Origin of the sequence: Hyphomonas sp., from assembly GCF_016125515.1 — a bacterium.
Lineage (GTDB): Bacteria > Pseudomonadota > Alphaproteobacteria > Caulobacterales > Hyphomonadaceae > Hyphomonas.
The window spans coordinates 167,372-218,442 of the sequence record NZ_WGLO01000010.1 but is presented as its reverse complement, the minus strand read 5'-3'; the positions used below and the strand labels follow the sequence as shown (position 1 = coordinate 218,442).

Genomic DNA, 51,071 nt, shown 5'->3' with positions numbered 1-51,071 from the left:
AATCTCGGCTCGACTATGCGGTGTGGTGCGGGCATTCTCGTGGATGTCCATTCGGTGTCCTTTCCTGGAGTTGAAGTCTCGCAACCTCAATCTCCTCGGTCAGGCCCGAATGGACAACCTATTGAAAGATCACACCTAGTCCTCAGTCAGGAAGCCCGTCGAGAGCTTCGTGCCCCATTTGTCTTCCTTCTCTGGCGGGCGCTGCTGCGCCATGCGCGCGACGGCATCGGCTGCCTCGGCCGAAGCCAGCCCGCAAGCCGCTTCCAGTTCCTTGAGAAAAGCCTTCACAAGCGGGATACGTCGTTCGGGCGCGCCGCCAAGACCGGAATGCACCAGTTTGGAATCCGGGCGCAGCTTCAACTGGTTCGGACGTGAGCGGACGATTTCCATCAGGCGCGCCGGGTCCATGATCGTGTCCGGCCGGAACGCAAACACGGCGCCCTTTTCGCCCGCATCCATCTTGGCAATGCCCAATGTGCGGCACTGAACCTTGATCGCCATGACATCGAGCAATTGGCGCGTTTCGGCCGGCAGAGGTCCGAACCGGTCGATGAGTTCGGCGGCAAAGGCTTCGCGGTCCTGTGCGGTGGTGATGTCAGACAGACGGCGATAGAGCGACAGGCGCACATTGAGGTCTTCAACATAACCATCCGGGATCAGCACGGCGACACCGAGGTTGATCTGCGGCGACCAATCGTCAGCCACCTCTTCTTCTTCGGTCGCCCCCGCCTTCAGGGCCTTAACGGCATCTTCCAGCATCGACTGGTACAGCTCGACGCCCACTTCCTTCACCTGACCCGACTGCTGGTCGCCGAGCAGGTTGCCCGCACCGCGCATGTCCAAATCGTGGCTCGCGAGCTGGAAGCCCGCGCCGAGGGAGTCGAGCGACTGCAGCACCTTCAGACGCTTCTCCGCTGTCTCGGTGATCACCTTGTCGCGCGGCGTCGTGAAATAGGCATAGGCGCGCAGCTTGGATCGGCCGACGCGACCGCGCAGCTGATAGAGCTGCGCGAGACCGAACATGTCCGCCCGGTGGATGATCAAGGTGTTCGCACGCGGAATATCGAGGCCGCTTTCGACGATCGTGGTCGAGAGGAGCACGTCATATTTGCCTTCATAGAAGGCCGTCATGATGTCTTCGAGTTCGCCCGCCGCCATTTGGCCATGCGCCACGATGAAGGACACTTCCGGCACATGGACGCGCAGGAAATCCTCCAGCTTGTCGAGATCCTGGATGCGCGGCGCCACGAAGAAGGCCTGACCGCCGCGATACTTCTCGCGCAGCAGCGCCTCGCGCAGCGTGACTGTATCTTCTTCCGTGATGTAAGTCCGAACCGAAAGGCGGTCGACCGGTGGCGTCGCGATGATCGACAGGTCGCGGATACCCGTCAGCGCCATCTGCAGCGTCCGCGGAATCGGCGTCGCAGAAAGCGTCAGCACGTGCACGTCGGATTTCAGTTCTTTCAGCCGCTCCTTGTGCTTCACGCCGAAACGCTGCTCTTCGTCAACGATCATGATACCGAGCCGCTTGAACTCGATCTCCTTGGTCAGCAGCGCATGCGTGCCCACCACCACATCGACGCTGCCATCGGCCAGACCTGCGCGGGTTTCCGCCGCTTCGCGCGCACTGACAAAGCGTGAGAGCGGACGCACCTTGAGCGGCCAACCGGCGAAGCGTTCCTCGAACGTCTTGTAATGCTGGCGCGCCAGCAGAGTGGTCGGCGCAATCACGGCCACCTGCTTGCCGCTCATTGCCGCCACGAAGGCGGCGCGCAGTGCCACCTCGGTCTTGCCGAAGCCGACATCGCCGCAGACCAGACGGTCCATCGGCTTGCCGGAGGCCAGATCGCCCAGCACGTCCTCGATGGCGGAGAGTTGGTCTTCGGTTTCCTCGTAGGGGAAGCGCGCGGCAAATTCCTCGTACAGACCCTGCCCGGCGCTGACTGCGTCGGCACGGCGCAACTCGCGCGCCGCTGCAATCGACATGAGTTCGGCGGCCATTTCCAGGATGCGCTTCTTGGCTTTCGCCTTGCGCGTCTGCCAGCCGGCGCCGCCGAGCCGGTCAAGCTGGCTCTCGGACTCTTCAGAACCATACCGGCTGATCAGCTCAATGTTCTCGACCGGCAGGAAAATCATGTCGCCGCCGGCATACTCGATCTGCAGGCAGTCGTGCGGTGCACCGGTCACCTCCAGCGTGCGAAGACCGACATAGCGGCCCACGCCATGATCGACGTGCACGATCAGATCGCCAGCGGTCAGCGCGGTCGCATCGGTGATGAAGCTCGCGGTCTTGCGCTTGCGGCGCGGCGCGGCCAGACGGTCGCCAAGCACGTCCGCTTCGGAGATCATCACGAAGCCGGGCATCGCAAAGCCGGCCTCGATCGGCACTTCTGCAACGGTGAAATCGGTCTTCTTCGCCGCTTCCAGCGTGTGCACCTGCGCGAGGCCGGTCAGCCCGTGATCGCCGAGCACGTTGATCAGGCGGTCGGCCGAACCGGTAGACCAGGCCGCGAAGATCACTGGCTTGCCGCTGGCATAAAGGGCCTTCGCGTGCGCGATCACGGTCTCGAATATGTTTTCGTCCGTCCGCAGACGTTCCGGCGCGAAATCCCGTCCCCGGCGTCCGCCCATGTCGAACGCGCTTCCGACCGGTTCATTCGGGCTGAAGCGCACCACGGCCCGGTCTGCGAGGCGTGCATCCAGTTCTTCCAGCGTCAGGTAAAGCCGCTCGGGCGGCAACACTTTCGCGGTGCGGATGTCGCCGCCACCGGCGTCCAGGCGGGCCGCGTGATAGTCGCTCGCTTGCTTCAGGCGTTCGTGCGCCGCTTCCGAAGCGAGATGGCTGAGCCCCCAGATCGCGCCTGGGCCGGTATAGTCGAACAGCGTGTCCAGCGTGGCGTGGAAAAGCGGCAGCCACGACTCCACGCCCTGCCGGCGGATCGACGCGCGCGCCGCTTCATACATCTGATCGCCGGATGGCGGCCCGAAGGTTTCGAGGAACCGGTCGCGGAACTTGCTCAATACGGTGTCGTCGAACAGGATTTCGCTTACGGGCGCGAAGGTTACGCCTTCGGCAGAGCCAGTGGAGCGCTGGGTCTCGGTGTCGAACGTTCGCAGTGTGTCGACCGTGTCGCCAAAGAAGTCGAGCCGGTAGGGTTCCAGCGCGGTCGGGGGGAAGATGTCGATGATTCCACCGCGGATGGCATACTCGCCCTGTTCGCGCACTGTGCTGGAGCGGACATAGCCATTGAATGCGAGATATTCCGTCAGCTCCGCGGCCTTGACGGTTTGCCCGCGCTTGATCGCGAACGAGGCTTTTCGCAGCGTTGCTATAGGCGGCACGCGCTGCACGAGCGACCCGGCCGTCGTTACCACCAGCAGCGGGCCCTGCGAGGCTTCGTAGCGCGCAATACGCGCGAGGCCCGCGCATCGGCGCGCCGCGACTGCTGGCGTCGGGCTAATCCGGTCGTATGGCAGCATGTCCCAGCCCGGAAGGTCCGCCTGCTCGAGACGCGGCTGGGCAAACACGGCCATCCGCCGGGCAGCCTGCGCCATGCGGTCGTCGCGCGCCACGTACACACCGATCCCGCCGCGCTTCATTAGCGCTTCGCAGAACGTGACCACGTCGGCGCCAAACGGCGCGCCAGCATAAGCGGAAGGACCGCTCAGGGATTTCAGCAAATCAGCGGGTGTCATCAGGCTACCTTGTCGGCCGGCCTTCAGCCGGCTTGGGCGGCGTAGCGGAATGCGATCAGCTGGTCCAGCACCGGACCGGCATACGTGTCCGGAACCGGCGTCTGGCCGATCAGCCACGCGTAGACTTCCCAGTCGGGCACGGCCAGCAGGCGCTCAAACTCGTCCAGGCCCACGGCGTCGAACGAATCAATCTGCGCATCAGCAAAGCTGCCGATCAGCAGATCCATCTCACGGAACCCGCGCCGCCAGGCCCGGAATTTCAGCTTCTTGCGGCGGATTTCATCGGTCATTTCGGCCTTCCGGAGGGGTCAAAGCCCCTTTGGACTCTCTGCAGGGACTTGTGGACAGGTTTTGGACTGCCAAAGCCCGGTTTATGCAACATCTTATGCCACCTGCGGGGCATGGAAAGGGCGCCGCCTGATTGTGCCGCACCCCGGGTGCGCCTAGCTTGAAGGCACCATGCGCGACGAGCGACTCTTCCCGCTGTTTGCCGGCCTCGACACGTTGAGCGGCGTCGGGCCCAAGCTGCTGCCCGTGCTGCAGCGCCTGTGCGGCGGGAACACGATCTGGGACCTGCTGCTGCACCTGCCGGACCGCTGGCTCGACCGGCGTGTGCGGGCTCATTTCGATGAAACCGTGCCCGGTGAGGTCGTCACCGTGCGCGGGGACGTGATCGCCCACCACGCCCCGTACAACGACCGCTCGCCTTACCGGGTCCAGCTCGGCGACGAGACGGGTTTTCTGACCCTGGCCTACTTCCGGGCCGATCCGCGCTGGCTCAAATCGCAATTTCCCATCGGCGCATCCCGCATCGTGTCCGGCCGGGTCGAGGACTACAAAGGCGAGCGCCAGATCACGCATCCGGATTTCGTTGTCGATCCCGAGAAAGGCGATGCGCCGCCGGAAGTTGAACCGATCTATCCGCTAACCGCCGGACTGACCAACCGGCGCGTTCACGTCTTCGCGATGCAGGCGCTCGGCTTCGTGCCGGACGGCTTGCCCGAATGGTCCGATCCCCACCTCATCCAACAGCGCGGCTGGCCCGGTTTCAAGGCGGCGCTGAACGTGCTGCATGCCCCGGTGACCTATGACGAGGAGGCGTTCGCCCGGGCGCGGGCCCGGTTGGCGTATGATGAAGCCGTGGCCCGAGCCTCGGCTTTCTCGCTCGCCCGCGCGGCACGCAGGGCGAGGCGGGCCCCGGTCATCAAGGCGCCGCCGAGCGCGGTGAACCGGCTGACAGACGTGCTGCCCTACCGGCCCACAGGCGCCCAATTGAGAGCCGCCGCCGAGATCAGCGGCGACCTCGCCTCCGGCACACCGATGCGGCGTCTTCTTCAGGGCGATGTCGGCGCGGGCAAGACCTTGGTGGCGGCCTTCGCAGCCGTGGAGGCCGCCGCATGCGGATTCCAATCCGCGTTCATGGCGCCCACCGAAGTACTCGCGCGCCAGCAGTTCGATACGCTCGACACCTTGCTCTCTCCGCTCGGCTACAACGTGTCCGTCCTTTCCGGACGCGACCGGGGCCACTCGCGCGAGGGCACGTTGTTGGGATTGGCCGATGGCAGCATCCAGATCGTGGCCGGCACCCACGCCCTGTTCCAGGAGATGGTGGCTTTCCGCAATCTCGGCCTCATCATCGTCGACGAGCAGCACCGCTTCGGTGTGACGGACCGCATGCGCCTGATCGGCAAATCCGACAGCCCGCACATGCTGGTGATGAGCGCGACGCCGATCCCGCGTACTCTGGCCCAGGCCGTTCACGGCGATCTCGACGTCTCGATCCTCGACGAGAAGCCGCCGGGCCGGAAACCTGTGGAAACACGCGTCATTCCAGACACGCGGCTCGATGAGATTGTCGAAGCGATTGGCCGGGCCCTGAAACGCGGAGAGCGGGCTTTCTGGGTGTGTCCGCGCGTTGAAGTCGATGACGACGACTCTTCGGCTGTGGCCCGCCATGCCGCATTGCAGGACGAGCTGCGCGTACGTGTCGGCCTGGTTCATGGCCGCCTCAAGCCGGCCGAAAAGGATACCGCGCTGGAGGACTTCCGGTCCGGCAAGACCCGCGTGCTGGTCGCCACCACCGTCATCGAGGTCGGCGTGGACGTGCCGGAAGCGACAATCATGGTGATCGAGCGCGCCGAAGGATTCGGCCTGGCGCAGCTACACCAACTGCGCGGACGCGTCGGGCGCGGCGACCGGGCTTCCTATTGCATCTTGCTTTATCGCCCGCCACTCGGCGAAAACGCGAAATTGAGGCTCGATACGCTTCGGCGCACCGAGGATGGGTTCGAGATCGCGGAAGCCGACTTCAAACTGCGCGGCGCCGGCGACGTGCTGGGGGTTCGCCAAGCAGGGGCGACCGAATACCGGGTGCTGGACCTCGCACAGCATGCCGGCCTGCTCGAGATCGCGGCCAAGGACGCCGAAGCCGTCATCGCCGGCGACCCGAACCTGAAAGGCGCACGGGCCAACGCGCTGCGGATCGCGCGCGAGCTTCTGACGCCCCGCGTCACTGTCGATTCAGAAGCCGGATCCTGAAAGAGCTTACTTGCCCGAAACCGTGCCTGGTGCCGGCGGGTAGTCCGGAATCACCAGACCTCCGGAGAAGATCACCTTCGCGCCTTCTTCCACGGTCATGTCGAGTCTGACGATATCGGAAACTTTCACGAACAGCAGGAAGCCGGAGGTCGGGTTTGGCGTCGTGGGAACGAATACCCCGACATAGTCTTCTCCGAGCCGATGGCGCATTTCGCCTTTGGCTGCACCGGCGACGAATCCGATCGCCCAGGTTCCCTGGGACGGATACTGGACCATCACGACTTCCTTGTACTGCCCCGCCGAATTGTTCTGGAACACATCGCGGATCTGCTTGAACACCGAATACACCGAGCGCACGACCGGCACCCGTGTCAGCACCCGGTCGGTCAGCGAGACCAGATAATTTCCAACGAGGTTGGTCGCGACTGCACCCAGGAGCGTGAGGAACAGCAGCAAGATGATCAGGCCGAACCCGGGCACCGCGTAATCGAGATAGGTTTCGGGTCGCAGCGCAGGCGGCAGCAGCGGCACGACACGGCTGTCGATCAGGTTGATCAGGAATTCGAGGATGACGAACGTCGCCACGACCGGCAACGCGATGAGCATGCCGGCCACGAACCGTTCGCGCAACCAGGGTAGAAGGCCCCGCTTCTGAGTCGTGACAGGGATGCCCAACGGATCGTCGGGCTGCTTGTTCTGGCTCATTCGTTGAAACTCCCCGGATAACCGCCTTCCTCAGCGTTACCGCTTGGCGACTCCCTTCTTCCGCGCAATTGTGGCGAAGATGGGTACCAATGTAGAGATCGAAAAGCCCCTTTCTCAATGGGCGAGCGCGCATTTTGGCGCAGGTGCCGAGCTGAAGGCGCTGAAGCGCCTGTCGGGCGGCGCGAGCCAGGAAACCTGGGCCTTCGAAGTGGTTGCAGGCGGTGTCACCCACCCCCTGATCCTGCGCCGGGCGCCCGGAGGCGTGGCCGCCGCTCGCAGCTCCGAAGCGGTCTCGCTCGCAACAGAAGCGGCGCTCTTGGGCGCGACGACGAAAGCCGGCGTCCGCGTGCCTGAAGTGCTGTACGTCTCCGCGCCTGGCAGCGCGCTGGGTGAAGCTTTTGTCATGCGCCGGGTCGCCGGCGAAACGCTGGGCCGCAAGATCCTGCGCGACGAGGAGTTCGCTGTGGCGCGCACGCGCCTGACCCGCGATTGCGGCGAAGCGCTCGCGGGCATCCATGCCGTGCCGACCGATGGCCTTCCCGAATTGCCGCGCAGTCTCGGCGAAGACCAGATCGCCAAATACGAGGCCATCTATCGAGGGTTCGACCTGCCGCGCCCGGTTTTCGAACTCGCCTTCTCCTGGCTGAAAGCCAACGCACCTAAGCCCGCTAAGCCGGTTCTGGTGCACGGCGATTTCCGGCTCGGAAACCTGATCGTGGATGCCAATGGCCTTGGCGCCGTTCTGGACTGGGAGCTGGCGCATGCCGGCGACCCCCGTGAAGACATCGCCTGGGTCTGTGTAAACTCGTGGCGCTTCGGGCAGAGCGAGAAGCGCGTGGGCGGTTTCGGCGACCTGCCGGAGATGCTGGACGCGTATGCGGCCGCCGGCGGCGCGCGCTTCACCCCGGACGAAATCGACTGGTGGGAAATCCTTGGCAGTCTGAAATGGGGCGTGATGTGCATGATCATGTATTCCGCCTACAAGACGGGCGCTGATCCCAGCGTCGAGCGGGCGGCGATCGGCCGGCGCGTTTCCGAAAACGAGATCGATCTGATCAACCTGTTCGAAGGACTCAGACGCCATGCATGATGCCCCCTCCGCGAAAGAACTGATCGAGGCGGTGAAGGCGTTCATTGACAAGACCGCCGCGCCGCAACTGACCGGGCATGCGGCCTTCCATGCGCGCGTCGCCTCCAACGTGCTGGCCACCGTGCTGCGTGAGATGGAGATCCGCCCGGTCGCAGAAGCCGCCGAACAGGCGCGACTGGAATCGCTGCTGGGCGTCTCGGGCGAGTCAGTGGAAAGTCTCAACCGGCGCCTGTGCGAGGAAATCCGTTCAGACCGCATGAGCCTTTCAACAGAGGGACTGCTGGCACATCTCAAATCGACCACAATTGCCCAATTGTCTGTCGACCAACCGGGCTATTCAGGACTGAGATCCGCGGCCCGCTAACCCGGGAACCGAGCTTGATGAACCGAAAACTTGTCATTGCCGTCACCGCCATCCTGCTGGCGATTGCCATTAGCGGCGTGGTCTGGTCGACACGTCCTGCGCCGACGGTGACGGGCACTGCCCTTCCGACCTTCGACTATGCCTCGGGCGACAGCTGGGCTGTTTCGCCCGCGACACCGCCGCCCGCCGTCTGGGAAGCCGGATGGGACATTGATGTGCTGCTGCTCGCCCGCGAAGCGGCGCTCGTATCGGACGACCGATCTCCCTTGGAAAAGCGCCGCGACAAGGCGGCCGAGGGCTTGAGCGATCTGGCGGCAGCATTCGATCCAATCGGTCCGGTCTATGCGCCCTATCTGCGCGCTGCGACGGCCCAGGTGGATATGGCCGCGGCAACGCTCGCCTATTTCGAAGAGAGCAATCGAGGCCGCGCATTCGTCATCGTCGCAGATGCGCCCCTGCCCCGCGTTGTTACAGAAGCGATCATCGCTGACCCGCTGCTGCGCGACCGTTTTGCCGGCATTCTCTACTTCGGCGATGTTGAGAACCCGCAGCGCTTTGCCGAGGGCATCGAGGCGGCGAGCGTCTGTTCGCGCCGATACAAGCCTGAGGACGGCTGCGTGATCGACATCGAACTGCGCCGGAGCGGCGGCAAGGCGGACTTTGCCGGAGATGGTGCGATCGGTGGGCGCCTCGTCAGTGGACTCATCCCATGGCTGAACACGCGGGCCTCGAAGCTTGCCGAGCCGCTCGGCGATTTCGAGGAAGTCGAGATCGTGGACATCCGCCGCCCGGGCGAAACGGACGAAGCATTTGAAGCAGCCGAGGACTAGGGCTGCTTCTGGTTTTCCGGTGCGGCCAGGCGGAAGGCCTCGAGCTTGCGGCATCGGTCATCAAGTTCGACGAGCCGCGGGAATGGCGACAGATCCGTTCGGAAGCGGTGCGCATTTGCCACCTGCGGCACGAGCACGATTTCCGCCAGACTGGGCGCATCGCCGAACAGGAATGGGCCGCCCTTCAGCTCGGACGCCAGCGTTTCGAGCGCCGTGAACCCGCGCACGATCCAGTCTCGGTACCAATCGCCGATAGCGGCTTCGTCCGCACCGAACTTCTCGCGCAGGACTGCAAGAGGGCTCAAATTGTTCAGCGGGTGGATGTCGCAGGCGATGATATCGGCGAATGCGCGCGCCTGAAGTCGCTGCCAAGGATCCTTGGGCAACAAGGCTGGGCCGGGAAGCGTCTCGTCGATCCACTCGATGATCGCCAGCGACTGCATTCCGGTGCGGCCGTCCACGTCGATGGCGGGCACCCGCATCTGCGGATTTCGGGCGCGGTATTCTGTGCCGAGCTGTTCATCCGCCCCCGGAAGGATGTTGATTGAAACGGACTCATAGGAGGCGCCCTTCAGGTTCAGCGCAATGCGCACGCGGTACGCCGCCGACGAGCGCCAGTAGTCGTAAAGGCGGATCATGCGAGGGAATCCAATTCAAGAATTTCCAACAAACCTTCCCGGGCGATACGGCACTCATCCGCGAACGCCGGATCGGCAAGATCCGCGGGGCTAAGCCTATCCCGGTAGGTGGCACGGACGCAGGCCTGCAGATCGTCAATCCGTTCTTCATCCAGCAGCACCCCGGAATGGCAACTTTCTAATTCGTCGTCCGTCATAACAACGCGAAGGCGAAGACAGGCCGGCCCACCGCCATTGCGCATCGATTGGCGCACGTCGACATACTGGACTCGTCCGATGGGTCCGTTGCCGTGCACCAGTCGCTCGCAATAGGCTCGGGTGGAGGGTGTATCCTGCGTTTCGCCTGGGGCGATCAGGACGAGCCGGTCTTCCCCGGGCAGTTTCAGCAATTGCGAATTGAAGAGGTAGGATGAGATCGCATCGGCCAGTGGGACCTCGGCATCGGGCACCATGACCGGCTTCAGTTCGAAACGGCCCTCCGCTGCGCGGCGCAGCGCGTCCAGCGTGCCCGCGGTGTCCTCGAAGGCAAACTCGTGGAAGAAGAGCGTGTCCAGCGCGCCAACACACACAACGTCGTTGTGGAAGGCGCCCGCCTCGATGGCGCGGCGGGCCTGGCGGGCGAAGACAACACGCGCGGGATCGAGCTCGTGCGACCGGGCCACTGACTGGGCGGCGAGCAGCGTCTGGCGCGCCGGAAACCCGGCAACCGACTCGCCCTCAGTACGTCCGTAGACGAAGATCTCTACGCCCGGCGCCCCATGCTCGGCACATAGGCGCACATGGTTGGCCGCGCCTTCATCGGCAAAGTCCGAATGAGCCGGCAACGCGCCGTGGATGGCGAAATAGTCCTCGCCAGCGAAGATCGAGATGAGAGAGGCCGTGGTGTCAGGATGTTCGATGCTGCGATGGAGCATGGTCGACAGGTTGGCGGCTGTCAGGTGGAGACGGCCATCAGCCGTATCCGCCGAAGGCGACACGGTTGCGGCATTGGCCGTCCACATGCTGCTGGCCGAATAGGCCGCCTTGAGAAGACGCGGCGCTGTCTTTGCGACGGCCTCGATGATCTGTGCATCCGTGCCCAGAAATCCGGAGGCCGCGAGCAGATCAAAATTCGGCCGCGCGAGCGGCGGAAGAACGCCTTGCACAAGGCCTGCGCGCACCAGCGTGCGCATCTTCTCGAGGCCTTGGACCGCCGCTTCCCGCGGGTTCGACACATCGCCCGCATTGCGCGCGCTGGCGAGGTTGCCATCCGACAAGCCGCCATAGTTGTGGCTGGGACCGATCAGTCCGTCAAAATTGACTTCGAATGCGGGCTTCATGCCTTAGCCTCAACAATCCAGGCAGCTGCTTTCAGCTGCGTTTCGCCATTGGCCCCGGCAAGGCTGCGCACCTTGTCGATCAACGCCTGTTTGACCGTATCTGGATCAACGCCCTGATCCGCGAGCGCGCGGGACAGAGGGCCGATGTCCATCATGAAGTTCGCCGTGTCTTCCGCCTTGCTGCCGGGAAGCCGGATCTCACCGTCCCAGGGCGTGTGAGCAACGTTCGCCCAGCCGCTGCCGGCCAACACGTTCGATACAAAGTCGCGATCAGAAAATGCGAATGGCCCGGGCGTGCCGGGCTTTGCGGGCGCCGGCGCCTCCTTGAGAAAAGGCAGCGCGGTCCTGACCGGCAGGGCGGCCCAATCGTTTTCCATAAACGTGCGCCAGCAAGCGAACACCATCCGCCCGCCGGGTACCATCGCCGCTCGCAGGTTTGCGAACGCCGCGACCGGATCAGCAAAGAACATCACTCCGAAACGGGAGATCAGAAGCTGAGCCGGTTCTGCGGGCCGCCAGGCTGATGCATCGGCGACATTGAATTGCGCATCGACCGCTTCCTCGGCCGCGCGTCGTCGCGCCAGCTCGACCAGCGGAACCGACACATCGACGCCTATGATCTTCGCCCCCAGCTTCGCTGCCGCCAGCGACAAAGCGCCAGCCCCGCAGCCGATGTCGATCACCCGCTGACCTTCGACAGGCTTCGAAGCGGCCAGAACCGCATCGGCGAAGGGCGCCAGCATCCCGTCAAGCTGATCTGCGTCGCGGGCCCATTTCTGACCGGATGCGCCGTTCCAGGCGTCGATCTGCGCGCTGTTGTCCATGGTCTACCTTTCAGGCCGGAAATCCGGGCGCCGTCATCCGCGCCGCCTTCGGCGCTAGTTGGCTGGCTTGCGGCCAGGCGCAATAGTCCGCCGCATAGTACGCTCCCGGACGAAAATTGCCCGAAAGTCCCGGCCCGCCGAACGGCATCGACCCACTGGCACCCGCGGTCGGGCGATTGCGGTTCAGGATACCGGCTCTCATCTCGTTGTAGGCGACGACCCATCTTGCGTCATCGTCGCAGACGAGACCGCCGGACAGTCCATACTTAGTGGCATTGGCGCGTTGGATGGCCGTGTCGAAATCCTTCACGCGCACGATCTGCATCAGCGGACCAAAGAGCTCCTCATCCGGAATATCCGAAGCGGCGGTCACATCCAGCACGCCAGGCGTGACGAACCCGCCTTGAGGCTTCGCCGTTAGCGCGAGCACGGGCTTGGCCCCGCGCGAAAGAAGCATGTCCTGGAATGACATGGCCTGATCGCGGGCGCGCTCCGACACGAGCGGACCCATGAAGATATCCGGTTCGTTCCATGCGCCAATGCGCAGCGCCCGTGCGCGCTCAGCAATTGCCGCTACGACGGCGTCGCCGAATCTGCCTTCGGGAAGGACAATGCGGCGCGCGCAGGAACAGCGTTGACCCGTCGTCAGGAACGCGGACTGCGCGGCGATATCGGCTGCGGCGTCGATGTCTGCGGGATCCCAGATGATCAGGGGATTGTTACCCCCCATCTCCAGCGCCAGAATGACTTCCGGGCGGCCCGCAAACTGCTTGTGGAAGAATACGCCGGTCGCCGCAGAACCAGTGAAAAGCAAACCGTTGATGTCGTTTTCGATCAAGGCGCCGCCGGTTTCGCGGCCACCCTGCACGATGTTCAAACAACCTGGGGGCAAGCCGGCTGCTTTGAAACACTCCGCCATCAAGGTTGCCACGCCGGGCGCCAGTTCGGAGGGTTTGAACACGCAAGTATTGCCCGCCAGCAAGGCCGGAACGATGTGACCGTTGGGCAAGTGGCCGGGAAAGTTGAACGGACCGAACACCGCCATCACACCGTGCGGACGATGGGTCAACTGGGCTGAACCGAACGCTGCGGCTTCCGTCTTTTCGCCGGCGCGTTCCTTCATCGCGGCGATCGAGACGGCGATCTTGGCCTTCATGGTTCCCGCTTCGGCGCGCGAATCCCAAAGGGCCTTGCCCATGTCCCGGCTGATGACTTCCGCAATCGCTTCGGCGCGCTTGCCGATCTCTTCGGCGTAGCGTTCGAGGATTGCGATTCGCTCCTGCGGCGCGCGGCGTGACCAAATGCGGAACGCGCGCCGGGCCGAGGCAACCGCTTCAGCCACATCGTTCGCATCCGCCGCCGCACCTTGCCACACGATCTCGCCTGTGGACGGACAGGTATTGGAAAACACACCTGCGCCGCCATCGCGCCAGAGGCCATCAATGAATACGCCGTGATCCATCATTTGCTCCGCATCCAGACACGCGCCGGTGATCCGGCTTTCAACTTCAAGGCCTCCAGCGCATCAGCCGGAACCACCAATCCCGTCTCTCCGCGCCGGACGAACCGGCCGAGTGTGACCCGGAAATCCGGCAACCGATTGCTGGACAGCAGTCCTTGCCGGGCTTCAGGATCCGACGCCGTAGCACCAATCTCAACCGTCAGCACTCGGCTCTCTTGTATCGTCCGGATATGCCGGCGCTGCGCTGCGACCAAGGGGCCGCCATCGAAGATATCGACCGTCCTGTCGAACTCGAACCCTTCCCACTGGAGCAGCTTGTAAGCGCCGACACCGTCCGAGTGACAGCGCCCGATCACTTCCCGGGCTTCGGTCGGAATCAGGTCCACGTAGATCGGATAACGCGGCATCAGGTCCATGATGAACTGGTTGTCGGTCGTCGCAGACAGCCGGTCGGCCTCAGCAAAATCCATGCGGAAGAAATGCCGGCCAAGACCCTCCCAGAATGGTGACCGTCCTTGGTCATCGACGACGCCGCGCAACTCGGCGAGTACCCGGTCGCTGAAACGTTCAGGGGCGGCTGCCATCAGAAGATAGCGCGACTGGGCCGCAAGGCGCCCCGCGCCGCCGCCTCGATGATCGGCTTTCAGGAATAGCGTGCCCACTTCGGTGTAGCCGACGTATTCATTCGTGAGCACCAACGCATCCATGTCGAATCGCAGGTTGCCGGCTGCATGGCTCGCCTGGGCGAGCGTGATGATGCGGTAGTTGAAGAAGGGTTGGTCTATACCGGTCCCGGCCTTGACGGCGGAGCATCCCACGACCTGCCCGGTCGCAACCTCCTCGATCATCATCAGATACTTTCCGTACTGAAGATTCCGTTGTCGGCCATGGAAAGCACGGTCCGATTTCTCGAGCCGTTCACGCAGGATCGGTTCATCGACAGGCAAGCTGGTAAAGCCGGGCCCCGACATTTCCGCAAGCTCAGTCAACGCCTCAAGATCGTCGAGACGCGACGGCCGCATTACATAGGTTGTCGACATGGTCAGCGTCCCATCATGTCCTTGATACGGCGCGCATCCAGCCGGCCGTCTGCAAGGCGGTTCAGCAGCAGCGCCGAGAGCAATGCCCGTTCGGGAAAACTCTCTGTAATGACGAATTCATCCGGCGAATGGATGCGGCCACCCCGCACGCCCAACGTATCCACGTTCGGCACGCCGGCAGCGAAGATGTTGTTGCCTTCACAGACACCGCCGGTATCCACGAATTCCAGATCGAGCCCGATGGCCCGCCCGGTCGAATGGACCGCTTCAAACAAGGCCTGCTGAGCCCCGTTGCGGGGCTTGGGCGGGCGGTAGAAGCCACCGTGCAGATGGCCATGGATGCCGTCCCGCGACACCGCGCGTTCAAACAGTTTCTGTACGGATTGGGTCGCCCACTCGGCGGCTTGATGGTCCGGCGCACGCGCGCCGAACCGGACAATCGCGAGGTCCGGAACGATGTTCACGGGCGCGCCGCCGTCAATCGAACCGACATTGAACGTAACGCCGTCGAACTGGTTGTTCAGCGCTTCGAGCCCGACAACCAGCTCCGCCGCAGCTTCGATGGCGCTGCGGCCTTCTTCCTTGGCGCGCCCGGCATGGGCGGCGCGGCCGTGGAGCACGATATCGAACACGGCAGAGCCCTTCCGTCCACCGGCCATCGCGCCTGTTTCCATGGCCGGTTCGTAGGTCATTCCGATTAGGGCGCCCGAGGAGGCGGCACGGCGCAAAGCTTCCGAGCTTGCGAAATTGCCTATCTCCTCGTCCGGAGTGAGCACGATCCGGTAGCCGAGCTGGTCTTTCAGACGGCTCGCTTCAAACGTGCGAAGGGCTTCCAGCATCACGCAGATGCCGCCCTTCATGTCTGCCATGCCGGGACCATTGACGCGCCCGTCCGGCAGATCAGTGACCGTTTCGAAAACGCCGGGGGCAAAAACGGTGTCATAGTGCCCGGACATGACGATCTGGACCGGAGCCTGCGGACGCGCCGAAATCTCGACGATCGGGCCGGTGTGCGCCTCGCTGGTTTCGCCGTCGGCACCGACTGATTCGAAAGCCGCACCTTCATTGAGCTTGATCTCGGCTTCGAGCGCCGAGAACGCATCCGCGAGCCGCGGCGCGAACCGGCGAAGCCCGTCGGTGTTCAGGCTACCGGTATTGTGCGCGGACCATCGCTTGGTCCGGTCGAGCATTTCGGCGGCGGACGCGTACAAGCGCTCACGCGCAGCCTCATCCTCAGGTGAAAGAGTCGAGAGATCTGTTGTCATGGCGCCCTACGTTTCACAGCTGGAACACAGCGGCAAGGCCTCGCCGGTTCGGCGCCAGAAACAAAAACGGCCCGGCAAATTGCCGGGCCGCCAGTTTGTTCGATCTTCCAGTCGTTACTGGACGACGATCGTGACTTCCGAACGGCGGTTGAGCGGCTCGCGCACACCGTCGTTGGTAGCTTTGGCGAGAGCGGTTTCGCCCTTACCGGCTTTGTTGATGACCGAGGCGTCAATGCCGCGCTCGGAGAGAGCAGCTGCGACGACGTCAGCACGACGGATCGACAGCTTCTCGTTGTAGGCCGAACCGCCCGACGTGTCGGTGTGGCCGACGATCGAGACCGAACCTGCCGAGCAACCGGTGCCGGCCGCGATGTTCGCGACGGCCTGGTCGATAACGGCAGCAGCCTGGCTTGTCAGATCCGAGCGATCCCACTCGAAGTACACGACAAACTCTTGGTTCAGAGCCGAGCACTGCTGCGCAACGGTCTCAACTTCTTCCACCGGCGGCGGCGGAGGAGGCGGAGGCGGAGGCGGCGGCGGCGGCGGAGGCGGCGGCGGCGGGGGTGGCGGCGGCGGCGGAGGCGGCGTCACGCCAAAGGCGTAACGCAGACCAACGGTTGCCGTGCTGTCCGTGTAGTCACCATCGTAGGCCACGCCACCATGGTTGCCGTCGAACTCCAGATCTTCAGCAACGAAGTACTTGTAGCCGAGATCCAGGGTCAGGCGATCGGAAATCTTGAAACCGACGCCCAGCAGGCCCTGGTAGGCAACGCCAGCAGCGGTGTCGTTGAAGCCGTTGGCAGCGCTGAGCAGCGGCGAGGTTCCGGTGACACGGTTCGCAGCCTTCGCACGGACCCGCGTTCCGCCGATACCGGCGCCGATGTAGGGGCGGATCGTACCATCTTTGTTGAAGTCGTAGATACCATTGATCATGATATCCATGACGCTGATATTTCCAGCCGCGTTCGTCGTGGTGCCTGCAAGCGTGCCGCCAATACCGGTCGGGACTTCAAGGTCACCGCCGCGATAGCCAACAACGCCTTCGACACGCAGACCGTTGTCGTAGCCGTAGCCGAAGCCGAGGTCAGCGCCCAGCAGCTCAGACGCGTCCGAGTTGTCGATGAGAACGCCGTTGCCCGACACTTTCGCATCGTGGTCGAGGCGACCATCAAACGTGTATTGGAGGTCAGCGCGGGAGTACCAGCCTTCCGCGTGTGCTGTGAGACCGGCAGACGCGAAAGCGGCCGCGGCGGTAGCGCACATCAGAGTTTTCTTCATACTCAATCCCCTTTTGTGTGCCGATCGACGGAATTGCCTTCGGCCGCAGGTTCATACGGACTTAACCGCATAGTTTGCTGTTAATAGGTTTTCTGAGAATCCGCGAGAGGAATCCGGCGGAAAATATTAGAATTCCATGGAATTTTTTACCCACCGCGGCCCTTTTGCAACACGTGCAATCAAGGACACAGAGTTGCCTGATTTGGGGTGGCACGAACGGGCCCGAGTGAGATGGTACCGCCTCTCCGGCTTGAACGGAGGACCTCTGGTTCCACAAACCAGCGCTCTAACCAACTGAGCTAAGGCGGCAATCCGGTTTCGGCATACAGGCGGGTGACGGCGGTTTCAAGGCCGGCCGCGCGCCTGACAGCGTTGATTTTTAGACCTTCACGACCTGGTCGAATTCCAGATCGACCGGCGTGCCCCGCCCGAAGATCGAAACGGTGACTTTCAGGCGACCATTGGCCTCGTCAATTTCCTCGACCGCGCCTTCGAAGCCCTGGAACGGACCATCGTTGACCTGGACCTGCTCGCCGATCTCAAAGCTGATTCTCGGCCGCGGACGCTCTGCTGAGGTGTCGGTCGACTTGCCAAGGATCCGGTCCACCTCACGTTGACGGACCGGAAGCGGCTTCTTGCCGCCTTCTGCGCCCAGGAAGCCCGACACTTTCGGGGTATCCTTGACGAGGTGATAGATGTCATCGGTCAGCTGCGCCTTCATTAGGACGTAGCCGGGGAAATAACGCCGCTCGACGGTCTTTTTCTTGCCACGCGCGACTTCAACGACCTCTTCGGTCGGCACTTCGATTTCCTCGATCAGGGCAGTGAGGCCCTTGCGTTCGGCCTGCTCGCGAATCGAGGCGGCGACCTTCTTCTCGAAGTTCGAATAGGCGTGGACGATGTACCACTTGGCTTCAGGCATGGGCCGAGCGCGCTCCTGCAGGTCTGGATTCACGGAGTTCACCCTCAGGCGCCCCGAACAAAATTGACGAAGATCGTTATGAGCGTATCGGCCAGGAAAAGGAAGATTGCGATCAGGATCGACATGATAACCACGAAAATGGTCGCCTGAATGGTCTCTTGACGCGTTGTCCAGGTCACCTTGTTCCCTTCCGCGCGCACTTGCGCAAGGAACGTCAGCGGTCCGACCCGCTTCTTCTTCGGTTTCTGGTCCTTGTCGGCCATAATATCACTCGTTTTTCAAAGGCGGGCGAGTAGCCCGTTTATGGGCCCGCGTCCACGGTAAATGTGCAGGATTCGACGACTTTAGACCATCTGGGGCGCCTTGCCCTGCGCTGCAAGAGACGCGCCCAGGAAGTTCCGGCAGGCAGCCGGGCCGCCGGCATCAGGACTGCACCAGTGCCCGGTATGCATGCCAGCTGGCCATTCCGACCACAGGAAACACCACCGCGAGGCCAATGAAGGCCATCGAGATGCCAATCAGGGTCAGGAAGACGATCAGGAAGGCCCAGAAAAGCATCGGAAAGAAGTTGCGGTTGACCGCGCGCACGCTCGTCGCGAGCGCCATGAACACATCATAGCGCCGGTCGAGCAACATCGGCGCGGCCACAACCGCCAACGAATAATTGCAGAAGGCCACGACCCCGCCGGTCACGAGCCCCATAAGGATCATCATCTGCCCGCCGGGTTCGGCCAGGACGAAGTGGAGGAACTCCGCCCGGCCCTTCAGGATTCGCCAGGTCGAGAGCGCGTAGATGACCTGCGCGATCCGGGTCCACAGGAAGTAGAGGAACACCATCAGCAGCCCCAGCAGCAGCTGGTCCTTTCGCGCTGCGTCCTTCACCCAAATCACGTCCAGCAGTGTCGGCTTCTCGCCCGACGCCAGCGACCGGGCCATCGCATAGAGCCCCATGCCCAACATCGGGCCGACGATCAGGAAGCCGCCCAGCAATACGTAGAACCAGCTCGCCGACCCTGTAGAATACAGAACCCAGAAGATGCCGGCGCTGATCGCGGCCAGAACCGAACCGTAGAGGAGGCTGATTCCGGGCGCGGCGAGAAAGTCGCGCCAGCCTGCAGCGAGCCACTCGACGGGCGCCCCCATCCGGATGGTGTTGATGCCTGGCAAGCGCTGAGGTGCCACAGGCGTGGCCTGTTCGCTCATGATGTCCTCCCGATATGGTTTTTGGGCAGATTGAGGCCCAAACACGCCGGAAACACCATCGGGATTCTACGTAGTCGGCCCATCCGCGCATTGCGCTGACGCGCGTGCGGCCTACACCTGACGACCGGAGGAACCGCCAATGAAGTTCGAACTCGACGAAGACCACCGCATGCTGCGCGATCTTGTCCAGAGGTTCGTACGCGAAGAGCTGATGCCACTTGAGGGGGCGGTCCTGGCTCGGGACGCCGCCGGCGAAGGCGCCTACCTGACCGCCAGCGAACGCGAACGCCTTGACCGGGTGTCGAAGGAAATGGGCCTTTGGAGCCTTGATGCCCCCGAAGAGGCCGGCGGCATGGGCCTGCCGCATGTGGCCTTGGTCGCGGTAAACGAAGCGCTCGGCTCGACGGTCGCCACGTACACCCTGCCCCCGGATTCGCCGAACCTTCGAATGCTGATGGCAACCGTGAACGAACGCCAGAAAGCGGCCTATCTCGATCCGTACGCGCGCGGCGAAACCATTTCGGCGATCGGCATTTCCGAGCCGGGTGCGGGCGCAGACCCGGCCGGAATGCTGACGCGCGCCGTGCGCGATGGCGACGACTGGGTCATCAACGGCCGCAAGATCTGGATTACGCGGGCCGCGGAAGCCGATTTCACCATCCTGATGGCGATCACCGACAAGGCGAAGGGCGCACGCGGCGGCATGTCGGCCTTCCTCGTCGACAGGGACACGCCGGGTTTCAATGTGCTGCGGCGCATTCCGATGCTGGGTGGCGAGTTCACCTACGAAGTGGCGTTGGAGGATTGCCGTGTTCCGGGGTGGAAGTTGCTTGGCAAGGAAGGCGACGGATTTGGTCCGATGCAGATCCGCCTCGGCACCCGGCGGATGGAGATGGCCGCCTGGTGCATCGGCGCGGCGCAGCGAGCGCTGGATATGATGCGGGAGTATGCGCCCCAGCGCCGGACCTTCGGCGCCAAACTGTCGGAGCGCCAGGCGGTCCAATGGTGGGTCGCCGATGGCGCAATGAAGATCCACGCAGCGCGCCTGATGGCGTATGACTGCGCGTGGAAAATCGATCAGGGGCAGGATGTTCGCAGCGAAATCTCGATGATCAAGGTCTTCGCGCCCGAAATGGCCACCGAGATCATCGATCACGCCATGCAATGTTTCGGCGCGATGGGTATGACCAAGGAAATGCCGTTGCACCTGTTGGCAGGCCGTATCCGCAACATGCGCATTTATGACGGCCCCAGCGAAGTGCACCGGATGGTGGTCGCCCGCAACCTGATGGACACGCGGCCCTAGGAGGCGTCAGTCCGTCTTGCCGAAGTTCCGGGCCGGCAGACCGGGAATATCCACGGTTACGGCAAACAGACTGCCGGAAAGCGGGCGCGAATCGAGTTGCGGGAAACTGAGGCCGACGCGGGACGTTGTGATGAACAAGGTGCGCAGGTCTTCACCGCCAAGGGCGCAGCCGGTCGGTAGCGGCGCCGCGAGCACGATTACCTGATCCACGGCGCCGTCAGGCGTGAACCGCACGACCCGCGAGGCGCCGTGCAGGCAGGTCCACAGTCCGCCGTCCCGGTCTATCGCCGATCCGTAGGGCTTTCCGCCGAACTCATGCGTGAACGCGAACGTACGCCGGCCCGAGACGGCGCCAGTTTCGGGGTCGAAGTCGTGGGCCAGGATTTCGCATTCGGCCGAGTCGCAGGTGTAGAACGTGCGGCCATCCGGCGAGAACTCGAACGTGCGCGATGACATCACCGAGGGCAGCCGGATCGGCGCAATCGTACGGTCCGGATTGTAGCGGTAGTATGTGCCGACGGGCTCGCGCTCGGCGTCGTCTTCGGTCGCGAACCAGAAGGACCCGTCCGGCGCAACGCCGCCATCGCTGGTGCGGTTGGTCTCCGGCTCGCCTTCAACGACCGCAAGGCGCTCGTAGATTTCGGTCGCGGGGTCAAAAAAACCGATTTCGCGGTCCGCCGCCATCAGCAGCAAGCCGTCAAACAGCGCTATGCGGCTCGGCCGGACTGGCAGTTCATACCGCCGGGTGTTGCCCGTGCGCGGGTTGTAGCGGTGCAGCTTGGCCCGTTTCTGGTCTACCCACCACAGGAACCCTTCGGCATGACTCCACAGCGGCGACTGGCCATTGAGGCATCCGGTCGGGGCGACGCATTCTGGGGTGATGATCATCGAAGGGCCGGACTCCTGCGTGTCTGGGACGCGCCTTAATCTTCACCGAGCAGTCCGGCAAGATCGGCGATTTCGAACAGCCCGTCCTGAAGGGCTTCTATGGCGGAGGTTTCGACCACTTCGGCGCCCAGGGCATCGAGGGCAAAGCCATATGCCTCGAGCAAGGGCCCATCTGCGACCAGCAGCACCTCGTCGCCGGGATCATAGTTCGCCGCGACGTCCGCGCCAATCATCAAGCCGGCCAGCGCGGCGGCCTTGTTCTCCGGCAACAACCGGCCCTGGCGGATGGCGGCCTCGACTGAAAAGACCGGCGGGCTGTCATCGGTGTCCAGAGCGCGCTCGATCCAGTCCCGGAACACTTTCATATCAAAGGTCTGAGGCCCCGACCCGGCGATGGACAACGTTCCGTGCTGCAGCAGGATATCGCGCAGCTCGGCGGTGATCTCGGTCGAAAATTCAAGCAGCCGGCCATGTTCGACGACGCAGTGCTGCGTGTGCGGCCCGGCAATGCAGACGGTACCAGCCGCTTCTCCAAGCCCCAGCAGCACGGTTTCCGCACCGCAGGTCAGGTCTGGCGGGTTCTGTTGACCGATCCAGGGCACGAGATGGATGCCGCCCTCATTGCCGAGATGTCCGGCCAGATGGCTCAGGGAGAAAGGCGCGTTCAACTGGAGCTCACGCGTGCGCAACAGCGCGGCCGAAACATCACCGCAGCCGAGGACGGGAACGTCCGGATTCGCGCCCAGCCATTCGGCCAGATGGAAACGGACGCGGCCCGGCCAGTCGGCATGGCCTGCGACGGGCTCCTCCCGGACCTGGTAGGCTGAAAGGATTTCACCTTCATCGTCGAAGGCCCAGGCGCGCAATTGCGTCCCGGCCCATTCGAACCCGACCAGCGCCAGGCTGTCTTTCATGTCTTCTACTCCGCCGAAGCACATCTCCGGCCATAAACCTGTTGAAAGAAGGTCTCCCGTCTCGCGGCAAGGCGGGGATGTCAATCGCCTTGCGCCCGCGTTGCCCCCAAGGCAAGAACGCCGCTGGACGCAGGAGGCGCAGATGACGGTCAAGACAGATACGCCGGATGAGGCCGCCGCAGCCTTCACAGAGCTGGCGCGCATCATGGCGAAACTGCGCGATCCGGTTTCAGGATGCCCGTGGGATCTGGAGCAGGATTTCGCGACGATCGCCCCCTACACGATCGAAGAGGCCTATGAAGTCGCTGACGCAATCGAGCGCGGCGACTTGGGCGAGCTGCGCGACGAACTGGGCGATCTACTGTTCCAGGTGATGTTCCACAGCCGGATGGCCGAAGAACAGGGCGCCTTCGCGCTGGCTGATGTCGTGCACGCCATCAATGACAAGATGATCCGCCGCCATCCCCATGTGTTCGGCGACGGCACCGAACGCTCCGCTCACGAACAAACGCTTGCCTGGGAAGAGGTGAAAGCCGCAGAGCGCGCCACCAAGGCAGACAGCAGAGCGCCGGCCAGCGCATTGGACGGCGTCGCCCGTGCGCTGCCTGCCCTGCTGCGCGCCGAGAAACTGCAGAAGCGCGCCGCCCGCACCGGCTTCGACTGGACGGAAACACCGCCGATCTTCGACAAGCTTGAAGAAGAGATTGCGGAAGTCAAAGAAGCCATCGCCGGCGGCGACGCAGACGCGATAGAAGATGAAGTCGGCGACCTCCTGTTCGTGGTCGCCAACCTCGCCCGCCGGCTTTCGGTCGATCCGGAACAGGCCCTGCGCAAGGCGAACGCCAAGTTCGAGCGCCGGTTCCGGGCGATGGAACAGGCCGCGTCCGACGAGCGTGTGGATTTTTCCGCGCTGTCGCTGGATGAACAGGAAGCGTATTGGCAGCGGGTCAAACGCGCTGAGCGCGCTTAGTCCGGCGTCGCTAGAAGGCCGGGAAACTCGGCCCGGAACTGGCCCAGCCGTTCTGCTGACAAGCGAACGACGAGATGCGAGCTGCCATCATCCTCAGCGCGCTCTTCAACCACATCGCCCTTCTGGTGCAGCCAGGCACGGATGCGCCCTTGCGCCGGTAGCAGATCGAGTTCGATCTCCTGCCGTCCACTGAGCAATGATCGTTCGATGAGCTTCAACAGCTCATCCATGCCGTCGCCGGTGAGTGCCGACACCGCCACTGCTTGCGGCCCTGTTTCGGCCAGGGCGAGGTTTTTCAACGCGGCGGCCTCTTCGGCGGGCATGGCATCGATCTTGTTCCAGGCTTCGATAAGGGGCGGCAGCGGAAGACCGGACTCCTTTTCAAGCCGTTCAAGTACGGTCATCACATCGCGGGCCTGCTCGCGGTCAGACACGCTCGACCGGTCCCGCACGTGCACCAGCAAGTCGGCCTGAAGCGATTCCTCCAGCGTAGCCTGGAAACTGTCGATCAGGTGGGTCGGCAGATCCGAGATGAATCCGACCGTATCGATCAAGGCCGCATCGCCTAGCGAGGGCAGCTCGATCTTGCGGATGGTCGGGTCCAGGGTCGCAAAGGGCATGTCCTTGGCGAACACGTCCGAACCCGTCAGGCGATTGAACAAGGTGGACTTGCCGGAGTTGGTGTACCCCACAAGCGCGATCACCGGCGTGCCGGTGCGGCGGCGTCCTGAGCGCTGAACCGCGCGTGTGCGTTTCACTTCGTCAAGGTCGCGCCGCAAGCGGATGATCTTGTCGTCCAGCATCCGGCGGTCGGCCTCGAGCTGGCTTTCACCCGGACCGGACAGGAAACCCGAACCGCCGCGCTGGCGTTCAAGGTGGGTCCACGTGCGCACAAGGCGGGAGCGCTCGTACAGTATGCGCGCCAGTTCGACCTGCAGACGGCCTTCCTTGGTGCGGGCGCGCAGGCCGAAGATTTCGAGGATCAGCCCGGTCCGGTCGATGACCTTCATGCCGAGCCGCTTTTCAAGGTTGCGCTGTTGCACAGGCGACAGGACACCATCGATCACCGCGAGTGTGCAGCCGGCCGCCTCAAGGTCCTCGGCCATGCGGTCGACAATGCCTCCGGACAAGAGGAAAGAGGGGTTTTTCTTGCGGATCTGTTCCGGACGCACGAAGCCGAGCTGGCAGCCAAGGGCTTCCACCAGACCGGAGGTTTCGCGAACACGATCAGGGGTCGGCCGGTCCGCCGGCGTGAACCATGGAATGACCACGCCGGCAGTTTCCGGCTCCGGCAATCGGTCAATGAACTTGTCGGTCAATCCCGATCAATCCCCTTCCATCTCTTCATCGAAGAGCTGGACCGGCGCACTCGGCGCAATGGTTGAGATCGCGTGCTTGTAGACAAGTTGCGGCGGACGTCCATCCCCGCGCAGAAGCACGCAGAAGTTGTCAAACCAAGTGACCACCCCCTGCAGCTTCACGCCATTGACGAGAAAGACCGTGAGGGGTGTGCGCGATTTGCGCACGGCGTTGAGGAAAGTGTCCTGCAGGTTTTGTTTCTTATCGGCAGACATGCGCTTTTGTATTCCTGCTACTGTTTTTTGTTATGCTCCCGAGCTAAGTCCTTTGCTGCAGGTGCGCAAGGGTCAGCCCCGCCAAAAGCTCAGTGAAAGAGCAGGAAGCAAGGCCAATATCTCCAATCTGCCCAAAAGCATGGCACAGATCAGGAGGATTTCGCTGCCGGGGCCCATCTTTTCCGCGGTTCCCGAGATCAGTCCCCCGGATGACGTCAGCCCACCGATGGAAAGCCGGATGGAATCGTCGAATCCATGGCCCGTGAAGCTGAACCCGATGATGAAAACGAAGACCGCCAGCACGTAAGCGACAAAGTAAACCCAGACGCCAATCACGCTGCGTTCGTCCAGCTCGCGGTCGCGGAATTTAAAACTGACGATGGAGCGCCTGTAACCCAATTGCTGGAATTCCTGGCCCGCGCGCTGCGCCAACACCACCACGCGCGCCAGCTTGATCCCGCCGGCCGCCGCCAGCGCTGACCCGCCGATCAGGCAAGGCATCACATACACCGTCAACGGAATACGGCTGGCGACTTCAGCGCTGGTCAGCGGAATTCCGGACGTTGTCAGGGTGGAGACTGACCAGGCGAGCGAGTCACCGGCAGACAGGCCAACCAGGATCGCCGCCAACGCAAAAACCAACACGAAAAGTCCAAAGATCATGATCTCCGGATCCTGGATGATCGCACTCCAGTTGCGCTGGCGGAACGGCAACCAGAAGGCCAATCCCAACGCGCCGATACAGAGGCCAGTCCCCATCGCCAGCGACACCCACACCGATCCCGCGGCCCGGTTCAAGGCATCGGGATGAACAAGACCTGTGGTGATCACGCTGATCGCGTCGCCGATGGCCCTGCCCGGCTCCACGCCGAGCATCAGCAACACGACGAAGATCGCCGAGATCGAAAGGGTGAGCATCATGGCCACCGGCCAGACGATGCGCGGCATGGCGTCGAAGAAGCTGGACTCCGGCAGCGTGAACAGGACGGTCCTGTGTACACCCGGCCCGCCAAGATTGATCGCCGCAAATACGCCGGCCGCCATCACCAGCGCCGCAAAAGCACCCAGTAAATGCAGCGCCGCGCGCCAGTAGATCAGGCTGACCGGCCATTGCGCGCCCGTCACCCGGATCATCGTGTCTCCCGTGGTCGTCAGGCAGCTGGCCGCTTCATGGATCGCCGTGATCGGCGAGTCGTTTGCCACCCCGAAGATGAAAGGCATGGCCGTGGCGAGAGGCGTTAAAAGCCACCAAAGGATCACGACCGCTAGCCCGTCCGATGCGCGCGCCTTGTGCCTCGGCCGCGGGGTGAGCAGCATGACGCTCGCCGCAGCAACCGCGATCCCGAGCGCCGTGGCGCCGAAGGCTGTGACCTGCGCCGTCTCTCTCGCCATGGCAGCAATTCCGGCGCCCAGCACGGCAAGGCCGGCCACGATCAACATGAGCAGGCTCAGGACGCGGGCGACGGAGGCGTAGTTCATGGATCAGAAATAGTCCGGGTTGACCCGGAAGAATTTTTCGACGCTGCGCACCATCTCGGCTTCGTAGAAGATCACGAGGTGGTCCTCAGGCCGGACGACCACGTCGGTATCGGGCATCAGGATCTGGTCGCCGCGCAGGATGGCCGCCGCGGTCACACCTTCCGGCAAGTCGTCATAGCCGATCGGCTTGCCGATCAGGGAGGACGATTCGAGCGTGACGCCTTCGGCCACTTCGGCCATACCATCCTCGAGGGATTGCAGGCCAAGGATCCGGCCGCGGCGCATGCGCAGGAGCACCTGAGAGACCGTCAGAGCCCGCGGATCGAGCACCGTATCGACACGCATATCGGTTGCGAGACTGGCCAGTTCAGGCGCGTTGATCAGCGCCAGCGCCCGTTTCGCGCCTGCCCGTTTGGCGAGATTACTGATGAGCAGGTTCGTCTTGTCGTCATCCGTGATCGCGATCACGAAGTCCGCCCGGTCGACGCCGCCCTCTGCCAGGATCTCCGGATTGAGACCGTCGCCCTGGATCACGATGGAACGCTTCACCTCCGAGACGGCCTTGTTGGCCCGTTCGGCGCTGCGCTCGATCAATCGTACACGGATATGGCTTTCGCGTTCGAGAACCTTGGCAACGTGGAGCCCCACATTGCCGCCGCCGACAATCACGACATGATCGAGGCGGCTCTGGTCGCGGTTGAAGATGGAGGTCAGCCGTTCGGCATGCACATCCAGCACGGCCACATAGGCGCGGTCACCCGGCTTGAGCACATCGCGTCCACGCGGCGCGCGGATCCCGGCGCCCCGGCCGATGCCGATCACCCGCGCAGAGAGATCTGGAAACACGCCGCGCATCTGGTCGACCGGCAGGTCGATCAGCGGGTTGTCGGCGCCCAGCTCGAAACCGAGCAGTTTGAGTTTTCCGCCAGCGAAGTTCGCGGTCATGATCGTGCCGGGTGTGCGGAAGCGCTGGAGGATGGCATCCCCCACTTCGGCTTCGGGCGAGATGACCATGTCGATCGGCAAACCCTCTCGCGAGAAGATGTTCTTCCAGGCCGGGTCGAGATAGGAGCGGTCGCGCACCCGCGCGATCTTGAAGGGCACGGAGAATACCGTGTGGGCAATCTGGCAGATCACCATATTGATCTCGTCGAAATGCGTTACCGCGATGATCATTTCGCAGTCCGCTGCCCGCGCGCGCTTCAACACGTCCGGGTGCGCCGCATGACCAACCAGACCGCGCACATCGAGATCAATCGAGACCTGATCCACAAGATCGGGGTTCTCGTCGATGATCGTTATTTCGTGCTTTTCGCGCGCAAGGCGGCGGGCAATGCCCTGGCCCACCCGGCCGGCACCACAGATCAGGACGTGCATCAGTTCAGCCTTTCAGCCCGGGGATCAGGAATCGTGCCGCACGCCGGTTGTTATCCCCAAAGCCTTTAATTTTCGGTGGAGGGCGGAGCGTTCCATCCCGATGAATTCAGCGGTTCTGGATATATTTCCGTTAAACCGGGTGATCTGCAGTGTGAGGTATTCCCGTTCGAATTGCTCGCGCGCATCCCGCAAGGACAGGCCAACGAGGTCCGCAGAGCCCGACTGGGCGGCCGGAGAGGCTGACCGGCCAGGATCGCGGGGCAATTCGTCCACGCTGATCGGGCGCGCAGAATCGGAGGGCGAGAGGATCAGGATCCGCTCGACCAGATTGCGCAGCTGCCGGATGTTTCCGGGCCACTCCATCGACTGGAGCACCGCCAACGCCTCCGGTGTGAAGTTGCGGCACATCAGGCCTGATGTCTCCGCAATCCGGTCGCAGAAATAGTTTGCAAGTTCGGTTATATCGTCACGCCGCTCGGCCAGCGGCGGCACACGCAGCGGCACGACGCTGAGCCGGTAGAACAGGTCTTCGCGGAAATTGCCCTTCTCGATTTCAGAGCGCAGGTCCTTGGTCGTGGCGGCCATCACACGGACATCGACGCTGACATCGGAACGCCCGCCGACGCGCTGGAAGCGCTGCTCCGTCAGGACCCGGAGGATCTTGTTCTGAGTGCCGATGGGCATGTCGGCAACTTCGTCGAGCAGCAACGTGCCCGTATGCGCCCGCTCGAATAGTCCGACGCGGATCGTGCGGCCTTGCGAATCTTCTTCGCCGAACAGCGCAATCTCCATCTGGTCCGGCGCAATCGTTGCGGCGTTCACGACAACGAAGGGCCCGTTAGCGCGCGCTGAGCTCTTGTGGATCAGACGCGCCGCCAGCTCCTTGCCAACACCCGCCGGTCCGGTGATCAGAACCCGCGAATTGGTCGGCGCGACCTTCTCGATGGAAGCGCGGAGTGTCGCTGCGGCCTGACTGTTGCCGATCCAGCGCTCTTCGTCGCCGGCGCGGTTGCGCAGTGCGGCGTTCTCATAACGCAATGCGGCAGACTCGATTGCACGCTCGACCACAAGCATCAGGCGGTCTGCCTTGATCGGCTTCTCGATGAAATCGAACGCGCCACGCCGGATCGCGGCAATCGCGGTTTCGATATTGCCATGACCGCTGATCACGATGACCGGCAGGATCGGATCGATCGACTTCAGGTATTTCAAAAGGGACAAGCCATCCATGCCACTGCCCTGCAACCACACGTCGAGGATCACCAGTCGCGGTGTCCGTGAACGAACTTCCTCCAGCGCACGCTCCGCTGTGTCAGCCGTGCGAACAGAATAGCCCTCATCGCCGAGCACGCCGGCCATCAGCTCCCGGATATCCGGCTCGTCATCAACCACAAGGATGTCCAGTGCCATGTGACCCGATTCCTCTACAAACTCATTGAACTGGGCACTTGCCCGTCTTCATGCGCTGGCAGGCTGGCAGACGTATCGTCTGACTGCATGGCCAGCGCGCCATTTTCCGGAAGCACAACGCGCACGCGCGCGCCCTGCAGGCCGTCCGGCCGGTTCTGCAGCGAAATCGATCCGCCATGATCCGCAATGATACGGTTCACGATGGCGAGTCCCAGACCTGTACCCTTTTCGCGAGTCGTGACGTAAGGCTCCAACAGCTTGTTGCGCACGTCAGCCGGAAAGCCGGGTCCATTATCCTCAATCACGATCTCAAGGCCGCCCAGATCGCGACCGAGAATGATCCGGATATGTCCGGACACGTCGTTTTCAATTGGCTGGCCCTCGATGGCCTCCGCCGCATTTTTAAGGAGATTCCCGAAAGCCTGCGCCAGCAGACGCTCATCGCCCAGGAAGGGGGCGGTTTCGAGTTCGGTCTCGAGTTCGATTTCGATCTCGGGCGACACCACGCTTTGCGCAAAGCTCGCACCCTGAAGCACGCTTTTCATGTCAAACGGCGCGATGCTCGGCTTCGGCATCCGCGCAAAACTGGAGAACTCCTCGACCATGCGTGCGATCTCGTCGACCTTGCGCAGGATTGTATCGACCGACCGGTCGAACACCCCATCGGAATCGTCGATCTTGGAACCGTAGCGGCGACGCAGGCGCTCCGTCGCCAGCATGATGGGTGTCAACGGATTGCGGATTTCGTGCGCGATCCGCCGCGCGACATCGCGCCATGCCAGCTGGCGCTGCGCATTGATCAGACGCGTCGTGTCGTCAAAAGTCAGCACGCAGCCGCCGGACGGTTCCGGCGCGGACTTGAGACGCACGCTGCGAAGCTCGCCGTTCCGCGTCAGTTCGAGGCTCGCATCGACGGCGGCGTTGCGCTCGAACGTGTCGCGCACGATCCGTTCGAAAGACGGCGCCACATCCGACAGTCTGGCCCCTTCCGGCACATCATTCAGCCCGAGAATCTCGCAGGCAGAGCGGTTGGCCAAGGTAATCCGCGCCTCCCGGTCCACCCGAATGACACCTGCGCCGATCTCGCCGAGTAGCGTCTCGACGAACCGGCGGCGGTCTTCCTCTTCGTTCCGCGCTCGGATCAAGGCGCTCTGCTGACCGGACAGTTGCTGGGTCATGGCGTTGAACGAACTGCTGAGTTCATGCACCTCATCCACCGGCCCCGTTACCGGTACACGCACACCAAGATCGCCGTCGCGAACGGCGTGGGCCGCCGAAGCGAGGCGTCCGATGGGCCCGGTGATGCGTCCCGCCGCTTCAAGACCCAAACGTCCTGCCAACAAAAGAACCAGGCCGACGATCTGCGTGTACCCGATCGCAAAGATCGCCTGCAGACGGCCACTGTTGCGCTTGGCGGCGTAGTATTCCTCCAACGCCGTCTCCGCTTCGCGCAAGGAGCGCGCCGCGTTCCGGTCGAACACTTTGGCGGCATAGATGTAGCCGTCGACCGGCGCCGAAATCTTGATGAGAGATGTCGCGATGCCGCGCCCCTCATAGAGCGTCGTCGCAACCTCGCCATTGTCCGCTTCGGTGAAGGCGGATTTGGGCGGCGAGATCAGGATGGGATCCTGCACGCTCGCCTCGGCGATCAAGTCGACCCCGTCAGGACCGAGAATCGCGATGGTCAGCAATTCACGGATCGCAAGTTCGGATTTCAGGCCTTCGAAGAATTCCTTCGAGGCATAGCTCTCCACCTGCGGCTCTCCGGCGGCCGGAGCGCTTGCACCCGCAAGCGACTGATCGACCTGCTTGGCAAAGTTCTCGACATCCATCGCCGCGAGGCGGGTATCGGAATCGAAGGTGGATTGGAAATTGTCGACATAGGAGCGGAAGATCTCGGTATTCTGCTTCATCAGCTCATCGACCCGCTCGCCGATCCAGCGGTCGAGGCCGCGCGTGATGAACGCCCCCATGAAGACGGCGACGACCATGGCTGGAATCAGTGCCGAGAAGCCGAACAGAAGAACGAAGCGCCTGGCCAGGCGCCCACCGCCCGCCGTGCCATCACTGCCCCGGATCTTGAAATATTCGCGCACCACGATGATCGCGAGCACGACCAGCAGAACAAAGTTGAGCCCAAGCAGCCAAGGCGTGGCGCCGGCCGTCGGATCGTTCGGCGCAGCCCCGGAAATCGCTATGAAGGTCGCGAACACCGCGACCAGGGCCGCGATAATGAAGAGCCCCTCGAACAGGGCCCAGCTTGCCTTGGGCGTCTGGGAATTTGTACTCGTCGACACTTGATCCGGCTCAGTTAGGGCCCCGGCCCCGTTGCAATCCGGACACAGTTAACGTGCCCTATATGCAACACTGATGCACTAAAGACACGGATTAAGGGATCGTCAATCAGTCTTCTGCAATTCCCAGCGCGTTAATCTTGGCGCGCAGGGTGTTGCGGTTCATGCCAAGCAGCTGCGCCGCCTTAACCTTGTTCCCGGATGTCACGGACAGGGCCAACCGGATCAGCGGGCGCTCGACTCGGTCGATGACCGAACTGTGGACGGCAGAGTCGCCGCTTTCACCGCCCGAAACAAGGTCGCCCATCACATAGCGGTGCAGAAGGGCTTCGACGTCCGCCTCGAAACCGGCATGACTACCCGCCTGTTCAGAGGCGCCCATCCGCATCTCGCGCTCAACATCCATCAGCGTGATGATCGTGTCGGAACTCAGCACGGCGAGCCGGATGACGAGGTTTTCGAGTTCGCGCACGTTGCCCGGCCAGTCGTAGGCAGCCATCAGGTCCAGCGCCGACTTTTCGAACGTGCGCGCCGCCAGCCCCTGGCGTTGAGCCCGGATCAGGAAGGCGCGCGCCAGTTCGGGAATGTCTTCCTTCCGGTGGCGCAGCGGCGGAATGGCGAGCCGCATCACGTACAGACGGTAGAACAGATCCTCACGGAACTTGCCCTCTTCCACCAGCTTTCCGAGGTTGCGCCGCGTCGAGGCAATCAGGCGTGCACCGCCCGGCTCACGCAGCAGCTTCACAAGCTGAGCCTGCGCTTCGGCTGGCAGGTCGCCGATCTCATCCAGATACAGCGTGCCGCCTTTCATGTGCACGGCGCCATCAGAGCCATCGACACCGAACAGTTCGCGGTTGATCTCCGCCGCCGGCATGGCAGCGAGATCCAGCGCGATGAACTTGCCATTCTTGGAATGGCCCAACTGATGAATCGCGCGCGCAGCCAGTTCCTTGCCGGTACCGCTTTCGCCCTCGATCAGAACCGTGAGGTCCGTGTTCATCACCTTGGCGATGAGACGATAGACTTCCTGCATCGCATCCGACCGGCCGATCAGCGGCAGGCCGGCATCCTGGACGGCTTTCTGGGCGTCCGGGTGGATGAGGCGTTCAATGCTCGGCGACGCCTTCAGCGCACGGCGCACCAGGCTCGACAGCACATCGATGTCGAACGGCTTGGGAAGGTAATCGAACGCACCATGCTCGGCCGCCGAAGCCGCCGTCAGGATCGTATTCTGGCCGCTCATCACGATGAACGGCAGATCAGGCCGCGCCAGCTTCATCGAAGGCAGCAAGTCAAAGATCGACGTGTCGCCAAGATACACGTCCGTGACCACGACATCGCCTTCGCCATTGCGCACCCAGCGCTGCAGCGCGTCGGGCGAACTGGTCGCGCGCACCTCGTACCCAGCCGACACAAGGGTCTGGTTTACAACAAGACGGATGCTCGCATCGTCTTCGGCGAGCAGGACGGTTTTATCAGCCATGTCAGGTGGCCTCCACAAGCGGCAGGAGTATCGTGAAACGGGTAGAGCCCGGCTGGCTGTCGACGCGGATCTGCCCGCCATGGGCGGACACCACTTCGCTGACGACAGACAGCCCCAGCCCGCGACCGCCGGACTTGGAGCTCTGGAACACATCGAACATCGTGGCCTGGCGCTCGCGCGGGATGCCGTGACCATTGTCCTCGAACGAGATCAGCATCGCGCGGCGCAGGCCAGAGCCGAGCCGGGCCTGACGCATCGCAAGGCCGGCCGCATAGGCGGTCCGGATTGTCACCTCGCCGCGCCCGTTGCCTTCGGAGGCCGCCTCTGCGGCGTTGCGCACGATGTTCTGGAAAGCCTGCTGCAGGTGGTCCGGATCGGCCTGCACGTCCGGCAGCGACGGGTCAAATTCCCGCCGGAAGTCGATCTTCGGACCCACGGCGGCGCGCTCCGCCGCCATCACCTTGTCGAGCAGAGCGTGTACGTTGCACGGCTGCATACGCGGCGCGGAGAACAACTCGAAGGCCGAAAGCCGGTTCACGAGCCGCTCGATCCTGCGGGCCTCGTCCTTGATGATGTCGAGGAGTTCGGCCTGGTCCTTCAGTCCCTGACGCTCCAGCAATTGCGCCGCGCCGATGATCCCGGCCAGCGGGTTCTTCACCTCGTGACCGAGGATGCGCCCAAATCCGGCCGCGCCCGCAATGCCCTCGGAAGGATCGCGCGCCGGGGCATCGCCCAGCACAAGAATGAATTCTCCGCCATCGACACTGCGCACCCGCACATCGCAGATCGTGCGCGTCGGGATCGACGGGCCGGACACCGGGGTCGAGGGCGCCGTGATTTCCGCCGGCTCGCGCGCTGCGCGGTCGATGAGTTCGAACAGGGGCGAGTCGTGATAGATCACCTCGCTGAGCGGGCGGTCGATCAGCGCCCGCCGTGACAGCTGCAACAGCGACTCCGCAGCCGCATTGACGTTGCAGATCCGGCGCCGGGCATCGATGTGCACCAGCGCGACTGGCGCAAGCTCCGACAGGTTCGCAGGCCTTGTTTGATCAAGCGTCGGCATTTCAGACCAACTCCTCGTGAGTTCTGTCGAGATAGACTGCCTTCAGGGTACGGATTAGTTCCGCCGGACGTTCTATCCGGCAAAGATCGGCGCGGAGCGCCCGGCGCTCGGCATCTGCCATCGGTAAGTCGAGATGATCGACAGCCGCCGAAACATGTTTGCGCACCATGCGCAGGCCCAGGTTCGGGCCGTACAGCGCCTGCGCATCCGCAACCTGCTCGGCGAGACTGTCGAACTGTTCGGCCAGCGCCGGCTTGCGCCAGCGTCGCCCGTCCAGCGCCGCTGCAATCTCACCCACCAACCAGGGTTGGCCCATCGCAGCGCGGCCCACCATCACGCCATGCGCGCCGGACTCGGCCAACGCCTTGCGGGCAGATGCGGCGTCATGGATGTCACCATTCACGATCACGGGAACCGAAACGGCCTCGACCGTGTCGCGGACGGCCCGCCAATTGGCCGCGCCGGTGTAGAACTGGCACCGGGTCCGGCCGTGAACGGTCAGCATCTGAACGCCCTTGTCCTCCGCAATGCGGCCAAGTTCAGGTGCATTGAGGTTCGCGTCGTCCCAACCGAGACGCATCTTCAGGGTCACCGGGCGCCCGCCCGCCCCTTCGATCGCCGCATCAATGATCTCGCCAGCCAGCCCGAGATCGCGCATCAGCGCAGAACCGGACTGTCCGCCCGTCACCTGTTTCGACGGGCAACCCATGTTGATGTCGATCACATCGACGCCTGCGTCCGCGACCAGCGCCGCACCCGCCAGCATGTCTTCTGGGCGGCGCGCGGCAAGCTGGACAATCCAGTACCCGCCGCCATCATGCCGGCAGGTACGCCGCACCACGTCCGCGCGCGCCTTCGCCAGCATCTCCCCGGCGACCATCTCGGACACGACCGCCGGCACACCAAAGCGCACGGCCTGACGCCGCATCGGCGCGTCGGTTGCGCCGGACATCGGCGCGAGCCAAACTCGAGGTGCCTGAAATTTGATCATTACTCATTCTTCACGACTTTTGACGCTCCGGCAAGCGCACAATTGATAGGCAGCACAATATTCGTGCAGATCGCGAGTCGAGTGCGGCAGTGTAGTCACAGCCCGGCGCCTCGATTAGAAGCGCACGATGACTCGTGTAGCCGCCATCATCGTTGCCGGAGGCCGCGGAAACCGCGCAGGTCCGGATGCCCCCAAACAGTGGCAGCCCCTGCTCGGCCGCCGAGTGATCGATTGGTCGATTGACGCATTCAGCGCCCATGCAGCCGTGACTGACATAGTTGTCGTGGCGGCCAGCGAGGTGGGCCCGCCGGGCCCCGGACAGCGGTTCGTGCGGGCTGAGCCGGGCGAAACCCGCACGCAGTCGGTTCTCAGCGGCCTCGCAGCACTGGACCTTCCGGAACACGCCATCGTGCTCATCCACGACGCCGCCCGGCCCGGAATCGACGCTGCCACCATTACTGCCCTGATCGAGGCATTGGCATCCGCCGACGCCGCAGCACCCGCCTTGCCCGTTTCGGATGCGCTGAAAGCTCAGCGTGCAGGCAAGCTCGCAACGGTTGACAGGACCGGCCTGCACCGCTTGCAGACGCCGCAGACCTTCCGCTTCGGCCAGATCCGGCAGGCCTTATCCGCCGCCGGGCCGGATCTGGTCGACGATCTCGCTGCACTCGAAGCCACCGGCGCGCGTGTCACACTTGTTCCCGGCTCGGCCCGGCTACAGAAGATCACCTTCCCTGAGGATTTCGACATGTTGTCCCGCCTGCTCTCGCCCTCTGGTACGCCGCGTGTCGGCAAGGGTTTCGATGTCCACGCGTTCGAACCCGGCGACCATGTCACGCTCTGCGGCGTCCACATCCCCCACTCCGCCAAACTGAAGGGCCATTCCGATGCCGACGCCGCCTGGCACGCGCTGACCGATGCCATCCTGGGCGCTGTCGCCCTGGGCGATATCGGCGATCACTTCCCGCCGTCAGATCCGCGCTGGAAGGATGCCGACAGCGGCCTGTTCCTGAAACACGCCCAGACCCTGGCGGCCGAAAAAGGCTACCGCATCGACAGCTGCGACATCACCGTGATCTGCGAAACGCCGAAAGTGAAACCCCACCGCGAAGCCATGCGCACCCGCACCGCCGAGCTGCTGGGCCTGCCGCTGGACGCCATCAGCGTCAAAGCAACCACGACTGAAGGCCTCGGGTTCACCGGCCGGCGCGAAGGCATCGCCGCCGAGGCCATCGCCGTGCTCGCCCCGGCGCGCTGACGCGGCGACAACATTTGCAGCCCACGCGCTTCATGACACTCTCCGGCAAAACATTCGGGGAGAAGCTTCATGTCAGATATCCTGCTCAAAGCGCAGCACGGCCATGTAACTGTGCTGACGTTGAACCGGCCCGAAGCGATGAATTCGCTCGATTATGATCTCTATGACGCGCTTGAGGATGCCGTGCGGACAGCAGAGGCGCGCGCCATAGTTATCACCGGCGCCGGCACCCGCGCATTCTGCTCCGGCGACGATGTCAAAAAGATCCTCTCCAAGGGCGCCCCGGTCACGCCCGAACGCGCCGCGAAGGCGAAAGACACCGGCGGCCTCACGCCTGCAGCGGACGCTCTTCTGCATACGGACATCCCGGTGATCGCCGCGATCAACGGCTTCGCCCTTGGCTGGGGCGCGGAGCTGTCGATCATGGCGGACATCCGCGTGATGGCCGACACCGCGAAGTGGGGCGAAATCTTCGTCAAGCGCGGCCTCTGCTGCGACGCGCCCGGCCTCGGACGTCTGGCACAGCTGGTTGGCCGGGAGAAAGCTAGCGAACTCCTGTTCACCGGCGACATCATCACCGCGCAGGAAGCGAAGGAAATCGGCCTCGTCAGCCGCGTCGTGCCGCAAGATGATCTGCTGCCGACCGCCGTCGCCATTGCACAGAAGATCGCGGCCAATCCGCCACAAGCCGTGCGCGCCCTGAAGGCTGGCCTGCGCCGGACGCTGGATCCCGATTGGCGCGATACCGGCAAATGGGCGATCACGGAAATCCGCAAGTTGATGCTGACCGAGGATGCCAAGGAAAGCGCGGCGGCCTTCATCGAGAAGCGCGATCCCGTCTTCACGGGGCGCTAGTCGCCCTATAGGGTCGCCGCATGTTTCCAGAACGCCTCCGCAACCTCGCCATGCTGATCCTCGACGATGCCGAGCAGGCGCGCCTGAAGATCGCGACCGCTGAAAGCTGTACGGGCGGCCTGCTGGCCGCATTGTTCACCGAAATCCCCGGCTCGTCCTCCGTATTCGAACGCGGCTTTGTCACTTATTCGAACCGCGCCAAGGAAGAGATGCTGGGGATCCCGGGCGACGCCCTTGCGGACTATGGCGCGGTGTCCGAGCCAGTCGCTCGGATGATGGCGGAAGGCGCGCTCGCCAATAGCCGCGCCAACATCTCTGTGGGCATCACCGGCGTGGCCGGCCCCGGCGGCGGCACCAAGATGAAACCTGTCGGCACGGTGCACATCGCCTGCGCGCGCGAAAACCGAGCGATCATCCACGAACACCTTCAGCTGGGCGAGCTCAGCCGCGATGCTATCCGCATGGCCTCGGTCGAAACGGCGCTGAGCCTTATTCAGGCGCAGATGCGCTAGGCCATCGGTGGGACCAAGGGCTTGTCCTTGATGACCGACAGATTGCCCGCACCCGGAATGAAGACGGCCTCCAGACGGATGCCGTCCGGGTCTTCCCAAAGCACAGAATGATAGCCTGGCGCCCAAGGGCCCGGCTCCGGTGCCCGGATGACCCTGGCCCCCATGTCGACCAGCACGTCATGGAGGCTTTCGACATCCTCACGCGAACGTAGCCGGAAGCAGAAATGATGCAGCCCGACCCGCCACTGATCAAACGCGACACCACGGTTCGCTTCGCTGATTTCCCGGATCACGATGCCGGTACGCCCGCCGATACAATAGAACGTCGTCGCATCATCATACTGGATGGTCATGCCAAACGTCTCGTGCAGGATGCGGTGGTAAAATTCCCGGCTGCGTTTCAGGTCGGTGACGGAAAGCTGGATATGGGCAATCCCGTTGAGGTCGATCATGTGCAGGTCCCTATTGGGATGCATTCTTTCCAAACCTTGCCTGCGCTTCAACCAGAAACGCATTCAGGATCCGGTCCACCGCCAGGTCGTGGTTCGCCGCCGCGAGGAAGCCGATGACTGGATTGCGGAACTCGTAGTCGATCTCGAGCGATATGTCGGCGCCGCCGCCGACGGTCTCGAAAATGCGCCATTCGGCAAATAGCTTCCGGAACGGTCCCCGCACCAGAGAGGCCGTCACGCGCGCAGCGGCTTCGTCGGCCACAACCTGCGTCGTGAAGCGCTCAGTGAAGCCCTTGAATCCGACAACCGCTTCACCCTGGCATTCCGTCACGCCCGGACCGATGTCCCGAAGCCCGGTCACGCGCATGGCCGTGATCCATTTGATAAACTGCGGATAGCGCGCGATGTCCGAGACCAGCAGAAAACAGTCGGCAGGCCCGTATGGCACCCGGATCGATTGGGAAAAACGCGGCATGCCTCAGGCGCGCGCCGCGAGATAGGCTTCCCGCGCCGCCCGCAATTGCGCAAAATCCTCTCCGGCATGATGGCTTGACCGCGTCAGCGGGCTTGCCGACACCATCAGGAATCCCTTCGCCCGCGCGATCTCTTCATAGGCCTTGAATTCGTCCGGCGTCACAAAGCGGTCGATGGCGGCGTGCTTGCGTGTCGGCTGCAGGTATTGGCCGATGGTGATGAAGTCGACACCGGCGGAGCGCATGTCATCCATTACCTGCATCACCTCTTCCTTCGTCTCACCTAATCCGACCATCAGGCCGGATTTCGTGAACTGCGACGGATCACGGTCCTTCACTTTCTGCAGCAGGCGGAGCGAATGGAAATAGCGCGCGCCGGGGCGGATCGAGAGATAAAGGCGCGGCACCGTTTCGAGGTTGTGGTTGAACACATCCGGCTTCGCGTCGATGACCCGGTTCTCCCAGCCATCCTTGCGCAGGAAGTCCGGCGTCAGGATCTCGATGGTCGTGCCGGGAGCCCGTTCGCGGATCGACTGGATCGTGTGCACGAAATGCATCGCGCCGCCGTCTTCAAGGTCATCGCGGTCCACAGACGTGATGACGACATGGCTGAGCCCCATCTCGGCCACCGCCTCGCCGACCCGCCGGGGCTCATCGGCGTCCACACCCGGCTTCGGCTTGCCGGTTGCCACGTTGCAGAACGAACAGGCCCTGGTGCACACCTCGCCCAGAATCATCATCGTGGCGTGCTTCTTGTCCCAGCACTCCCCGATATTGGGGCAGCCCGCCTCCTCGCAGACCGTGACAAGCCCCTTGGATTTCACCAGCGCACGCGTATCGGCGTACCCTTGAGAGGTCGGCGCCTTCACGCGAATCCAGTCCGGTTTTCGCATCAAGGGTGTATCCGGCCGCCCCTGTTTCTCGGGGTGACGTGGACGGGGGGCGTTGGATTTCAGGTCTATGAGGTTTGCCATCGCCGGCAAAATGGCGCTTGCCGGCCGATTCAGCAAGCTGTTCCCAGCGCAGGCTGCATATGCAGACTTGCAATATCGCTTGCTTGAATGACGCTAGATGACAGAATGTTACACAAAACACGTTCGGGAAGAAACGAGACAGGGCGTACCCCATGCAGCAATCACTCCAGCCGCTTGTGCCGGCTCCGCTGGCCTACAAGCCTGAGCGCACGCGCATCAACCTGTTCTCCGCGCTGCTGCGGGCCTCGCGGGAATTCGGCGCGGACAAACCCATTCTTGTGGACGGCGATGAGCGCATCCTCACCTACAAGGAAATCATCCGGGCGGTCTTCGGCCTCGGCTCTGCCCTGAAGAAGGGCACGAAGCGCGGCGAATCAGTCGGCGTCATGCTGCCGACTGGCGCCGGGGCCGTGATCGGCTTCTTTGCACTGACGGCCTATGGCCGCGTACCGGCCATGCTGAACTTCACCGCCGGCTCGCGGAACCTGAAATCGGCCATGCGCGCCGCCAAGGTGAAGCGTCTCGTCACTGCCCACAAATTCGTCGAGCTTGGCGGTCTGGAAAGCCTGATTGCCGAGCTGTCGAAATCTGTGGAGATCGTCTACCTTGAAGACGTCCGCGAGAAGCTGTCGATCGGCGACAAGCTCGCAGCGCTTGCCGGCCCTGCCCTGCCAACCTTCGTCGGCGCCGGCCTCAGCCACAAGCAGCCGGGCGTCGTGCTGTTCACCTCCGGCACCGAAGGCGAACCCAAAGGCGTCGTGCTCAGCCATGAGAACATCATGGCCAACGTCGAGCAGGTTCGCGCCCATATCGGGCTTAGTCCGGATGCGGACATTGTGTTCAACCCGCTGCCGACCTTCCACTGCTTTGGCCTGACCGTCGGCGCGCTGCTGCCGATCATCGCGGGTGTGAAGGTCATCTTCCACCCCTCGCCCCTGCAGCCGAAAGAGATCGTGCGGCGTATCCGCGAATGCGGCGCAACCATCCTGCTCGCCACAGATACGTTCATCTCGCAGTACGCGCGCACCGGCGCCGACGGCGACATGGATTCCATCCGCCTCGCGGTATGCGGCGCTGAACGCGTCAAGGACGAGACGCGCGACTATGTGCGCCGCAAGTTCAATATCGAGATCCTCGAAGGCTATGGCGCGACCGAAGCTGCGCCGGTCGTCGCCGCAAACCAGTGGGAAAACAACAAGCCGGGCACGGTCGGCCGCTTGATGGCCGGCATGGAGTACAAACTCGTCCCGGTCGAAGGCATGCCCGAAGGCGGACGTTTCCACATCCGCGGCCCGAACATCATGATGGGCTACCTGCGCCCCTCCAACCCCGGCGCAATCGAACGCCTGCCCGATGGCTGGCACGACACAGGCGATATTGTGGACGTCGATGAGGAAGGGTTCATCCGCATCCTCGGCCGCGTCAAACGGTTCGCCAAGATCGGAGGCGAGATGGTTTCACTCGCCGTTGTCGAGAACTGCGCCGCCGCCGTCTGGCCGGATCACATGCACGCCGCGGTCACCTTGCCCGATCCCAAGAAGGGCGAACAGGTCGTGCTGCTGAGCGAAGCGCCGGAAGCCTCACGCACCCCGATCCTGACCTGGGCGCAAAACCACGGCGTGCCGGAGATCTCCGTGCCGCGCCGCGTGTTCAAGGTGGCCCAGATCCCCGTGCTCGGCACCGGCAAGGTCGACTACAGCGCCGTGCGAACTGAGGCCGAAAGGCTGATGAACGACTAGGCCGCCTTCGAAGCTTTGGCGTCGGCGCCTTCAAGGAACGCGTTGATCACGGACGCGGTTTCCGGCGCGCGCGTGACGATGAACAGATGCCCCGCATCTTCAACCACGTGCAGCCGTGAATCCGGCAGCGCCCAAGCAAGGATCTGACCGTTGACCAGCGGAACGATCGTATCCTTGTCGCCCATCACGATGAGCGTCGGCATCTTCAGGAAGCGGATGAACGGCAGGCTGGACCAGCCAGCAAAGGCGAGGAGCTGGTAGATGTAGCCTTTCGGGTCGGGCGGCATCAGATTCTCAATATGGGTGCCCGCCGAGTCGTCGGCCATGTCGCCATAAAGCGTCGCGAAATTCTCGCGCATGAACTCCGGATCCGTGTAGCGGCGGGTGTCGACCATCCGCGACAGCGATGCAGGCCGGCCGGGAATCATCGTCATGCCGGACGACGTGGCACACAGCACCAGCTTGTTGACCCGGCCGCGATACTGGAACGCAAACTGCTGCGCCAACGCCCCGCCCCAGGACACGCCCATCACATCCACATCAAGGATGCCGTAAAGGTCCAGCAGCTTGCGCGCCCACCGCGCGGCCATCCAGTGCCGGTATGGCCACTGGGTCACCGGGCTGAGGCCCACACCGGGCACGTCGAAGGTCAGGATCTCGCGGTCCGGAAACATGGCGCCAAGGCCCAGCGTCAGCTCGATATTGGCGCCGATGCCGTTGAAGAACAGCAGCGGCGCACCCGTGCTGCCGGCAGGCGCCGGCCAGTGCGCCGTGCGCAGGATGACGCCATCGACGTCCTGCATGATGATCTCCGGCTTGCGCGGCGGATTGGCCATGACGCTGTCCTTGCCTGGGTCTAGTCGTTGAACACATAATGGCCGGGCGCCGCATAGAGGGGCGGAAAGGCCTCGCTGCCGACGTCTTTCGGCGCCGCTTTAAGCGTGCCCGCACGTTCCTTCAACCACTCACCCCAGCGCGGCCACCAGGAGCCGCTATGCTCTTCGGCGCTGGCGGCCCATTCATCGGGTGTCGGCTTCATTTCCGTGCTGCGGAAATACTTCGCTTTCGGGTTTCCAGGTGGGTTGATCAGGGATTGCAAGTGTCCGCTGGACGACAGTACGAACTCGACATTCTTCGAGCCGAGCAGCGCCGGCGTGCGGTAGCAGGCTTTCCACGGCGTGATGTGATCGGTCAGACCGGCCACCACGAATGCATCGGCCGTCACCTTCTTTAGGTTCGCCACATGACCGGCGACTTCCACCGTACCCGGATGATCGAACGGCTGATGGAGCGCGATGTCCAGATAGTCCGAATGCAGCTGCGCCGGCAGGTTCGTCGTGTCATTGTTCCAGAAGAGCACGTCATAGGGCGGCGGGTCTTCGCCCATCAGGTAATTGTTGACGACATAGTTCCAGATGAGATCGTTCGGCCGCATCCAGGCAAACATCCGGGCCAGGTCGTCGCCCTTCAGAATGCCGCGCGCCTTGGACATCTTCCGCGCAATCTCGAGGCTGCCATCGGACACGATCTGGCCGATGTCGCTGTCTTCCTTCTGCGGGTTCAGCACACACACCATGAAAGTGATGGCGTTGATCCGTTTGTCGCCGGCTGCCGCCAGCAGGCTCGCAAACGTCGCCGTCGTGATCCCGCCCGAACAGGCGCCCGACACGTTGAGCTTGGGCGACTTGGTGATCTTGCGCACGACTTCGCTCGCCTGCACCAGACTGTCGATATAGTCGGCGAGCCCCCAGTTACGGTGCTCTTTGCGCGGATTGCGCCAGCTGATGACAAAGGTCTGCTGTTCCATCGCGAGCAGGAACTGGACCATCGACGTCATCGGCGTCAGGTCCATGGCGTAGTACTTGTTGATCTGTGGCGGGATGATCAGGATCGGTGTCTTGTAGACCTTCTCGGTCGTCGGTGTGTACTGGATGAGCTCCAGCATCTCGTTCTTCCAGACGACAGCGCCTTTCGACACCGCAAGGTTCTCGCCCACCTTGAACGGCCGCTTGTCGACCTGAGACGGCAGGCCGCCATTCTTGGTCAGGTCGTCATAGAGGTTCTTCATGCCTTTCAGCAGCGACAGGCCGCCGGAATCGACGACGCGCTTGGTTGCGGCCGGATTGCCCAACAGGGTGTTCGTCGGCGCCATCGCATCCGTGATCATGCCCATGACGAACTTCGCCCGCGCATGTTCGAGTTCGGACATCTTGATGTCGCTCACCCATTCATGGAGATGTTCCTGCGTGGCGAGGAAAGCCTGCATGCCGCGCTTGTAGAAAGGATTGTGCTCCCAGGCTGGATCCTTGAACCGGCGGTCCTTCTTGTCGGCCTCGCGGGTCGACTTGCCCAGAAGGATCTGGGTGTTTTCGGTTGCGATCTTGCGCATGGCCTTGGCCGTGGTGACCGGGTTCGTCACGGACGAGCGCAGCATCATGGCCACCGCGCCCAGCAATTCCTGACGGTTAACACCGCCCATCAACGGGTTAAGAGCCGTCGTGCTCTGCGCCGCGTTCTGGGCGATTTCGTCCTTTGGTGTCGTCATTTCCAGTTCCTCCCAGGTATCGCCGGTCTCTCCTAGCAGGAGCCTGCCAGTGGCCGTTCTAGTCCCGGCCCCTTGCCATCCAGCAAAGAGACCGTGGTAAATTTATCCGGAAAATTCGTTCCACAGTCAGATTTTCCTGTCAAACAGGTGTCTTGGCCATGAAAACGCGCGACCGGATACTTGAAGTCAGCCTCCTTCTCTTCAATGAGGAAGGTGAAGGCGAGCTTTCGTCTGTTGATGTTGCCAACGCACTGGAGATCAGTCCCGGCAACCTTTACTACCATTTCAAAGGCAAGGACGCGATCATCCGGGCCCTGTTCGACCGGTTCGAAGAGGAGATGCAGGTCATTCTGCGAGGCTCCCGGGGTGGTCTGGCCTCGCTTGAGGACAATTGGGTCTACATCTACATCCTGCTGGAAGAGATCTACGACTTCCGCTTCTTCTACCGCGACCTGCCCGGCCTCCTGGCCCGTTACCCGGACCTGGCCGTCCGTTTCCGAAAATTGGTCGCCGCCAAGCGCGACACTATTGCCCGTATACTGAAAGACCTGGAACGCCTCAAACTTCTGGAGGTCGATGCCCGTCTCGAGGATCCGCTGATCGAGCAGATCATCATGACCCTGACCTTCTGGCTCGCGGGCGATGCACTCACCAAAGAGGTCCATGACGGCCCTGCCCTCATCCACAAGACGGTGTTCCAGGTGATGTGCCTGATGGTGCCCTACATGGGCGACAACGGGCCGGCCGCACTCGGGCGGATGATCCGGCACTTCAAGGATACGAAGTAGAAAGGGCGGACTTTTCAGTCCGCCCTTCTTTCAATGTCAGGCGTGGGCCTTGGCCAGCTTCGACCATTCGGCTTTCGCAACGCGGCCGCGGCCAGTGACTTTCGTGTCGAGCACTTCAAGCTCGGCTTTCTTCAGCGCCGCCAGCTGCGAGAAGCGGGTCAGGCCTTCAGCGTTGAGTTTCTTCGCCAGCGCCGGGCCAATGCCGGTCGCGAGGGTCAGGTCATCAGCGCCTTCAGGCGCTGCAAAGGCCACCTTCACAGCCTTGCTCGTCTTGCGGGCAGCCTTCTTCGCTGTCTTGGCAACGTCAGCGCCGGTCTCACCGGCCACCGCTTCGATCTCGGCGGTCAGGCGGGCAAGGCGGGCCTTGAGGTCCACATCGCCGACCTTTGCGCGGGCTTTTGACGTCACGGCAGCGACATCGTCTTCCAGCTTCTCGATCTTGCGGGCAACCGTCTCGCGCACCGAGCTGAAGCCTTTCACGCCGAGCAGGTCGCGCATCCGGTCGAGGCGGGCCTCGAACTGGTCGCGGGCCTGGACCTGCATGTCGCGGACCGTCTCGAGCGTCTTGGACACCTGCTTCGTCGCGCCGGTCACGCGCTCGCCGGCCGCCAGACGGGCACGCACGTCGTGTTCGATTTCCGAACCGCGCTTCACGAGTTCTTCGAACATGTCGGCCGATTGCTTGTTAAGCACGTTCGCGCCGGCCATAGCGGTATCGTAGGCTTTGCCATAGGCGCCAACGCCGGCCAGCCAGATCTTGTAGGCCATCTCGGTCGATTGGGCTTCGACCTGCTTGCCGATTGCGGCCGCTTTGGCGCGGGTCTTGGATTTCGTCGTGGTCTTGGTGGCTTTCTTCGCCATGGTGGGCTCCTTTTCGAGCTTGAATGAGTTCACGGCACTGCTTCTACGGAATAAGTCTAGAAAGCGCATACTAATCGCGGTTTACCTTGAAATGACGGGCGGATGCGCTCTATCCAGTTCCCTGAAACAAAAGTGAGGAACCTCCGATGAGCGCAGTGGAATACACGATCGATGGCCAGACTTACGAAGGCTACTTCCTGACACCGGCCGGAAAGGCGAACGCGCCGCTGGTGGTGATCTGCCACAACTGGATGGGCGTGGGTGAAAACGAAAAGCAGAAGGCCCGGATCATTGCCGAGGAATTCGGCTACGCGGCATTCGCCATCGACGTTTACGGCAAGGGCAAGCGCGGCACGACCCAGCCTGAATGCGAAGCATTGATGTATCCGCTCGTCGGCGATCGCGCCGAATTGCAGAAGCGCCTCGCCGCCGGCATCGCTGCCGCCAAGTCACAAAAGGGCGTTGACGCTTCGAAGACGGCCGCCATCGGTTTCTGTTTCGGCGGCCTCTGCGTACTCGACATGGCGCGTGCCGGTATGGATGTCCTCGGCGTTGCCTCGTTCCACGGCCTGTTCCGCCCCGCCGAGAACATCCCGCAACCGATAATCAAGGCGAAGGTGCTGATCGAGCACGGCTGGAACGACCCGATGGCGACACCTGAGGATGTGCTCGCCATCGCCAAGGAGTTTGCCGGTTCGGACTGGCAGCTGCACGCCCACGGTCTTGCCGTCCACGCCTTCACGACCGTCGGCGCCGCTGGTGACGCAACGCAGTATCATGCCGATACCGACCGGCGCAGCTTTGCCTATCTGAAAACGTTCCTGGCCGAGGTCCTCGGCTGACCGACAGGCGACAGGGGCCGTTCGCGGCTCCTGTCAGTCCTCGCGTAGCGCGTAGCCAGCCGAGCGCACTGTACGGATCGGATCATCCCCGCCGCTATTGCGAAGCGCCTTACGCAGGCGCCCAACATGCACGTCCACCGTGCGCGCTTCGACATAGACATCCGAGCCCCAGACCGTGTCCAGCAGTTGCTCGCGTGAGAACACGCGGCCGGGGTGCTGCATGAAATAGTCGAGCAGACGGAACTCCGTAGGGCCGAGGTGGATGTCCTCGCCCTTGCGCGTCACCCGGTGAGCCACGCGATCAATCTCGATATCGCCGACCGTGATTCTATCTTCCTTCAGGCCCGGACGGATGCGGCGCAGCACAGCGCGCACGCGCGCCATCAGCTCGGTAGTGGAGAACGGCTTGGTGACGTAATCGTCCGCACCCGTATCAAGCCCGCGAATGCGGTCGCTCTCTTCGCCGCGCGCAGTCAGCATAATGATCGGCAGGTTGGGATTGACGCCCGTCGTGCGCACCCGGCGGCAGATCTCGATCCCGCTCACCTTGGGCAGCATCCAGTCCAGCAGCAGCAGGTCCGGTGTGCGCTCATCGATCATGATCAGCGTTTCTTCGCCGTCGCCCGCAATCCCGACATCATAGTCTTCCTTGCGGAGGTTATACAGCAGCAGTTCCGATACGGCCTTCTCGTCTTCTGCGATCAGCACATAGGGCTTCATGGGGTCGGCTCCAGAGTTTTGGCGCGGCCCTTCGGGGGCTCAAACCTGATTTTGTTTCGGCCGTTCAAGCTCGGAGAGGTAATCCCCGACAGCCTGGTAATAAACGAACTCAGCGATGTTCGTGCAGTGATCCCCGATCCGCTCCAGGTTCTTCGCCATGAAAAGCATATGCGCGCCAGCGCTGATCCGGCGCGGGTCTTCGACGAGATAGGTCAGCATCTCGCGGAACACCGAATTGTAGTGGTGGTCGATGTCGTCGTCCGACGACCAGACCGCCTTGGCCTTGTCGGCATTGGCGGTGGCGTAGGCGTTCAGCACATCGTTGAGCTGGCGCGATACCGGCTGCGACATGCGGATGATCGCATTGCGCATTTCCGGGTTCACGTTCTCGTCGAGGCGCTGGGCGCGCTTGGCGATGTTCTTGGCGAGGTCACCGATCCGTTCCAGCTCGCTCGAGATCTTCATCGCCGAGAGGATCATGCGCAGGTCATGCCCCATCGGCTGGCGCCGCGCGATCAGCGACACGATCTGGCGCTCCGCATCGGCCTCGATAGCGTCGACCAGAGGGTCGCGCAGCACGACTTCCTTGGCGAGTTCGAGATCGTTCGCGCCCAGTGCTCGGCTGGCATCGACGATCATCGTCTCGACGATGCCGCCCATCTTCATGATGTCGGCCGAGAGGCGTTCCAGTTCTTCCGAATAGGCAGAAACAATATGATCTGACATGGCGTCCTCGCTCAGCCGAACCGGCCGGTGATGTAGTCTTCGGTGCGCTTCTCGCGCGGATTGGTGAAGATCTGGCTCGTATCGCCAAGTTCGACAAGGTTTCCGAGGTGGAAGAAGGCCGTGCGCTGCGACACGCGGGCTGCCTGCTGCATCGAGTGGGTCACGATCACGATGCAGTAGCGGTTGCGCAGCTCGTCGATCAGTTCCTCGATCCGCGCCGTGGCGATCGGGTCAAGGGCCGAGCACGGCTCGTCCATCAGGATGACTTCCGGCTGGACCGCAATCGCGCGCGCAATGCACAGGCGCTGCTGCTGGCCGCCCGACAGGCCGGTGCCGGGCGCCATAAGGCGATCCTTCACTTCATCCCAGAGACCGGCGCGACGCAGGCTTTTCTCCACGATGGCGTCGAGGTCTTCCCGGCCATTGGCAAGGCCGTGGATCCGCGGACCGTAGGCGATGTTGTCATAGATCGATTTCGGGAAAGGGTTCGGCTTCTGGAACACCATGCCGACGCGCGAACGCAGCAGCACGGGGTCGACATCGGCGTCGTTGATGTTCTCGCCGTCCATCAGAATCTGGCCCTCGACCCGGCAATTCTCGATCGTGTCGTTCATCCGGTTCAGGCAGCGCAGGAAGGTGGATTTGCCGCAACCCGACGGGCCGATCAGCGCGGTCACCGCGCGGTCCGGGAAACTCATCGACACATCATGGATGGCCTGCGTCTCGCCATAGAACACCTTGATGTTCCGGCAATCGATCCGCGGCGCAGCGGCGGCGTCGGCAATCGGCGGCAGTGTGAGGTTGTTGTCCACCACTGGGGACATGCCCTGGCTCGTATCCATCACCATCTCCGTTCGTATTTACGCCGCAAGAATACCACCAGGCCATTCATCAGCAAAAGGAAAGCCAGGAGGATCACGATCATCGCAGCGGTCAAGGGTTCCCACGACCTTTCTGCATTGTTCGACCAGCTGAAGATCAGCACCGGCATCACCGTCGATTCATCCATCGGGCTCTTCGGCACGTCGCCCACAAAGGCCACCATGCCGATCAGCAACAGCGGGGCCGTCTCGCCCAGCGCGCGGGCCATGCCGAGGATGGCGCCGGTCAGGATGCCGGGTGCGGCCAGCGGCACCACATGGTGGAACACGGTTTGCATCTGCGAGGCGCCCACGGCCAGCGCGCCCGAGCGAACCGAAGGCGGCACCGCCTTCAGCGCGGCGCGCGACGCAATAATTACCACAGGGAACGTCATCAGCGCTAGCACCAGACCGCCGACCAGCGGCGCAGATCGCGGCATTCCCAGGAAGTTGATGTACAACGCCGCGCCCAGAAGGCCGAACACGATCGACGGTACGGCGGCGAGGTTGTTGATGTTCACCTCGATGAATTCGGTCACACGGTTGCGCGGCGCGAATTCCTCCAGATAGACCGCTGCCAGCACGCCGATCGGCATCGCGACCAGCGCGGTCACCAGCATCGTCAGCAGCGAGCCGACAATCGCCGACAGGCCGCCGGCGAGTTCCGGATAGGTGCTGTCGGAATTGGTCAGCAGGGTCCAGCGCGGCTCGCGCTTGATCCGGCCCATGTCCTTCAGCGCCAGTGTCCAGGCGATCTGGCGGTCAGAAATCGTGCGCTCGCTTTCCGGCGACAGGATGATCCGCGCGGTCGGACGGTCGTTGGTGAAATCCTCAGCCTTGCCGGTCAGCAGTTCCATCGTCGCGGCGCCCGGCGTGATGCTGGTGAGGCGTCCGGTGGAAGCGCCCGAGGTGAGCAGCACGTCCATCTGCACCGCGTCTGTCGCGCGGCCTTCACCGGCGACGGTGAGGCCTGCAATCAGCTTGTCGAAGGCGCCGGCGCCCTGCAGGGCATAGGTCCCTTCCGCGCCGGCTTGTACCGATGCGATGAGGCCCGTCCTGATCTTGCGCTCGCGCACGCCGCCGCCCTTCAGGTAGAGGTCGAGGTCGTCGTTGAGCGGCGCCGTCACGGTGATTTGGCTGCCGATCAGCTCAGGGTTCTTCGCCACCAGGCGCGCTGTCGGCAGGACCGCCAGGCGGGTCACGAAGTCCGACAGCTCGCGCCGCAGCACCCGGTCTTCCTGGGCTTCCGGGAACGTGTCCAGCAGGTTGTCGCGGATGAGGCTGTAGAAGCCTTCCACATTGCGCGAGATGTCCGCCGGCCGGCTCTTGCCTTCCGGCGCCACGACGGCGGGATCGAGTGTGATGTCATAGCGCACGACATTGTAGGTCGCGGCAGAAAGCGCCTGCGACCCGATGGACACTGCCAGCACGGCCAGCGCGCCGAGCGCGGTGAGGATCGCGGTAAGTCCGTAATAGCGGAAGCGCCCGTCGGCGGCGCGCCGGCGCTTGAGGTGCTTGGCCGCAGCCGCGCTGGTGATCGGGGAGCGCGCTTTGTCAGTCATATTTTTCACGGTACTTCTTCACGACGCGCAGGGCGACGACGTTGAACGCGAGGGTCACAGCGAACAGGACAAGGCCCAAGGCGAAGGCCGACAGGGTTTTCGGATCGTCAAACCCGGTTTCGCCGGTCATCAGCGATACGATTTGCACCGTGATCGTCGTGAGGTCCGAGGTCGGGTCCATCGAGATGCGCGCGCTCTTGCCCGCCGCCATCACCACGATCATTGTCTCGCCGATGGCGCGCGACACTGCCAGCAGCAGCGCAGCGATGATGCCCGGCAGCGCCGCCGGCACGACAACCTGTTTCACGGTCTCGGACTTGGTCGCGCCCAGCGCGTACGCCGCATCGCGCAGGGTCTGCGGCACCGCGTTGATCACGTCATCAGACAGCGAGGACACGAACGGAATCACCATGATGCCCATCACGAGCCCTGCCGCGAGCGCACTCGTCGGCTGCGCGGCCAGCACCGGTTCGCTCGAAAGGCCCACCTGGATGATCAGCTCGTTGATCCAGATCGCCAGCTGGCGGACGGCCGGAGCCACCACAAGCAGCGCGAAGAAGCCGTAGACCACGGTCGGGATGCCGGCGAGGATTTCCAGCACCGGCTTGATCCAGCCGCGCGCCTTGGGTGAGGCATATTCCGACAGGAAGATTGCCGAGAACAGGCCGATCGGCGCCGCGACGAGCATGGCGATCAGCGCGATCATGAACGTGCCGAAGAACAGCGGCAGTGCGCCAAACTCGGCATTGGTCTGCGCGTTCCAGCGTGTGCCGGTCAGGAAGTCCCAGGCCGAAACCTTCTGGAAGAACAGGAGGCTTTCATACAGCAGAGAAAAGACGATGCCGGCCGTCGTCGCAATCGCCACGCCGGCGCACAGGAACAGCACCAGTTGCATGCCGTTCTCGACCAGCGCGCGGGCGCGGAAGTCCGGCCGAAGACGGCTCTGCGACCAGAAGATGCCAATGGCGGCCAGCGCGCCAA

General features: G+C 63.1%; 47 protein-coding genes and 1 tRNA gene (1 of these 48 cut by a window edge). 12 read left to right on the top strand and 36 right to left on the bottom strand.

Features of this window, described 5'->3' with window-relative positions; genetic code table 11:
- Nucleotides 1–135: 135 nt before the first annotated feature.
- Both mfd and GC148_RS10240 read right to left on the bottom strand, forming a co-directional pair.
- Nucleotides 136–3,696: a transcription-repair coupling factor gene (mfd, locus tag GC148_RS10245; RefSeq protein WP_291070651.1), complete on the bottom strand. Its 3,561-nt coding sequence runs from the start codon at nt 3,694–3,696 to the stop codon at nt 136–138.
- Between the two features lie 23 nt (nt 3,697–3,719).
- Nucleotides 3,720–3,986, bottom strand: a complete 267-nt coding sequence (locus tag GC148_RS10240) for a succinate dehydrogenase assembly factor 2 (protein WP_291070650.1) — start codon at nt 3,984–3,986, stop codon at nt 3,720–3,722.
- 169 nt (nt 3,987–4,155) lie between these two features.
- On the opposite strand from GC148_RS10240, the gene recG reads away from it, so the two are divergent.
- A complete protein-coding gene (recG, locus tag GC148_RS10235) occupies nt 4,156–6,234 on the top strand; it encodes an ATP-dependent DNA helicase RecG (RefSeq protein WP_291070649.1) in 2,079 nt (692 codons plus the stop codon).
- A 6-nt stretch (nt 6,235–6,240) separates the two neighbouring features.
- On the opposite strand, the gene GC148_RS10230 is transcribed toward recG, so the two are convergent.
- Nucleotides 6,241–6,939 (bottom strand): DUF502 domain-containing protein, encoded by a 699-nt coding sequence (locus GC148_RS10230; RefSeq protein WP_291070648.1) that lies wholly within the window; start codon nt 6,937–6,939, stop codon nt 6,241–6,243.
- A gap of 79 nt (nt 6,940–7,018) precedes the next feature.
- Between GC148_RS10230 and GC148_RS10225 the strand changes: the two genes are divergently transcribed.
- The 3 genes from GC148_RS10225 to GC148_RS10215 are packed head-to-tail and all read left to right on the top strand — an operon-like array spanning nt 7,019 to nt 9,223.
- Nucleotides 7,019–8,029: a phosphotransferase family protein gene (locus GC148_RS10225; RefSeq protein ID WP_291070647.1), complete on the top strand. Its 1,011-nt coding sequence runs from the start codon at nt 7,019–7,021 to the stop codon at nt 8,027–8,029.
- Nucleotides 8,022–8,393 (top strand): DUF6285 domain-containing protein, encoded by a 372-nt coding sequence (locus GC148_RS10220; protein WP_291070646.1) that lies wholly within the window; start codon nt 8,022–8,024, stop codon nt 8,391–8,393. Before GC148_RS10225 ends, GC148_RS10220 begins: the two co-directional genes overlap by 8 nt.
- A 17-nt stretch (nt 8,394–8,410) precedes the next feature.
- Nucleotides 8,411–9,223, top strand: a complete 813-nt coding sequence (locus GC148_RS10215) for a hypothetical protein (RefSeq protein ID WP_291070645.1) — start codon at nt 8,411–8,413, stop codon at nt 9,221–9,223.
- Here the strand turns inward: GC148_RS10215 and maiA are convergent.
- From maiA to GC148_RS10160, 11 genes are all read right to left on the bottom strand, one after another.
- Nucleotides 9,220–9,861, bottom strand: coding sequence for a maleylacetoacetate isomerase (maiA, locus tag GC148_RS10210; RefSeq protein ID WP_291070644.1), 642 nt, complete (start codon nt 9,859–9,861; stop codon nt 9,220–9,222). The genes GC148_RS10215 and maiA overlap by 4 nt on opposite strands.
- Nucleotides 9,858–11,180, bottom strand: coding sequence for an N-succinylarginine dihydrolase (gene astB / locus GC148_RS10205; protein ID WP_291070643.1), 1,323 nt, complete (start codon nt 11,178–11,180; stop codon nt 9,858–9,860). The genes maiA and astB overlap by 4 nt, the downstream gene beginning before the upstream one ends.
- A complete protein-coding gene (locus GC148_RS10200) occupies nt 11,177–12,004 on the bottom strand; it encodes a class I SAM-dependent methyltransferase (protein ID WP_291070642.1) in 828 nt (275 codons plus the stop codon). The genes astB and GC148_RS10200 overlap by 4 nt, the downstream gene beginning before the upstream one ends.
- A 10-nt stretch (nt 12,005–12,014) precedes the next feature.
- The gene (gene astD / locus GC148_RS10195) at nt 12,015–13,466 is read right to left on the bottom strand and encodes a succinylglutamate-semialdehyde dehydrogenase (RefSeq protein ID WP_291070641.1); all 1,452 of its coding nucleotides are present in this window, start codon (nt 13,464–13,466) and stop codon (nt 12,015–12,017) included.
- A complete protein-coding gene (locus GC148_RS10190; protein ID WP_291070640.1) occupies nt 13,466–14,506 on the bottom strand; it encodes an arginine N-succinyltransferase in 1,041 nt (346 codons plus the stop codon). Before GC148_RS10190 ends, astD begins: the two co-directional genes overlap by 1 nt.
- A gap of 2 nt (nt 14,507–14,508) precedes the next feature.
- The gene (locus GC148_RS10185; protein WP_291070639.1) at nt 14,509–15,771 is read right to left on the bottom strand and encodes a hydrolase; all 1,263 of its coding nucleotides are present in this window, start codon (nt 15,769–15,771) and stop codon (nt 14,509–14,511) included.
- Between the two features lie 114 nt (nt 15,772–15,885).
- Nucleotides 15,886–17,049, bottom strand: coding sequence for an OmpA family protein (locus GC148_RS10180; RefSeq protein WP_291070638.1), 1,164 nt, complete (start codon nt 17,047–17,049; stop codon nt 15,886–15,888).
- A gap of 232 nt (nt 17,050–17,281) precedes the next feature.
- Nucleotides 17,282–17,358, bottom strand: a tRNA-His gene (locus GC148_RS10175).
- A 70-nt stretch (nt 17,359–17,428) separates the two neighbouring features.
- The gene (nusG, locus tag GC148_RS10170; protein WP_291070637.1) at nt 17,429–17,971 is read right to left on the bottom strand and encodes a transcription termination/antitermination protein NusG; all 543 of its coding nucleotides are present in this window, start codon (nt 17,969–17,971) and stop codon (nt 17,429–17,431) included.
- Nucleotides 17,972–18,015: 44 nt separating this feature from the next.
- The gene (secE, locus tag GC148_RS10165) at nt 18,016–18,234 is read right to left on the bottom strand and encodes a preprotein translocase subunit SecE (protein WP_291070636.1); all 219 of its coding nucleotides are present in this window, start codon (nt 18,232–18,234) and stop codon (nt 18,016–18,018) included.
- Nucleotides 18,235–18,394: 160 nt separating this feature from the next.
- On the bottom strand, nt 18,395–19,174 hold the full coding sequence (locus GC148_RS10160; protein WP_291070635.1) for a DUF2189 domain-containing protein: 780 nt from the start codon (nt 19,172–19,174) through the stop codon (nt 18,395–18,397).
- A 139-nt stretch (nt 19,175–19,313) separates the two neighbouring features.
- On the opposite strand from GC148_RS10160, the gene GC148_RS10155 reads away from it, so the two are divergent.
- Nucleotides 19,314–20,480, top strand: coding sequence for an acyl-CoA dehydrogenase family protein (locus tag GC148_RS10155; RefSeq protein ID WP_291070634.1), 1,167 nt, complete (start codon nt 19,314–19,316; stop codon nt 20,478–20,480).
- Nucleotides 20,481–20,486: 6 nt separating this feature from the next.
- On the opposite strand, the gene GC148_RS10150 is transcribed toward GC148_RS10155, so the two are convergent.
- Both GC148_RS10150 and GC148_RS10145 read right to left on the bottom strand, forming a co-directional pair.
- On the bottom strand, nt 20,487–21,368 hold the full coding sequence (locus GC148_RS10150) for an SMP-30/gluconolactonase/LRE family protein (RefSeq protein WP_291070633.1): 882 nt from the start codon (nt 21,366–21,368) through the stop codon (nt 20,487–20,489).
- Between the two features lie 35 nt (nt 21,369–21,403).
- The gene (locus GC148_RS10145) at nt 21,404–22,282 is read right to left on the bottom strand and encodes a 2-dehydro-3-deoxygalactonokinase (RefSeq protein WP_291070632.1); all 879 of its coding nucleotides are present in this window, start codon (nt 22,280–22,282) and stop codon (nt 21,404–21,406) included.
- Between the two features lie 142 nt (nt 22,283–22,424).
- On the opposite strand from GC148_RS10145, the gene mazG reads away from it, so the two are divergent.
- Nucleotides 22,425–23,252: a nucleoside triphosphate pyrophosphohydrolase gene (gene mazG, locus GC148_RS10140; RefSeq protein ID WP_291070631.1), complete on the top strand. Its 828-nt coding sequence runs from the start codon at nt 22,425–22,427 to the stop codon at nt 23,250–23,252.
- On the opposite strand, the gene hflX is transcribed toward mazG, so the two are convergent.
- From hflX to GC148_RS10095, 9 genes are all read right to left on the bottom strand, one after another.
- Entirely contained in the window at nt 23,249–24,571 is a 1,323-nt protein-coding gene (hflX, locus tag GC148_RS10135; RefSeq protein ID WP_291070630.1) for a GTPase HflX, read from the bottom strand. The two genes, mazG and hflX, sit on opposite strands and share 4 nt — an antisense overlap.
- 6 nt (nt 24,572–24,577) lie before the next feature.
- Complete coding sequence (gene hfq / locus GC148_RS10130; RefSeq protein ID WP_291070629.1) at nt 24,578–24,826, bottom strand: RNA chaperone Hfq; 249 nt, start codon at nt 24,824–24,826, stop codon at nt 24,578–24,580.
- A 72-nt stretch (nt 24,827–24,898) separates the two neighbouring features.
- Nucleotides 24,899–26,266 carry a potassium transporter TrkG gene (locus GC148_RS10125; protein ID WP_291070628.1) on the bottom strand — a complete coding sequence of 456 codons (1,368 nt, stop codon included), beginning with the start codon at nt 26,264–26,266 and terminating at the stop codon, nt 24,899–24,901.
- A gap of 42 nt (nt 26,267–26,308) precedes the next feature.
- On the bottom strand, nt 26,309–27,682 hold the full coding sequence (gene trkA, locus GC148_RS10120) for a Trk system potassium transporter TrkA (RefSeq protein ID WP_291070627.1): 1,374 nt from the start codon (nt 27,680–27,682) through the stop codon (nt 26,309–26,311).
- 24 nt (nt 27,683–27,706) lie between these two features.
- Nucleotides 27,707–29,092: a sigma-54 dependent transcriptional regulator gene (locus GC148_RS10115; protein WP_291070626.1), complete on the bottom strand. Its 1,386-nt coding sequence runs from the start codon at nt 29,090–29,092 to the stop codon at nt 27,707–27,709.
- A gap of 14 nt (nt 29,093–29,106) precedes the next feature.
- Nucleotides 29,107–31,389, bottom strand: a complete 2,283-nt coding sequence (locus GC148_RS10110; RefSeq protein ID WP_291070625.1) for an ATP-binding protein — start codon at nt 31,387–31,389, stop codon at nt 29,107–29,109.
- Between the two features lie 106 nt (nt 31,390–31,495).
- The gene (locus GC148_RS10105; RefSeq protein ID WP_291070624.1) at nt 31,496–32,869 is read right to left on the bottom strand and encodes a sigma 54-interacting transcriptional regulator; all 1,374 of its coding nucleotides are present in this window, start codon (nt 32,867–32,869) and stop codon (nt 31,496–31,498) included.
- 1 nt (nt 32,870) lies between these two features.
- Nucleotides 32,871–33,932, bottom strand: a complete 1,062-nt coding sequence (locus GC148_RS10100) for an ATP-binding protein (protein ID WP_291070623.1) — start codon at nt 33,930–33,932, stop codon at nt 32,871–32,873.
- Nucleotide 33,933: 1 nt separating this feature from the next.
- Nucleotides 33,934–34,884 (bottom strand): tRNA-dihydrouridine synthase, encoded by a 951-nt coding sequence (locus GC148_RS10095; protein WP_291070622.1) that lies wholly within the window; start codon nt 34,882–34,884, stop codon nt 33,934–33,936.
- Nucleotides 34,885–35,050: 166 nt separating this feature from the next.
- On the opposite strand from GC148_RS10095, the gene GC148_RS10090 reads away from it, so the two are divergent.
- The 3 genes from GC148_RS10090 (at nt 35,051) to GC148_RS10080 (ending at nt 37,548) form a co-directional block, all read left to right on the top strand.
- Nucleotides 35,051–36,181 carry a bifunctional 2-C-methyl-D-erythritol 4-phosphate cytidylyltransferase/2-C-methyl-D-erythritol 2,4-cyclodiphosphate synthase gene (locus tag GC148_RS10090; RefSeq protein WP_291070621.1) on the top strand — a complete coding sequence of 377 codons (1,131 nt, stop codon included), beginning with the start codon at nt 35,051–35,053 and terminating at the stop codon, nt 36,179–36,181.
- Nucleotides 36,182–36,250: 69 nt separating this feature from the next.
- Nucleotides 36,251–37,036: an enoyl-CoA hydratase-related protein gene (locus GC148_RS10085; RefSeq protein ID WP_291070620.1), complete on the top strand. Its 786-nt coding sequence runs from the start codon at nt 36,251–36,253 to the stop codon at nt 37,034–37,036.
- Between the two features lie 20 nt (nt 37,037–37,056).
- Complete coding sequence (locus tag GC148_RS10080; RefSeq protein WP_291070619.1) at nt 37,057–37,548, top strand: CinA family protein; 492 nt, start codon at nt 37,057–37,059, stop codon at nt 37,546–37,548.
- On the opposite strand, the gene GC148_RS10075 is transcribed toward GC148_RS10080, so the two are convergent.
- Genes GC148_RS10075 through lipA form a run of 3 tightly spaced genes read right to left on the bottom strand, consistent with a single transcriptional unit; the run spans nt 37,545 to nt 39,447 of the window.
- Complete coding sequence (locus GC148_RS10075; protein WP_291070618.1) at nt 37,545–38,000, bottom strand: VOC family protein; 456 nt, start codon at nt 37,998–38,000, stop codon at nt 37,545–37,547. The genes GC148_RS10080 and GC148_RS10075 overlap by 4 nt on opposite strands.
- Nucleotides 38,001–38,010: 10 nt before the next feature.
- Complete coding sequence (locus tag GC148_RS10070; RefSeq protein WP_291070617.1) at nt 38,011–38,475, bottom strand: type II toxin-antitoxin system RatA family toxin; 465 nt, start codon at nt 38,473–38,475, stop codon at nt 38,011–38,013.
- 3 nt (nt 38,476–38,478) lie between these two features.
- A complete protein-coding gene (gene lipA, locus GC148_RS10065) occupies nt 38,479–39,447 on the bottom strand; it encodes a lipoyl synthase (protein WP_291070616.1) in 969 nt (322 codons plus the stop codon).
- A 152-nt stretch (nt 39,448–39,599) separates the two neighbouring features.
- On the opposite strand from lipA, the gene GC148_RS10060 reads away from it, so the two are divergent.
- Nucleotides 39,600–41,186, top strand: coding sequence for an AMP-binding protein (locus tag GC148_RS10060; protein WP_291070615.1), 1,587 nt, complete (start codon nt 39,600–39,602; stop codon nt 41,184–41,186).
- Here the strand turns inward: GC148_RS10060 and GC148_RS10055 are convergent.
- Nucleotides 41,183–42,022, bottom strand: coding sequence for an alpha/beta fold hydrolase (locus GC148_RS10055; protein ID WP_291070614.1), 840 nt, complete (start codon nt 42,020–42,022; stop codon nt 41,183–41,185). The two genes, GC148_RS10060 and GC148_RS10055, sit on opposite strands and share 4 nt — an antisense overlap.
- A gap of 20 nt (nt 42,023–42,042) precedes the next feature.
- The gene (locus GC148_RS10050) at nt 42,043–43,731 is read right to left on the bottom strand and encodes an alpha/beta fold hydrolase (protein WP_291070613.1); all 1,689 of its coding nucleotides are present in this window, start codon (nt 43,729–43,731) and stop codon (nt 42,043–42,045) included.
- A gap of 158 nt (nt 43,732–43,889) precedes the next feature.
- Between GC148_RS10050 and GC148_RS10045 the strand changes: the two genes are divergently transcribed.
- Nucleotides 43,890–44,519 (top strand): TetR/AcrR family transcriptional regulator, encoded by a 630-nt coding sequence (locus GC148_RS10045; protein ID WP_291070612.1) that lies wholly within the window; start codon nt 43,890–43,892, stop codon nt 44,517–44,519.
- A gap of 36 nt (nt 44,520–44,555) precedes the next feature.
- On the opposite strand, the gene GC148_RS10040 is transcribed toward GC148_RS10045, so the two are convergent.
- Nucleotides 44,556–45,380 carry a phasin family protein gene (locus GC148_RS10040; RefSeq protein WP_291070610.1) on the bottom strand — a complete coding sequence of 275 codons (825 nt, stop codon included), beginning with the start codon at nt 45,378–45,380 and terminating at the stop codon, nt 44,556–44,558.
- Between the two features lie 146 nt (nt 45,381–45,526).
- On the opposite strand from GC148_RS10040, the gene GC148_RS10035 reads away from it, so the two are divergent.
- Nucleotides 45,527–46,222 (top strand): dienelactone hydrolase family protein, encoded by a 696-nt coding sequence (locus tag GC148_RS10035; RefSeq protein WP_291070609.1) that lies wholly within the window; start codon nt 45,527–45,529, stop codon nt 46,220–46,222.
- A 33-nt stretch (nt 46,223–46,255) separates the two neighbouring features.
- Here GC148_RS10035 and phoB read toward each other — a convergent pair whose 3' ends face one another.
- The 5 genes in view from phoB to pstC are tightly spaced (at most 39 nt apart) and all read right to left on the bottom strand, a layout consistent with a single transcriptional unit that may run on beyond the window.
- Nucleotides 46,256–46,942 (bottom strand): phosphate regulon transcriptional regulator PhoB, encoded by a 687-nt coding sequence (gene phoB, locus GC148_RS10030; RefSeq protein WP_291070608.1) that lies wholly within the window; start codon nt 46,940–46,942, stop codon nt 46,256–46,258.
- 39 nt (nt 46,943–46,981) lie between these two features.
- The gene (gene phoU, locus GC148_RS10025; RefSeq protein ID WP_291070606.1) at nt 46,982–47,668 is read right to left on the bottom strand and encodes a phosphate signaling complex protein PhoU; all 687 of its coding nucleotides are present in this window, start codon (nt 47,666–47,668) and stop codon (nt 46,982–46,984) included.
- Nucleotides 47,669–47,679: 11 nt separating this feature from the next.
- Nucleotides 47,680–48,492, bottom strand: coding sequence for a phosphate ABC transporter ATP-binding protein PstB (pstB, locus tag GC148_RS10020; RefSeq protein WP_291070652.1), 813 nt, complete (start codon nt 48,490–48,492; stop codon nt 47,680–47,682).
- A 17-nt stretch (nt 48,493–48,509) separates the two neighbouring features.
- Nucleotides 48,510–50,090: a phosphate ABC transporter permease PstA gene (pstA, locus tag GC148_RS10015; RefSeq protein ID WP_291070605.1), complete on the bottom strand. Its 1,581-nt coding sequence runs from the start codon at nt 50,088–50,090 to the stop codon at nt 48,510–48,512.
- On the bottom strand, nt 50,083–51,071 hold the 3' portion of the coding sequence (gene pstC / locus GC148_RS10010; RefSeq protein WP_291070603.1) for a phosphate ABC transporter permease subunit PstC. 445 nt of this gene lie beyond the right edge of the window; the window shows 989 of its 1,434 coding nt (coding positions 446–1,434); its start codon lies beyond the right edge, outside the window; the stop codon is at nt 50,083–50,085. Before pstC ends, pstA begins: the two co-directional genes overlap by 8 nt.

Bases quoted from the DNA above. Each gene is read 5' to 3' on its own strand.
- GC148_RS10080 (WP_291070619.1), top strand. From the start codon at position 37,057: ATGTTTCCAGAACGCCTCCGCAACCTCGCCATGCTGATCCTCGACGAT.
- lipA (WP_291070616.1), bottom strand. From the start codon at position 39,447: ATGGCAAACCTCATAGACCTGAAATCCAACGCCCCCCGTCCACGTCAC.
- GC148_RS10085 (WP_291070620.1), top strand. From the start codon at position 36,251: ATGTCAGATATCCTGCTCAAAGCGCAGCACGGCCATGTAACTGTGCTG.
- GC148_RS10050 (WP_291070613.1), bottom strand. From the start codon at position 43,731: ATGACGACACCAAAGGACGAAATCGCCCAGAACGCGGCGCAGAGCACG.
- pstA (WP_291070605.1), bottom strand. From the start codon at position 50,090: ATGACTGACAAAGCGCGCTCCCCGATCACCAGCGCGGCTGCGGCCAAG.
- GC148_RS10160 (WP_291070635.1), bottom strand. From the start codon at position 19,174: ATGAGCGAACAGGCCACGCCTGTGGCACCTCAGCGCTTGCCAGGCATC.
- GC148_RS10150 (WP_291070633.1), bottom strand. From the start codon at position 21,368: ATGATCATCACCCCAGAATGCGTCGCCCCGACCGGATGCCTCAATGGC.
- maiA (WP_291070644.1), bottom strand. From the start codon at position 9,861: ATGATCCGCCTTTACGACTACTGGCGCTCGTCGGCGGCGTACCGCGTG.
- astD (WP_291070641.1), bottom strand. From the start codon at position 13,466: ATGGATCACGGCGTATTCATTGATGGCCTCTGGCGCGATGGCGGCGCA.
- GC148_RS10115 (WP_291070626.1), bottom strand. From the start codon at position 29,092: ATGGCACTGGACATCCTTGTGGTTGATGACGAGCCGGATATCCGGGAG.
- mfd (WP_291070651.1), bottom strand. From the start codon at position 3,696: ATGACACCCGCTGATTTGCTGAAATCCCTGAGCGGTCCTTCCGCTTAT.
- GC148_RS10145 (WP_291070632.1), bottom strand. From the start codon at position 22,282: ATGAAAGACAGCCTGGCGCTGGTCGGGTTCGAATGGGCCGGGACGCAA.
- GC148_RS10225 (WP_291070647.1), top strand. From the start codon at position 7,019: ATGGGTACCAATGTAGAGATCGAAAAGCCCCTTTCTCAATGGGCGAGC.
- GC148_RS10100 (WP_291070623.1), bottom strand. From the start codon at position 33,932: ATGCCGACGCTTGATCAAACAAGGCCTGCGAACCTGTCGGAGCTTGCG.
- recG (WP_291070649.1), top strand. From the start codon at position 4,156: ATGCGCGACGAGCGACTCTTCCCGCTGTTTGCCGGCCTCGACACGTTG.
- phoU (WP_291070606.1), bottom strand. From the start codon at position 47,668: ATGTCAGATCATATTGTTTCTGCCTATTCGGAAGAACTGGAACGCCTC.
- GC148_RS10040 (WP_291070610.1), bottom strand. From the start codon at position 45,380: ATGGCGAAGAAAGCCACCAAGACCACGACGAAATCCAAGACCCGCGCC.
- GC148_RS10105 (WP_291070624.1), bottom strand. From the start codon at position 32,869: ATGGCTGATAAAACCGTCCTGCTCGCCGAAGACGATGCGAGCATCCGT.
- GC148_RS10060 (WP_291070615.1), top strand. From the start codon at position 39,600: ATGCAGCAATCACTCCAGCCGCTTGTGCCGGCTCCGCTGGCCTACAAG.
- GC148_RS10220 (WP_291070646.1), top strand. From the start codon at position 8,022: ATGCATGATGCCCCCTCCGCGAAAGAACTGATCGAGGCGGTGAAGGCG.
- hfq (WP_291070629.1), bottom strand. From the start codon at position 24,826: ATGTCTGCCGATAAGAAACAAAACCTGCAGGACACTTTCCTCAACGCC.
- GC148_RS10200 (WP_291070642.1), bottom strand. From the start codon at position 12,004: ATGGACAACAGCGCGCAGATCGACGCCTGGAACGGCGCATCCGGTCAG.
- GC148_RS10240 (WP_291070650.1), bottom strand. From the start codon at position 3,986: ATGACCGATGAAATCCGCCGCAAGAAGCTGAAATTCCGGGCCTGGCGG.
- GC148_RS10035 (WP_291070609.1), top strand. From the start codon at position 45,527: ATGAGCGCAGTGGAATACACGATCGATGGCCAGACTTACGAAGGCTAC.
- GC148_RS10230 (WP_291070648.1), bottom strand. From the start codon at position 6,939: ATGAGCCAGAACAAGCAGCCCGACGATCCGTTGGGCATCCCTGTCACG.
- GC148_RS10190 (WP_291070640.1), bottom strand. From the start codon at position 14,506: ATGTCGACAACCTATGTAATGCGGCCGTCGCGTCTCGACGATCTTGAG.
- GC148_RS10090 (WP_291070621.1), top strand. From the start codon at position 35,051: ATGACTCGTGTAGCCGCCATCATCGTTGCCGGAGGCCGCGGAAACCGC.
- secE (WP_291070636.1), bottom strand. From the start codon at position 18,234: ATGGCCGACAAGGACCAGAAACCGAAGAAGAAGCGGGTCGGACCGCTG.
- GC148_RS10125 (WP_291070628.1), bottom strand. From the start codon at position 26,266: ATGTTGATCGTGGCCGGCCTTGCCGTGCTGGGCGCCGGAATTGCTGCC.
- GC148_RS10185 (WP_291070639.1), bottom strand. From the start codon at position 15,771: ATGACAACAGATCTCTCGACTCTTTCACCTGAGGATGAGGCTGCGCGT.
- pstB (WP_291070652.1), bottom strand. From the start codon at position 48,492: ATGTCCCCAGTGGTGGACAACAACCTCACACTGCCGCCGATTGCCGAC.
- GC148_RS10075 (WP_291070618.1), bottom strand. From the start codon at position 38,000: ATGATCGACCTCAACGGGATTGCCCATATCCAGCTTTCCGTCACCGAC.
- mazG (WP_291070631.1), top strand. From the start codon at position 22,425: ATGACGGTCAAGACAGATACGCCGGATGAGGCCGCCGCAGCCTTCACA.
- phoB (WP_291070608.1), bottom strand. From the start codon at position 46,942: ATGAAGCCCTATGTGCTGATCGCAGAAGACGAGAAGGCCGTATCGGAA.
- GC148_RS10155 (WP_291070634.1), top strand. From the start codon at position 19,314: ATGAAGTTCGAACTCGACGAAGACCACCGCATGCTGCGCGATCTTGTC.
- GC148_RS10095 (WP_291070622.1), bottom strand. From the start codon at position 34,884: ATGTCCGGCGCAACCGACGCGCCGATGCGGCGTCAGGCCGTGCGCTTT.
- trkA (WP_291070627.1), bottom strand. From the start codon at position 27,682: ATGCACGTCCTGATCTGTGGTGCCGGCCGGGTGGGCCAGGGCATTGCC.
- GC148_RS10180 (WP_291070638.1), bottom strand. From the start codon at position 17,049: ATGAAGAAAACTCTGATGTGCGCTACCGCCGCGGCCGCTTTCGCGTCT.
- nusG (WP_291070637.1), bottom strand. From the start codon at position 17,971: ATGCCTGAAGCCAAGTGGTACATCGTCCACGCCTATTCGAACTTCGAG.
- GC148_RS10070 (WP_291070617.1), bottom strand. From the start codon at position 38,475: ATGCCGCGTTTTTCCCAATCGATCCGGGTGCCATACGGGCCTGCCGAC.
- GC148_RS10055 (WP_291070614.1), bottom strand. From the start codon at position 42,022: ATGGCCAATCCGCCGCGCAAGCCGGAGATCATCATGCAGGACGTCGAT.
- GC148_RS10045 (WP_291070612.1), top strand. From the start codon at position 43,890: ATGAAAACGCGCGACCGGATACTTGAAGTCAGCCTCCTTCTCTTCAAT.
- GC148_RS10215 (WP_291070645.1), top strand. From the start codon at position 8,411: ATGAACCGAAAACTTGTCATTGCCGTCACCGCCATCCTGCTGGCGATT.
- astB (WP_291070643.1), bottom strand. From the start codon at position 11,180: ATGAAGCCCGCATTCGAAGTCAATTTTGACGGACTGATCGGTCCCAGC.